The 56,642-nt window shown below is 72.2% G+C and carries 53 protein-coding genes, 1 tRNA gene and 2 pseudogenes (2 of these 56 running past the window's edge); 46 read left to right on the top strand and 10 right to left on the bottom strand.

The window, feature by feature from the left end:
• The 5 genes from SOY78_RS09380 to SOY78_RS09360 all read left to right on the top strand — a co-directional run.
• On the top strand, positions 1–1,071 hold the 3' portion of the coding sequence (locus tag SOY78_RS09380) for a sensor histidine kinase (protein WP_317676287.1). It extends 99 nt beyond the left edge of the window; 1,071 of the gene's 1,170 nt are visible here — the last part of the coding sequence; its start codon lies off the left edge, out of view; its stop codon occupies positions 1,069–1,071.
• Between the two features lie 71 nt (positions 1,072–1,142).
• Positions 1,143–1,472 carry a heavy-metal-associated domain-containing protein gene (locus SOY78_RS09375; protein ID WP_060775536.1) on the top strand — a complete coding sequence of 110 codons (330 nt, stop codon included), beginning with the start codon at positions 1,143–1,145 and terminating at the stop codon, positions 1,470–1,472.
• A gap of 75 nt (positions 1,473–1,547) precedes the next feature.
• Positions 1,548–3,785 (top strand): copper-translocating P-type ATPase, encoded by a 2,238-nt coding sequence (locus SOY78_RS09370; RefSeq protein WP_141844046.1) that lies wholly within the window; start codon positions 1,548–1,550, stop codon positions 3,783–3,785.
• Positions 3,786–3,844: 59 nt separating this feature from the next.
• Entirely contained in the window at positions 3,845–4,528 is a 684-nt protein-coding gene (locus SOY78_RS09365; protein WP_002854313.1) for a DUF305 domain-containing protein, read from the top strand.
• Between the two features lie 88 nt (positions 4,529–4,616).
• The gene (locus tag SOY78_RS09360) at positions 4,617–5,672 is read left to right on the top strand and encodes a type II glyceraldehyde-3-phosphate dehydrogenase (protein ID WP_060775538.1); all 1,056 of its coding nucleotides are present in this window, start codon (positions 4,617–4,619) and stop codon (positions 5,670–5,672) included.
• A gap of 106 nt (positions 5,673–5,778) precedes the next feature.
• Here the strand turns inward: SOY78_RS09360 and SOY78_RS09355 are convergent, their stop codons facing one another.
• The 3 genes from SOY78_RS09355 to SOY78_RS09345 all read right to left on the bottom strand — a co-directional run bounded on the left by SOY78_RS09355 (position 5,779) and on the right by SOY78_RS09345 (position 8,064).
• Positions 5,779–6,663 (bottom strand): fructose bisphosphate aldolase, encoded by an 885-nt coding sequence (locus SOY78_RS09355; protein WP_270617907.1) that lies wholly within the window; start codon positions 6,661–6,663, stop codon positions 5,779–5,781.
• Positions 6,664–6,759: 96 nt separating this feature from the next.
• Positions 6,760–7,170, bottom strand: coding sequence for a four-helix bundle copper-binding protein (locus SOY78_RS09350; RefSeq protein WP_002854316.1), 411 nt, complete (start codon positions 7,168–7,170; stop codon positions 6,760–6,762).
• Positions 7,171–7,461: 291 nt separating this feature from the next.
• The gene (locus SOY78_RS09345; RefSeq protein WP_036384887.1) at positions 7,462–8,064 is read right to left on the bottom strand and encodes a DUF3105 domain-containing protein; all 603 of its coding nucleotides are present in this window, start codon (positions 8,062–8,064) and stop codon (positions 7,462–7,464) included.
• A 42-nt stretch (positions 8,065–8,106) separates the two neighbouring features.
• On the opposite strand from SOY78_RS09345, the pseudogene SOY78_RS09340 reads away from it, so the two are divergent.
• From SOY78_RS09340 to istB, 5 genes and pseudogenes are all read left to right on the top strand, one after another.
• Positions 8,107–9,284: pseudogene (locus SOY78_RS09340) on the top strand (IS3 family transposase).
• A 132-nt stretch (positions 9,285–9,416) separates the two neighbouring features.
• Positions 9,417–9,833, top strand: coding sequence for a hypothetical protein (locus SOY78_RS09335; RefSeq protein ID WP_141843717.1), 417 nt, complete (start codon positions 9,417–9,419; stop codon positions 9,831–9,833).
• 3 nt (positions 9,834–9,836) lie between these two features.
• Entirely contained in the window at positions 9,837–10,124 is a 288-nt protein-coding gene (locus tag SOY78_RS09330) for a hypothetical protein (protein WP_270617905.1), read from the top strand.
• A 415-nt stretch (positions 10,125–10,539) separates the two neighbouring features.
• Positions 10,540–12,063 (top strand): IS21-like element ISMlu14 family transposase, encoded by a 1,524-nt coding sequence (locus SOY78_RS09325; protein ID WP_324701464.1) that lies wholly within the window; start codon positions 10,540–10,542, stop codon positions 12,061–12,063.
• Positions 12,060–12,845: an IS21-like element helper ATPase IstB gene (gene istB / locus SOY78_RS09320; protein WP_010078636.1), complete on the top strand. Its 786-nt coding sequence runs from the start codon at positions 12,060–12,062 to the stop codon at positions 12,843–12,845. The genes SOY78_RS09325 and istB overlap by 4 nt, the downstream gene beginning before the upstream one ends.
• A 606-nt stretch (positions 12,846–13,451) precedes the next feature.
• Here istB and SOY78_RS09315 read toward each other — a convergent pair.
• Both SOY78_RS09315 and SOY78_RS09310 read right to left on the bottom strand, forming a co-directional pair.
• The gene (locus tag SOY78_RS09315) at positions 13,452–14,297 is read right to left on the bottom strand and encodes an alpha/beta fold hydrolase (protein WP_324701463.1); all 846 of its coding nucleotides are present in this window, start codon (positions 14,295–14,297) and stop codon (positions 13,452–13,454) included.
• An 87-nt stretch (positions 14,298–14,384) separates the two neighbouring features.
• On the bottom strand, positions 14,385–15,077 hold the full coding sequence (locus tag SOY78_RS09310) for a DUF72 domain-containing protein (RefSeq protein ID WP_396824137.1): 693 nt from the start codon (positions 15,075–15,077) through the stop codon (positions 14,385–14,387).
• A gap of 208 nt (positions 15,078–15,285) precedes the next feature.
• On the opposite strand from SOY78_RS09310, the gene SOY78_RS09305 reads away from it, so the two are divergent.
• The 9 genes from SOY78_RS09305 to SOY78_RS09265 all read left to right on the top strand — a co-directional run bounded on the left by SOY78_RS09305 (position 15,286) and on the right by SOY78_RS09265 (position 22,818).
• A complete protein-coding gene (locus SOY78_RS09305) occupies positions 15,286–15,387 on the top strand; it encodes an AbgT family transporter (RefSeq protein WP_199489685.1) in 102 nt (33 codons plus the stop codon).
• A 61-nt stretch (positions 15,388–15,448) separates the two neighbouring features.
• Positions 15,449–16,405, top strand: coding sequence for a glutaminase A (glsA, locus tag SOY78_RS09300; RefSeq protein WP_073116916.1), 957 nt, complete (start codon positions 15,449–15,451; stop codon positions 16,403–16,405).
• A gap of 99 nt (positions 16,406–16,504) precedes the next feature.
• Positions 16,505–17,443 (top strand): SDR family oxidoreductase, encoded by a 939-nt coding sequence (locus SOY78_RS09295; RefSeq protein WP_324701462.1) that lies wholly within the window; start codon positions 16,505–16,507, stop codon positions 17,441–17,443.
• A gap of 75 nt (positions 17,444–17,518) precedes the next feature.
• Positions 17,519–18,589, top strand: a complete 1,071-nt coding sequence (locus SOY78_RS09290) for a nucleoside hydrolase (protein WP_141843721.1) — start codon at positions 17,519–17,521, stop codon at positions 18,587–18,589.
• Between the two features lie 80 nt (positions 18,590–18,669).
• Positions 18,670–19,503 (top strand): aldo/keto reductase, encoded by an 834-nt coding sequence (locus tag SOY78_RS09285; protein WP_141843723.1) that lies wholly within the window; start codon positions 18,670–18,672, stop codon positions 19,501–19,503.
• 131 nt (positions 19,504–19,634) lie between these two features.
• On the top strand, positions 19,635–20,558 hold the full coding sequence (locus SOY78_RS09280; protein WP_182488556.1) for a phage holin family protein: 924 nt from the start codon (positions 19,635–19,637) through the stop codon (positions 20,556–20,558).
• 151 nt (positions 20,559–20,709) lie between these two features.
• Positions 20,710–21,642: a CDP-alcohol phosphatidyltransferase family protein gene (locus tag SOY78_RS09275; protein ID WP_310734738.1), complete on the top strand. Its 933-nt coding sequence runs from the start codon at positions 20,710–20,712 to the stop codon at positions 21,640–21,642.
• Positions 21,524–22,699: a glycosyltransferase gene (locus SOY78_RS09270; protein WP_324701935.1), complete on the top strand. Its 1,176-nt coding sequence runs from the start codon at positions 21,524–21,526 to the stop codon at positions 22,697–22,699. Before SOY78_RS09275 ends, SOY78_RS09270 begins: the two co-directional genes overlap by 119 nt.
• Positions 22,700–22,744: 45 nt before the next feature.
• Positions 22,745–22,818, top strand: a tRNA-Ile gene (locus SOY78_RS09265).
• 61 nt (positions 22,819–22,879) lie between these two features.
• Here SOY78_RS09265 and SOY78_RS09260 read toward each other — a convergent pair.
• On the bottom strand, positions 22,880–23,764 hold the full coding sequence (locus SOY78_RS09260; RefSeq protein WP_324701461.1) for a C40 family peptidase: 885 nt from the start codon (positions 23,762–23,764) through the stop codon (positions 22,880–22,882).
• Positions 23,765–24,062: 298 nt separating this feature from the next.
• A complete protein-coding gene (locus tag SOY78_RS09255) occupies positions 24,063–25,070 on the bottom strand; it encodes an IS481 family transposase (RefSeq protein ID WP_324701460.1) in 1,008 nt (335 codons plus the stop codon).
• Positions 25,071–25,197: 127 nt separating this feature from the next.
• Here SOY78_RS09255 and SOY78_RS09250 point away from each other — a divergent pair, with 127 nt between their 5' ends.
• Positions 25,198–26,394 carry a glycosyltransferase gene (locus SOY78_RS09250; protein ID WP_270617902.1) on the top strand — a complete coding sequence of 399 codons (1,197 nt, stop codon included), beginning with the start codon at positions 25,198–25,200 and terminating at the stop codon, positions 26,392–26,394.
• Here SOY78_RS09250 and SOY78_RS09245 read toward each other — a convergent pair.
• On the bottom strand, positions 26,330–27,004 hold the full coding sequence (locus tag SOY78_RS09245; RefSeq protein WP_225348382.1) for a M23 family metallopeptidase: 675 nt from the start codon (positions 27,002–27,004) through the stop codon (positions 26,330–26,332). The genes SOY78_RS09250 and SOY78_RS09245 overlap by 65 nt on opposite strands.
• Before the next feature lie 404 nt (positions 27,005–27,408).
• Between SOY78_RS09245 and rpsB the strand changes: the two genes are divergently transcribed.
• The 9 genes from rpsB (at position 27,409) to SOY78_RS09200 (ending at position 36,138) form a co-directional block, all read left to right on the top strand.
• On the top strand, positions 27,409–28,302 hold the full coding sequence (gene rpsB, locus SOY78_RS09240; RefSeq protein ID WP_324701459.1) for a 30S ribosomal protein S2: 894 nt from the start codon (positions 27,409–27,411) through the stop codon (positions 28,300–28,302).
• Positions 28,303–28,405: 103 nt separating this feature from the next.
• A complete protein-coding gene (gene tsf / locus SOY78_RS09235) occupies positions 28,406–29,242 on the top strand; it encodes a translation elongation factor Ts (RefSeq protein WP_225348383.1) in 837 nt (278 codons plus the stop codon).
• A 208-nt stretch (positions 29,243–29,450) separates the two neighbouring features.
• Positions 29,451–30,218: a UMP kinase gene (pyrH, locus tag SOY78_RS09230; protein WP_002857706.1), complete on the top strand. Its 768-nt coding sequence runs from the start codon at positions 29,451–29,453 to the stop codon at positions 30,216–30,218.
• Positions 30,219–30,271: 53 nt separating this feature from the next.
• Positions 30,272–30,829, top strand: coding sequence for a ribosome recycling factor (frr, locus tag SOY78_RS09225; RefSeq protein WP_036314042.1), 558 nt, complete (start codon positions 30,272–30,274; stop codon positions 30,827–30,829).
• A gap of 25 nt (positions 30,830–30,854) precedes the next feature.
• The gene (locus SOY78_RS09220; RefSeq protein WP_141843731.1) at positions 30,855–31,691 is read left to right on the top strand and encodes a phosphatidate cytidylyltransferase; all 837 of its coding nucleotides are present in this window, start codon (positions 30,855–30,857) and stop codon (positions 31,689–31,691) included.
• A gap of 49 nt (positions 31,692–31,740) precedes the next feature.
• Positions 31,741–32,340, top strand: coding sequence for a DivIVA domain-containing protein (locus SOY78_RS09215; RefSeq protein ID WP_136940025.1), 600 nt, complete (start codon positions 31,741–31,743; stop codon positions 32,338–32,340).
• A 155-nt stretch (positions 32,341–32,495) separates the two neighbouring features.
• A complete protein-coding gene (gene pdhA / locus SOY78_RS09210; RefSeq protein ID WP_324701458.1) occupies positions 32,496–33,650 on the top strand; it encodes a pyruvate dehydrogenase (acetyl-transferring) E1 component subunit alpha in 1,155 nt (384 codons plus the stop codon).
• Positions 33,651–33,658: 8 nt separating this feature from the next.
• Positions 33,659–34,714 carry an alpha-ketoacid dehydrogenase subunit beta gene (locus tag SOY78_RS09205; protein WP_052007009.1) on the top strand — a complete coding sequence of 352 codons (1,056 nt, stop codon included), beginning with the start codon at positions 33,659–33,661 and terminating at the stop codon, positions 34,712–34,714.
• Positions 34,711–36,138 (top strand): dihydrolipoamide acetyltransferase family protein, encoded by a 1,428-nt coding sequence (locus SOY78_RS09200; RefSeq protein WP_324701457.1) that lies wholly within the window; start codon positions 34,711–34,713, stop codon positions 36,136–36,138. The genes SOY78_RS09205 and SOY78_RS09200 overlap by 4 nt, the downstream gene beginning before the upstream one ends.
• Before the next feature lie 105 nt (positions 36,139–36,243).
• Here SOY78_RS09200 and SOY78_RS09195 read toward each other — a convergent pair whose 3' ends face one another.
• Positions 36,244–36,717: a GNAT family N-acetyltransferase gene (locus SOY78_RS09195; protein ID WP_217564821.1), complete on the bottom strand. Its 474-nt coding sequence runs from the start codon at positions 36,715–36,717 to the stop codon at positions 36,244–36,246.
• Between the two features lie 104 nt (positions 36,718–36,821).
• Positions 36,822–37,469, bottom strand: a complete 648-nt coding sequence (locus SOY78_RS09190) for a TetR/AcrR family transcriptional regulator (RefSeq protein ID WP_217564823.1) — start codon at positions 37,467–37,469, stop codon at positions 36,822–36,824.
• A gap of 113 nt (positions 37,470–37,582) precedes the next feature.
• Between SOY78_RS09190 and SOY78_RS09185 the strand changes: the two genes are divergently transcribed.
• The 17 genes and pseudogenes from SOY78_RS09185 to nusA form a co-directional block, all read left to right on the top strand.
• Positions 37,583–39,199, top strand: coding sequence for a carboxyl transferase domain-containing protein (locus tag SOY78_RS09185; protein WP_324701456.1), 1,617 nt, complete (start codon positions 37,583–37,585; stop codon positions 39,197–39,199).
• Between the two features lie 7 nt (positions 39,200–39,206).
• Positions 39,207–41,348 carry an acetyl/propionyl/methylcrotonyl-CoA carboxylase subunit alpha gene (locus SOY78_RS09180; protein ID WP_317676431.1) on the top strand — a complete coding sequence of 714 codons (2,142 nt, stop codon included), beginning with the start codon at positions 39,207–39,209 and terminating at the stop codon, positions 41,346–41,348.
• Positions 41,349–41,363: 15 nt separating this feature from the next.
• Positions 41,364–42,551 carry an acyl-CoA dehydrogenase family protein gene (locus SOY78_RS09175; RefSeq protein WP_317676430.1) on the top strand — a complete coding sequence of 396 codons (1,188 nt, stop codon included), beginning with the start codon at positions 41,364–41,366 and terminating at the stop codon, positions 42,549–42,551.
• A 1-nt stretch (position 42,552) separates the two neighbouring features.
• Entirely contained in the window at positions 42,553–43,083 is a 531-nt protein-coding gene (locus tag SOY78_RS09170; RefSeq protein WP_324701455.1) for a MaoC family dehydratase, read from the top strand.
• The gene (locus tag SOY78_RS09165; RefSeq protein ID WP_141843219.1) at positions 43,080–43,955 is read left to right on the top strand and encodes an HpcH/HpaI aldolase/citrate lyase family protein; all 876 of its coding nucleotides are present in this window, start codon (positions 43,080–43,082) and stop codon (positions 43,953–43,955) included. The genes SOY78_RS09170 and SOY78_RS09165 overlap by 4 nt, the downstream gene beginning before the upstream one ends.
• Before the next feature lie 202 nt (positions 43,956–44,157).
• On the top strand, positions 44,158–44,532 hold the full coding sequence (locus SOY78_RS09160; RefSeq protein ID WP_041104222.1) for a DUF485 domain-containing protein: 375 nt from the start codon (positions 44,158–44,160) through the stop codon (positions 44,530–44,532).
• Complete coding sequence (locus SOY78_RS09155; protein WP_324701454.1) at positions 44,529–46,151, top strand: cation acetate symporter; 1,623 nt, start codon at positions 44,529–44,531, stop codon at positions 46,149–46,151. The genes SOY78_RS09160 and SOY78_RS09155 overlap by 4 nt, the downstream gene beginning before the upstream one ends.
• Positions 46,152–46,290: 139 nt before the next feature.
• Complete coding sequence (gene dxr, locus SOY78_RS09150) at positions 46,291–47,526, top strand: 1-deoxy-D-xylulose-5-phosphate reductoisomerase (protein WP_181743484.1); 1,236 nt, start codon at positions 46,291–46,293, stop codon at positions 47,524–47,526.
• Positions 47,523–48,890 carry a M50 family metallopeptidase gene (locus SOY78_RS09145; RefSeq protein ID WP_216880334.1) on the top strand — a complete coding sequence of 456 codons (1,368 nt, stop codon included), beginning with the start codon at positions 47,523–47,525 and terminating at the stop codon, positions 48,888–48,890. The genes dxr and SOY78_RS09145 overlap by 4 nt, the downstream gene beginning before the upstream one ends.
• Positions 48,891–49,001: 111 nt before the next feature.
• Positions 49,002–49,899: pseudogene (locus tag SOY78_RS09140) on the top strand (IS5 family transposase).
• A 22-nt stretch (positions 49,900–49,921) separates the two neighbouring features.
• The gene (locus SOY78_RS09135) at positions 49,922–50,899 is read left to right on the top strand and encodes a hypothetical protein (protein ID WP_235186489.1); all 978 of its coding nucleotides are present in this window, start codon (positions 49,922–49,924) and stop codon (positions 50,897–50,899) included.
• Positions 50,900–51,027: 128 nt separating this feature from the next.
• Positions 51,028–52,179, top strand: coding sequence for a flavodoxin-dependent (E)-4-hydroxy-3-methylbut-2-enyl-diphosphate synthase (gene ispG, locus SOY78_RS09130; protein ID WP_216880335.1), 1,152 nt, complete (start codon positions 51,028–51,030; stop codon positions 52,177–52,179).
• Complete coding sequence (locus SOY78_RS09125; RefSeq protein WP_324701453.1) at positions 52,154–53,086, top strand: GNAT family N-acetyltransferase; 933 nt, start codon at positions 52,154–52,156, stop codon at positions 53,084–53,086. Before ispG ends, SOY78_RS09125 begins: the two co-directional genes overlap by 26 nt.
• A 122-nt stretch (positions 53,087–53,208) precedes the next feature.
• A complete protein-coding gene (locus SOY78_RS09120) occupies positions 53,209–55,035 on the top strand; it encodes a proline--tRNA ligase (protein ID WP_216880412.1) in 1,827 nt (608 codons plus the stop codon).
• Positions 55,036–55,078: 43 nt separating this feature from the next.
• Entirely contained in the window at positions 55,079–55,828 is a 750-nt protein-coding gene (locus SOY78_RS09115) for a sulfite exporter TauE/SafE family protein (RefSeq protein WP_324701452.1), read from the top strand.
• A gap of 130 nt (positions 55,829–55,958) precedes the next feature.
• Positions 55,959–56,546 (top strand): ribosome maturation factor RimP, encoded by a 588-nt coding sequence (rimP, locus tag SOY78_RS09110; RefSeq protein WP_216880410.1) that lies wholly within the window; start codon positions 55,959–55,961, stop codon positions 56,544–56,546.
• A gap of 1 nt (position 56,547) precedes the next feature.
• Positions 56,548–56,642, top strand: partial view of a transcription termination factor NusA gene (nusA, locus tag SOY78_RS09105; RefSeq protein ID WP_180537166.1) — the 5' end (the start) only. 892 nt of this gene lie beyond the right edge of the window; 95 of the gene's 987 nt are visible here — the first part of the coding sequence; the start codon lies at positions 56,548–56,550; its stop codon lies beyond the right edge, outside the window.

Here is a 56,642-nt window from a genome sequence, read left to right as displayed (position 1 = left end):
TCCCTGGCCGGCCCACCACTGTTCCACGAGCACCTGGAACAGGCCGGGGCCAGACACGATGCAGCCCAGGTGCTGCACGTGGAGCAGGCCTACCGGGACGCCAATTTCTGGACCCTGGGCGTGGCCCTGGCCACGGCCTTGATCTGTTGTCTGGCATTGACCTGGCATGTCGCCCGCCGGATCCAGAGTCCGATCAACGCCCTGACCCAGGCGGCCAAGGCCATGGCCGGTGGACGGTACGACACCCGCGTGCCGGCCATGGGCGCCGGCACCGAGGTGGAGGAGCTGGCAGGGTCTTTCAACACCATGGCCGCACGGCTTCAGCGCACCGAGGACACCCGGCGACGGATGCTCTCGGACCTGGCCCACGAGCTGCGCACCCCCGTCTCCGTGCTGACCGTCTACCACGAGGCCCTGCAAGACGGGGTGTCCCACTGGGACGAGCCCACCGGTGAGCTGATGGGCGAGCAGCTGGCCCGGTTGACCCGGCTGGTGGAGGACATCAACGACGTCTCCCGCGCCGAGGAGGGCCGGATCGAACTGGACCGCAGCCCCCAAGGGGTCAGCGGGCTGCTGCATGCCGCGACCGAGGCCCACAAGGAGGCCTACGCCACCAAGGGCGTGGCCCTGACCATGGACGCCGATCCGGGCCTGGCCGTGGACGTGGACCGCCAGCGCATAGGCCAGGTCCTGGGCAACCTGCTCACCAACGCCCTGCGCCACACCCCGGCCTGGGGCCGGGTCACCCTCGAGGCCCGACAAAGCCCGTCCGGGGTCACGCTCAGCGTCACCGACACCGGGGAGGGGATCTCTCCCGAGCACCTGCCGCACGTCTTCGAACGCTTCTACCGCGGGGACACCGCCCGCGACCGTGACCACGGCGGCTCCGGGGTCGGCCTGGCCATCTCCCGAGCTCTCATCCAGACCCACGGCGGCACCCTGAGCGCCACCTCCACCACGGCCGGGGCGACGTTCACCATCGACCTGCCCACCAAGCAGCCCCCCGACCAGCCCACCTACCGGCGCACCCGTTTATCCACCGTGAACACCGGCGCTCCACCCCTTGAATGATACCCCCGGGGGGTATATACCAAGAGGAGAGGCGCCGTCCGGCGCCGCCCTCAGACCTGAAGGAGACCGTCATGACCGAATCCGCCCGCACCCCGCTGCCGGGGGCCACCAACGGCTGCTCGTGCTGCGCCCCAGCCGCCGACGCCACCGCCCCCGCCGGGCGCCAGAGTGCCGACCCAACCGGGACGAGCGCCGGCGACGCGACCTACCAGGTGGAGGGCATGACCTGCGGACACTGCGTGGGCTCCGTCGCCGAGGCCGTGAGCGCCCTGGACGGGGTGGACGATGTCCGGGTCGAACTGGTCGCCGGCGGGGCCTCCCCCGTCACCGTGACCGGGCCCGCCTCCGCGGACTCCGTGCGGACGGCCATCGAAGCGGCCGGCTACCGCGTCCGGATCTAACCGACCCATCCCCTCGAGGTCGGCGCCCCACCGCCGAGCCGGTCGCCGAACAGACCGCCGAGCAGAAGGAACACCATGAGCACCCCGCACCACCACGATCACCCCACCGACCAGACCGCCGAACACCCAGACCCGAACCCCCACGTCGGCCACGCCAACCACACCGACCATGCCGCCCACCACCCCGCGGACGCCGACACCCACGGTCAGGCCATGCCCCAGGGCCACGCCCACTCGGCCCTGGACGAGGACCACCAGGTCCACGACCACGGTCAGCACGCCGGGCATTCCACCGCGATGTTCAAGAACCGGTTCTGGGTCTCACTGGTGCTCTCCATCCCGGTGGTGTTCTTCAGCCACATGGTCGGGCAGCTGCTGGGCTACCACGTCCCCGAGTTCCCGGGCTCGGCGTGGATCGCCCCGGTGCTGGGCACCGTGATCTACCTCTATGGCGGCATGCCCTTCCTGAAGGGCGGGCTGACCGAGTTGCGCGCCCGCCAGCCCGGGATGATGCTGCTGATCGCGATGGCCATCACGGTGGCCTTCGTCGCCTCCTGGGTCACGACCCTGGGCATCGGGGACCTGATGCTGGACTTCTGGTGGGAGCTGGCGCTGCTGGTGGTCATCATGCTGCTGGGCCACTGGATGGAGATGCGCGCCCTGGGCGCGGCCTCCTCCGCCTTGGACGCGCTGGCGGCGCTGCTGCCGGAGGAGGCCGAGAAGGTCGTGGACGGTGACACCATCACCGTGCCGATCACCGAGTTGGCCGTGGGCGATGTGGTGCTAGTGCGGGCCGGGGCCCGGGTGCCGGCCGACGGGACCATCCTCGAGGGCACCGCGGAGTTCGACGAGGCGATGATCACCGGGGAGTCGAAGCCCGTGCTGCGCCAGGCCGGGGACACGGTGGTCGCTGGGACCGTGGCCACCGACAACACCGTGCGGGTGAAGGTGGCCGCCGTCGGGACCGACACGACCCTGGCCGGGATCCAGCGGATGGTCGCCGACGCCCAGGAATCCTCCTCCCGCGCCCAGGCGTTGGCCGACCGGGCGGCGGCCCTGCTGTTCTGGTTCGCCCTGGTCGCGGCGATCATCACCGCGATCGTGTGGACCGCGATCGGCCAGCCCACCGACGCGGTCACCCGCACCGTGACCGTGCTGGTCATCGCCTGCCCGCACGCCCTGGGCCTGGCCATCCCGCTGGTGATCGCCCTCTCCACGGAGAAGGCCGCCAAGTCCGGGGTCCTGATCAAGGACCGGATGGCCCTGGAGCGGATGCGCACCATCGACGTGGTCCTGTTCGACAAGACCGGCACCCTGACCGAGGGCGCCCACGTCGTCACCGCCGTCACCGCGATGCCCGGCGTGTCCGAGGCAGAACTGCTGGCGGTGGCCGCCGCGGCCGAGGCTGACAGCGAGCACCCCGTGGCCCGGGCCATCGTCACCGCCGCCGGGCAGCACCCGCAGGCCAGCACGTTGCGCAAGCGCGGCACGGACTTCAGTGCTGCCATGGGCCGCGGGGTGCGCGCCACCGTGGACGGCTCCGAGATCCTCGTCGGGGGCCCGAACATGCTGCGCGAGCTTAACCTGACCATGCCGGCGGAGATCACTGAGCACACCGCCTCCTGGACCGCGCGCGGGGCCGGGGTGTTGCACGTGCTGCGCGAGGGGTCCGTTATCGGCGCGGTCGCCGTGGAGGACAAGGTCCGCCCCGAGTCCCGGGCCGCCGTGGCCGCCCTGCACGCCCGCGGCATCAAGGTCGCGATGATCACCGGCGATGCCCGCCAGGTCGCCGAGGCCGTCGGGGCGGACCTGGGCATCGACGAGGTCTTCGCCGAGGTCCTCCCCCAGGACAAGGACACCAAGGTCACCGAGTTGCAGTCCCGGGGACTGTCCGTGGCCATGGTGGGCGACGGCGTCAACGACGCCCCGGCACTGGCGCGGGCCGAGGTCGGCATCGCCATCGGCGCCGGCACCGACGTGGCCATGGAGTCCGCCGGCGTTGTGCTGGCCAGCAACGACCCCCGCGCGGTGCTGTCGATGATCGAGCTCTCCCAGGCCAGCTACACCAAGATGATCCAGAACCTGGTGTGGGCCACCGGCTACAACGTGCTCGCCGTGCCGCTGGCCGCCGGCGTGCTCGCCCCGATCGGGTTCGTGCTCTCCCCCGCGGTGGGCGCGATCCTGATGTCCGCCTCCACCATCGTGGTCGCCCTCAACGCCCAACTGCTGCGCCGGATCAACCTGGACCCGGGCCACCTGGCCCCCCTCGGCGCCCCCCGGCCGGAGGCTGCCCTTCAACCCGCGACCTCCTGATCGCGTCTCTTGGCGCGAACTCTGATATGAACCCTCAACCCACTATGGAAGGACCCACCATGAAACGCACCATGACGCTGACCGCCCTGGCCCTGGCCTCCGCCCTGACCTTGACCGCCTGCGGCACCGGCGCCCAGGACGAGAACGCCGGCGCTGAGGCCTCGGCCACTGCGACCAGCTCCGCCCCGGCCGCCACCCCTGCGGCCACGGCCACCGCGACACCGTCCACCACGGCGACCGGTTCGGCTGAGGAGGTCTCCGCCGAGCACAACGACGCGGACGTGATGTTCGCCCAAATGATGATCCCGCACCACCAGCAGGCCGTTGAGATGAGCGAGATGCTGCTGGCCAAGGATGACGTCCCGGCGGAGGTGGCCGCGTTCGCCCAGAAGGTCATCGACGCCCAGGGGCCGGAGATCAAGCGCATGAACTCCATGCTCACCGCCTGGGGCCAAGACCCCGTGGACACGGACGGCATGGACGGTATGGAGGGCATGGACCACGGCGGGATGTCCGGGATGATGTCCGAGGAGGACATGACCGCCCTCGACCAGGCCCAGGGCACCGAGGCCGCCCGGTTGTACCTGGAGCAGATGACCGCCCACCACAAGGGCGCCGTGGACATGGCCAAGGACGAGGCCAAGGACGGCCAGAACCCGCAGGCCGTGCAGCTCGCCGAGCAGGTCATCGCCGACCAGGAGGCCGAGATCACCGAAATGCAACAGATGCTCGACAAGCTCTGAGCACCGTCGTCCGCTGCGGGCATCCGGTGAGACGCGGCTGGCGATAGACCCCGAAACCGGAACGGGTCCTCCAGGAAAGGAGACGAGCATGCAGGACAAGATCAAGGTCGCGGTGAACGGGTACGGGGTCATCGGCAAACGCGTCGCCGACGCGGTCCGGGCCCAGGAGGACATGGCGCTGGTCGGAGTCAGTGACGTCATCGCTGACTACCGGATCGCGACTGCGGCCGGGAAGGGTATCCCCGTCTACGCCTCTACCGAGCAGGCCCTACCGGTGATGGCGGATGCCGGCCTTCCCGTCGTCGGAGGCCTGCACGACCTGCTCGAGAACGTTGACGTCGTGGTGGACTGCACCCCGGCCCAGGTGGGCGCCGGCAACCTGGAGCTCTACCGTGCCCACGGGGTCAAATCCGTGTTCCAGGGCGGGGAGAAGCACGATCTCACCGGCCACTCCTTCGTCGCCCACGCCAACTACGCCACCGCCCTGGGCCGGGACAGCACCCGGGTGGTGTCCTGCAATACCACCGCCACCGTCCGGGCCCTTACCGCGCTGAAGGACGTCGGACTGCTGTCCAAGGCCCGGGGGGTGCTCATCCGCCGGGCCACCGATCCGTGGGAATCGGACCATTCCGGGATCATGAACACCATCGTCCCCGAGGGCCGAATCCCCAGCCATCAGGGGCCCGACGCCCAGTCGGTGGTCCCGGACCTGGACGTGGTCACCATGGCCGCCAAGGGAGCCCACACTCAGAACCACCTGCACTACTGGACGATCGAGCTCACCCGCCCGGCCGAGAAGCAGGAGGTGTTGGAGGCGTTCCGGGCGATGCCGCGGATCGCCTTCGTCCGGCGCTCGGACGGCGTCGTGGCGGTCAATAGCACCGTGGAACTCATGGAGGACCTGGGCCGGCCCCGGGGTGATATGTATGAGGTGGCCCTCTGGGAAGACATCCTCACCGTGGACGGCAACGAGCTGTACTACACCTACACGGTGGACAACCAGGCGATCGTCGTCCCCGAGAACATCGACGCGATCCGGGCCCTCACCGGAACCGTCGACGACGGCGGCGAGTCCATCCGGCGCACCGACCGCGCCGTGGGGGTGCGCCAGGACTTCGTGCGCTCCTCGGTGGCTGCCCGTTGAACTGCGCGGCAGACGCCGCTGAGGCGGTGCCCGGCCCCAGGAATGGGGGGTGGTCGGACACCGCTTCGGCGGCCGCGGACTACCGCAGCGGTCCTATGGCCTCCGGTCAGGTGCGAGAGGCCGTCGCGATCGCGTTGATGGCCTCATCCAACACCGCATTGAACTGCGCTGGGCTCTGGGCCGTACTCAGCCCTTCGGTCAGGGCGCGGGAGAAGCTGGCGATCACGCCGTGGTTGCGGGCCAGCAGGGTGGTGGCCTGGGCCCGGGTATAGCCGCCCGACAGGGCCAGGACGCGGATCACTCGGGGATGGTCTGCGAACTCGCGGTAGAAGTCCGCCCGCTCCGGCAGCGTCACTTTGAGGATGACCGACTGGTCGTCTCCGAGCTTGTCCAGTTGGGCGAGGATTGCCGCCTTGAGCTGGTCCTCCACCTCGGCCTTGCGGGGGCTGCGGATATCCACCTCGGGCTCGATGATGGGCACCAGCCCGGTAACGAGGATCTGACGGGCGAGCCCGAACTGCTGCTCCACGACGGAGTCCACCCCGTCCCCGGGCAGCTTGATGACCGAGCGCATCTTCGTCCCGAACATGTGCTTTTCGACGGCTCGAGACAGTAAGTCATCCAGGTGCGGGATGGGTTTCATGAGCTGGGCGCCTTGCTGTTCCGGGGCCAAGCCCTGGTCGATTTTGAGGAAGGGCACGATGCCTTTGCTGTTCCACAGGTAGTCGCCCGTGGGGGAACCCTCCACCTGGCGGTTCATTGTGTTCTCGAACAGGATGGCCCCCATGACGCGCTCACCGTCGAAGCTGGGGCTGGTGATGATACGTGTGCGCACCTGGTGTACCAGGTCGAACATCTCCTCTGGGCCGGAGTAGGCATCCTTGTCGATCCCGTAGAGGTGCAAGGCCGCCGGGGTGCTGCCCCCGCTCTGGTCCAGCGCCGCGACGAATCCGGCACCGTTCCTGACCCTCTGATACTTCTCCGAGTCCATGGGAGCCTTCCGCGGCGAGGGAGCACGGTGGTCCGGGTTCCCTGCGCGCGTCATGGACGACTGGCCGCCCTCAAGGGGGAACGGTCATCAGCAGGCTCAACCCAGGGTGACGAGCAGGTCCGCGCAGGCCTGCTCACACCGGCGGCAGGCCTCGGCACACACCTTGCAGTGCTCGTGCATCTGGGCGTGGCTCTCGCATTCGTCCCCGCACGTCTTGCAGGCGGCCCGGCAGGCCTCGAGCAGGGCGCGGGTGGTCTCGACGTTGTTGCCGGTCTGCCGGGACAGCATCCGGCCTGTGGCGGCGCAAACATCGGCGCAGTCCAGGTTCAACCGGATGCACTGCCTCAGGTCGGCCACCATGTCCTCGGCCAGGCAGGCGTCCGCGCAGGCCGTGCAGGTCTGGGCGCACTCGAAGCAGGCCTGGATGCACTCGGCCAGCTTCTGCCGGTCGATGTTGCCCACATTCTTTGGGTAGGTGTCCAGCATGGCGCTCACGTGATGGGTCATGATGTGCTCCTTCGTCGATCTGATCCGACGCACCGGCCTTCGCCGGCCCGCCCTGCCATCGACCGTAGACCGCCCCGCCGACGCGGGTGAAGGGCTCAACCTTGAAGGTTCCGTGAAGATCGCCGGCCACGGAGGCCCGCGGACTCCTTTACGGGCAGGGATGACGCAGGTGTGACCAGCCGCCCCTCAGCCCGGCCGACGGCCCTGAGGACCACGCCGACGGGGAGGACCAGCAGGGCTCGCCTCAACGTGGATCCTGTCGGACCGGACGGTCGGTGTCGGGAAGAGCGCTTATGCGATCCGACCAGGGGCGTCGAGGCCGCCGGTGCAGGCCGCCCCGGGCTCAGGCGCGTCGGGGGAGTGCCAGTACTCGGCCACGAACTGCTCGATCCGTTCATCCTCCGGGGAATCCACCGCCACCTGCGCCTGCCAGGCCGAAAGCACGATGGGCGAATCCAGGCCCTCGTAGGGGGCCAGGACGACATAGGCGGCCGGTAGGGCCGTCCGCAGGGCATCGACTTGCTCCTGTGAGAGCGCCTCGGAATCGTAGGCGACCCAGGCGGCACCGTGCTCCAAAGCGTGCACGGCATTCTCGTTGGGTACCGGTTCGGTGTAGACCCCACAGTTGAGCCAGGCGCTGGCATGATCGCCACCCACCGGCGGCGACTGCTCGTAGTCCACAGGGGTGCTCACGTGGTTAGCGCTGAGCCCCTCGAAGGTCTGCAGCCCGGCGATCTCAATGTCCTCCCGAGCCTGGGGCGGAGGATTCTGAATCACGGCGAGCGTCACCAGCCCGCCGACCACGGCGATGGCGGTGAGCGCTCCCGCTCCGACCAGAACCTTCCGCCGACGTTCAGCCTTGGCTTCCGGGTCTGCCGTGAGTTTGGTTGACATCTGATCTGTGGTCCCGGGAGGGACTGCTGGAAGGATGACCCCATGCCCGCTGCATACCCCCGAGAGTTCCGCCAGGACGTGGTCGCGATCGCCCGTAAGGGTCAGATGCCGATCGCGCAGGTCGCTAAGGACTTCGGCATCGCCGAGTCCTGCCTACGGCGCTGGCTGGCCCAGGATGATGTCGAGGCCGGGATCCGGCCCGGCATCACCAAGGCTGAGAACGAGGTGCTGAAGGCTCTCAAGCGCCGCAACCGCGAGTTGGAGATGGAGAACGAGGTCCTACGGCGTGCGGCCGCGTATCTGTCCCAGGCGAACCTGAAGTTGGGTCAGTCCCCAAAATGACCTATCCCGTCGTGAAGGACCTGGCCCGCGACGGGATTCCCGTGAAACTCTCCTGCCGGGTCCTCGGGTTCTCCCGTCAGGCCTACTACCAGTGGCTGGCCGAACCTGTCAGCGAGCGGGAATGGTCCGACGCGCATGCCGCCAACGCCGTCTTCGATGCCCATGCCGATGACCCGGAGTTCGGATACCGGTTCCTGGCTGACGAGCTCCGCGAGCGTGGCTTGTCCGTGTCGGACCATCAGGTGTTGAAGGCCTGTCGGCTCGTGAAGGTCCGCTGCTGCCACTCGGTCCGTCGCGGCTCGGGCAAGCGTCCTGGCCCTGTCGTTCATGATGGTCTGGTTCGTCGTGAGTTCCGCGCTGAGAAGCCGAACCAGCTGTGGCTCACGGACATCTCAGAGCATTGGGCCGGGGATTCCAAGCTCTATCTCTGCGCGGTCAAGGACGTGTTCTCGAACCGGATCGTGGGCTACTCGATCGATCGGCGGATGAGCTCGCAGCTGGCTGTGGATGCCCTGCAGATGGCTCTGGCCCGGCGCGGAGGAAAAGCCGGCGTCCAGGGCTGCCGGGTGCATTCGGATCGAGGATCGCAATTTCGAGCCAGGCGATTCGTGGAGACGCTCCGGGTCAACGGCCTGGTCGGGTCGATGGACAGGGTCGGTGCTGCTGGGGACAACGCGGCAATGGAATCCTTCTTCGCGCTGTTGCAGAAGAACGTGCTGAATCGGCGTCGCTGGGAGTCCTTCGACCAGCTCCGGCTCGCGATCGTGAGCTGGATCGAGCGGACCTATCACCGCCGTCGTAGGCAGGCCCGTCTCGGGAGACTCACCCCTGTCGAGTTCGAGATGGTTCAATCAGTCCAGGCGGCTGCCGCCGCCTGATAACTCGTGTCAAGCAAACTCATGGCAGACCCGAAGAGGTCCTCTTGAGCGAGAGGGATCAGAGAGCAATAGCGGTGCATAGAGAACGCGCAGTATGGTGGGGCGCGTCACATCCACTCGAAAGAGACTCTCATGCCCGACAAGCATCGACCGCGCCTCTCTCGTCTAGCCCAGTCCGGGGCCGCGTTTTCCCTCGTAGGAGCCCTCACCGTCAGCAACTTCGGGGCTACCGCCTGGGCGGCCCAGCCCGCCTTCACCCCTCAAGCAACAGACGGGTACGCAGCCGCCGCCTCGCTTCCCGGCGACTTCGAGAATCAAGGAAGCACATCCAGCGAGTGGGATGATTACTTCTCTGATCTTCTAATCGAGGAAAAGAAGACCGGCCCGGAAGTAGCCGAAACGCAGGCGTTGCCCTGGGCTGTCTATAGGTGCCTCATGGGAATCGGTCTCAATGGGCCTCAGATCACCCAGATCATGGTTCGGGGGACCCCTGAGGCGTTTCTCGCCGCAGGAGGACGGGCTGCGCTTGCCTGCCTGAGGGGAAAGTGACCTATGCCACTCCGAGGCATTTCCCGCTCAGCCCTTGAAGAGGAGCTAAGGGCAGTCAACGCGAAACTCTCCACCCACCCTCTAGCATCCGCTCCAGTCAAGGAAGCGCACGCACTCATTGCAACGATGCAAGGAGCAGACAAGGCAGAGGTCTCCAAAAGGCTGTCTGACAAGGGGCTCCCATCCCTCGACGAACTTGGAGCCCTCCAGCTCAAGGGGTCAGTTTCTTGGTGGCGACTAAACAGGAAGAAGAATAAGCTCGAAAAGAAGCTAGAAGAAAAATCAGAATGACGAATATTATAGTCGCTTTGATTGAGATCCTCGCTTCTAGCTTTGTGGCCCCACCCCCTCCTGTGATTAGTTCACTTCTTATGAAGAATTGAACTACTTTTCACACTGGCACGGACTACCCAGCTCCAGCCAATCCCAAATGGCCCTCCCGCGTCCTCGTGGAGCGGTCCGGGGTGCACCCCGTATGGGACTGGTGTGCGATTGTAAGCGGCCATGAAAAGCTGCCCATAGGTGGCCAGGGAATGACCCGCTGACGGCCATGAGGACTGCCCAGTGATGGCCACGGGAACTGCCCGGTGCTGGCCATCTGGTTTGCCCGCGTTGCTCGTTGCCCGCCGCGTCGTGAGCCGGCGGGGGCCTCCTCCCCGGGTTGGATATCGGTGTCGAATCGAATCCAGCGAGGAAGAGGCCCTGAATGAAGGATGCCGCAGAAACCATGAAAATACTCAGTGCCTATGACCTGACCAAGTCATTGCGGGGCGCCGCCGAGCTGGCCGGTTGCTCCCATCACACCGTGGCCCGGCTGGTGCGGGCCCGCGACGCCGGCCAGACCCCTGGATCCGGAGCCAGCCGCCCGAAGGTCACCGATGTCTGGCTGCCCAAGATCGAGGAATGGGTCGAGGCCTCCACGGGCAGGATCCGCGCCGATGTCGTGCACGCCAAGCTCACCGCAATGGGCTACACCGGCTCTGAGCGCTCCACCCGGCGGGCGGTGGCCGAGGTGAAGGCCGCCTGGCGGGCCGGGAAGCGCCGGGTGCACCGGCCCTGGATCACCGAGCCGGGCGCATGGCTGCAGTACGACTTCGGCGATGGGCCGGCGATCGACGGGGCCAAGACGGTGCTGTTCGTGGCCTGGCTGGCCTGGTCCCGCTACCGGATCGTCATCGCCCTGCGTGATAGGACGGCTCCGAGTGTGTTCGCCGCCCTGGACCGGTGCTTCCGGCTGATCGGGGGCGCGCCGACCTATGTGCTGACGGATAACGAGAAGACAGTGACGGTCTCTCATGTGGCCGGGGTGCCGGTGCGTAACCAGGCCACCGTGGCGTTCGCTCGGCATTACGGCGTGGAGGTGCTGACCTGCCAGCCAGCGGATCCGGCCGCCAAGGGCGGGGTGGAGAACGCGGTGAAGCTGGCCAAGGCCGACCTGGTCCCGAAGGACACCAACCTGCGGGACCAGTACGCCTCGTTCGCTGAGCTCGAGGCCGCCTGCGCGGGGTTCATGGCCATGGTGAACTCCCGGGAGCACCGGGTGACCCGGCGCCGCCCGGACCACATGCTCGCCGAGGAGACCAGCGCGTTGCATCGGATCCCCGCCACGGCGCACACCGTGGCCTACGGGGTGGGACGGAAGGTGCCGGAGAACACGCCGATGGTCTCCTTCGAAAACGCCCAGTACTCGGTGCCCGCGCACCTGCTCGGGGCCGAGGTGTTCGTGCGCCATCACGGCACCGGACCGGACTCGATGGTGGTGATCATGCACGCCGGTGCGCAGGGGCCGGTGGAGGTCGCCCGGCACCGGGTGGCCCGGCCCGGGTCCCCGGCCATCGACGACGCGCACTTCCCCGGCCACGAGACGGACAAGGTGCCCGGGGACTACACCCCGGTGCCCCGTTCGGCGGCGGAGGCCGAGTTCCTGGGCATCGGGGCCGGAGCGAGGACCTGGCTGGTGGAGGCCGCCGCGGCCGGCACCAGCCGGATCGGTCAGAAGATGGCCGAGGCCGTCACCCTGGCCAAGCTCGCCGGCACCGACCAGGTCGACCGCGCCCTCGGGGTGGCCGCGGTGCACCAGCGCTTCGCCCACGGCGACCTGGCCTCCCTGCTCACCGCCGCCGGCCACCGCACCGGGATGCACACCGCCACCGAGGAACGGTCCCTGACCCAGGGCACCGCCGGCTGGGCCGGCCTCGGTACCTCCAACACCGAGGGGGCAGCCCGGTGAGCATCCACACCCCGAACACCGCCGCACCGGCGCTGCCGGCCGATTTGGAGGCGCTGTTGCGGCAGCTGAAGATGCCCCACGCCCGCGGTATCGCCGCCGAGGTACTGGCCACCGCCCGGGCCCAACGCTGGGAGCCGGCCGAGGTCCTCAAGGCCCTGCTGGTCGAGGAGACCACCGGTCGGGCCCGATCCATGCTCGCCGCCCGGCGCAAGGCCGCCGGGTTCCCCACCGGCAAGACCTTCACGACCTGGGATCCGGGCGCCTCCTCGATCCCGGCCCCGACCCAGCAGTCCCTGCGCACCCTGGAATGGCTCTCGCGCAGAGAGAACCTCGTGGTCTGCGGGCCCTCCGGCACCGGCAAGACCTTCTTCCTCGAGGCCCTGGGCCAGCAGGCCGTGGAGGAGGGCAAGCGGGTGGCCTGGTTCACCCTGGAGGACCTCGGGGCGATGATCCGGGCCCACCGGCCCGATGACACCATCACCAAAGCCGTCGCCCGAATCCTGCGCGCCGACCTGATCGTCATCGACGACATCGGCCTGCTGCCGGTCGCCGACGATGCCGCCGAGGGCCTCTACCGCATCGTGGACGCCGCCTACGAGAAACGCTCCGTAGCGATCAGCTCGAACCTGCACCCGGCCGGCTTCGACGAGCTGATGCCCAAGACTCTGGCCACCGCCACCGTGGACCGGCTCCTGCACCACGCCCACGTCTGCCAGACCACCGGAGACTCCGTACGGATGACCCAGGCAATGGCCGGGAAGGGAGTCATGCCACTGAACTGATCCCATCACGGTGGCCAGCACCACCACCCAAACGGGCAAACCAGCTGGCCACCAGTGGGCAGTTCTGATGGCCACCAGCGGGAAGAAACACTGGCCGCCTATGGGCAGAACTCAATGGCCCTTGACATGCGATCAGGTGCCCGCTGGATCGGGCCGCCTGACTGACATCGGACGGGACCGGGACACGACGCCGTCGGTGATGTCGGAGGCACAGGAGAAGACGCGCCGTCTCGTAGCCTGGCCGTTCGTGGCGGGGCGGGTCTGGGATCTGCTCGGCTTCGGTAGGTGCGCGTCGCTGTGGAGGGAGCTTCGTCGATGACGGTCTTCGGGATCATCTCGCTCAGTGTGCTCACCCACCTGCCGTCCGGAATCGACCCCTTCCGGGCCGTGGGCCTCCATCTGGGGGGGCAGCCGCGCTCAGCGGCTTCATCCTCCACGTGCTGACGCGCGGTTGTGCGAGCCGGGCGGCCTGACCCCACGCTCCGGGTGATCACGGCGTCGTCGGATCGAACCTGACAGGTCAGCGTCGGCGCCGCGGTGGGCGGCTTGCACCCCCCCTACGATCGCCGTGCCGCGTCCAGCACGCGGATGCGCCCGCCCGCGCCCTCACTCCGCCAGGAACTCCAGCAGGATCCGGTTGAACTCCTCGGAGTGGCTGATGCTGAAGCCGTGCGGGGCGTCCTTGACCAGTTCGACGCGGCTGCCGTCGATCGCCTTGTGCGTCCGCTTGCCGGAGCCCTTGAACGGCACGATCTGGTCGGCGTCGCCGTGCAGGACCAGGGCCGGCACGGTCACCGCCGGCAGGTCGCGGCGGAAGTCGGTGGCCCCGAACGCGTCCATGCAGGCCAGCGCCGCCGTCTGGTCGGACTGCAGCGCCATCCGGATGGCCTCCTGGCGCTGCTCCTCGGTGACCTTGAGGCTGCTGGTCAGACCGGCCAGCTTGGGGGTGGAGAAGAACGTCGTCGTGAAGTTGTCGAAGAACGACTCGCGGTCCTTCTCGAGGCCCGCCCGCATCTCGGCGGCCTGCTTCTCGGTCAGCGGGCCGTCGGGGTTGTCGTCGGTCTTCAGCAGGTACGGGGGCACCGCGCCGGCGAACACCACCGAGTGGATCCGGTCCGCGCCGAACCGGGACATGTAGCGCGCCACCTCGCCGCCGCCCATCGAGAAGCCCACGAGCGTCACGTCCCGCAGGTCGAGCTCAGTGAGCAGACCGTGCAGGTCGGCGGTCATCGTGTCGTAGTCGTACCCGCCGGTGGGCTTCTCCGAGACGCCGAAGCCCCGCCGGTCATAGGTGATCACGCGGTAGTGCGGGGACACGGCTGCGACCTGGTCCTTCCACGAGTCGAGGGTCAGCGGCCAGCCGTGGATGAGGACCACGGGACGCCCGTGGCCGGCCTCCTCCACGTTCAGTCCGATCGTGCCGTGGTCCGTGGGGATCTGCATGAGGGTCATGTGCGTCTGCCTTCCTGTGCTCTCGGGGGACGACGGCGGCGCTCGGCCGCCGCTTCCTCCTCACGCTAGGCACGCGCTCGGCACGTGTCAGGCTTCGGTCTCCGCCATCCTGCGCAGCGTCAGCGCGTTGAACGCGGCGTGGCCGTGGTTGTCGTTGTTGAAGTAGACGTAGGCGGGCCGTGCGCCCGTCGCGTCCCCGGCCGGGCCGCCGTCGTCCGCGCCGGTCAGCCCCCGCAGCCGCCCCACCCAGGGGGCGAGCTCGTCGTCGGAGAACGAGCCGCCGTAGCGCCAGTCCGGGTCCGCGTTGTGGAAGCGCACGTAGGCGAGGCGCCCGGTCGCGCGCAGCACCGGCTCCCGCCCGGCGATCACCGAGACCACGAACCCCGCCCCGTGCCGGTCGAGGAGGTCGAACACGTCCTCGTCCAGCCAGGACTCGTGCTGGACCTCCACCGCCACGCGCACCCGCTCGGGCAGCAGGCCGAGGAACCCGGCGAGTCGGTCGTCGTCGCGGTGCAGGTGGGCCGGCAGCTGCAGCAGCAGCGGCCCGGCGTGGTCACCGAGCAGGTCCAGGGTGTGCACGATGCGCTCCACCCAGTCCTGCGGCTCGTTCAGCTTGCGGTAGTGGGTCAGGTAGCGGGAGGCCTTGACGGCCATCTCGAAGCCGGCGGGCAGGCGCTCGCGCCAGGCCTCGACGGTGCTGTCCGCCGGCCAGCGGTAGTGGGAGCCGTTGAGCTCGACCGTGCCGAAGCGCTCCGTGTAGTGGTCGAGCTGATCGGCGATCCGCAGCCCCTGCGGGTAGAAGGTCCCGCGCCAGTGGTTGTAGGTCCAGGCCGGAGGTCCCGATCCGCACGTCCATCCCCCGACGATAGCCCCGGCCCGGGTCCCCGGGTCTTGCCTTGACTCGCCGCGGCAGGCGTAGCGTCCCGCTGATCATCGCGGTGGCTCAGAGGTACGACCGGAAGATGGGCATGGCTCCCTGATCGCCACGATGCTCCCGTCCTCGATCGCCTTCCTGCCCGCGTGGACCGGCATGGTCATCGGCTGGATGTGGCTGGACCTGCCGCTGGGCCCGAATGCCCCGGTCCAGTGAACGCCGTGACCGGCCCGGCACCCGCCCGCGACCCGGGCGCCCGCCCACTACTGTGACAGGAATGGACACGACGCGATTCGACGACGACCTGCGCGCGATGCTCGACGAGGTGGAGTCCGACCGCCGCGGCGAGCCCTCCGACTACCTCGAGGACGTCGCCGGCCAGCATGTGGACGGCCTCGCCGTGGCGGTGTGCACGGTGGACGGCCACCAGGCCGCCGCCGGGGAGACCGAGCACGCCTTCGCGCTGCAGTCGGTCTCCAAGGCCCTCACCTACGCGGTGGTGCTGCAGGAGATCGGCCTGGACCACGTGCTGGAGGACGTGGGCGTCGAGCCCTCCGGTGAGTCGTTCAACCACCTGTCCCTGCACGACGACGGCCGGCCGTGCAACCCGCTGATCAACGCCGGCGCCATCCTGGTCCACTCCCTCCTGCCCGCCGGGGACGAGGATGAGCGGACGGCCCTGCTGCTGCGCCGCTACAGCGCGCTGGCCGGCGTCGAGCTGGAGGTCTGCGAGGACGTCCTCGACGCCGAGCGCACCCGTGCCGACCGCAACCTGGGCCTGGCCCACCTGCTCGCCGACGCCGGCCGGCTGCCCATCTCGGCCCGCGAGGCCGTGGCCGGGTACCTCGCGCAGTGCTCGGTCCTGGTCACCGCACCCCAGCTGGCCGTCATGGGCGCCACCCTCGCCGCTGGCGGCACGAACCCCGTGACGGGGGAGCGGGTGCTGGACGAGTGGGTGGCGCAGCAGGCGATGTCCGTGATGCTCACCTGCGGCATGTACGACGCCAGCGGCCAGTGGGTGGCCGAGGTCGGCGTGCCCGCGAAGTCCGGCGTCTCGGGCGCGCTGCTCGGCGCCGTGCCCGGGGCCCTGGGCCTCGCCACGTGGTCGCCGCGCCTGGATGAGCAAGGTAACTCCCGGCGTGGCATCGGGTTGTTCGAGGGGCTCAGCGCGCGCTGGGACCTGCACGTGCTCCAGCACCGTGGCGCCCTGCGCGGCCTCAGCGGGCCCCGCTGACGCCTGGCCGCCGCCGCGCCGCCGTCGCGAGGGCCACGCCGACGACGCCGCGCCCCGTCCCTTGTCACCCTCTGACGCGCGCCGCGTAGCATCGGGCCCATGACCACTCCAGAGAAGAAGGACGACGCCCCCGCGATCCCCGTGCAGGACTCCCAGCTGGCCCACGACAACCCCCGCACCCGCCACCCGAAGCTCCGCATCGCCAAGCAGCGCCAGCCCGAGCCGGGCCTGGACGTGAAGACGGATCCCGTCCCGGACATCGGTCTGGACTCGTACCGGGGGATCGGCCGGCTGACCGGCCGCAAGGCCCTGGTCACCGGCGGCGACTCCGGCATCGGTGCCGCGGTCGCCATCGCCTACGCCCGTGAGGGCGCGGACGTCGCCATCGCCTACCTGCCTCAGGAGCAGCCCGACGCCGACCGCGTCCTGGCGGCGATCGAGGCGGCCGGGCGCACCGCCGTCGCGCTGCCGGGCGACCTGATGGACGCCGACTACCGCGCCTCCCTCGTGGACGAGGCGGCGCAGCGCCTCGGCGGCCTGGACATCCTCGTGAACAACGCGGGCAAGCAGTTCATCTCCGATGACCTGACCGATCTCACCGACGAGCAGGTCCACGAGACGTTCCAGATCAACATCATGTCCATGTTCACGCTCAGCCGCGCCGCGCTGAAGCACATGGGTCCGGGCAGCACGATCGTGAACACCACCTCGGTGCAGGCCTACAACCCCAACCCGAGGCTCCTCGACTACGCCGCCACCAAGGGCGCCATCAACAACTTCACCAAGGGCCTGGCCGAGCAGCTCGGCCCGAGGGGCATCCGTGTCAACGCGGTGGCGCCCGGGCCCATCTGGACGGTGCAGCACGTGTCCTACGGTGAGCCCGAGGAGAAGCTGCCCGAGTTCGGCCACAGCACTCCGATCGGCCGCGCCGGCCAGCCCGTGGAGATGGCGCCCGCCTACGTGTTCCTGGCCTCGGGCGAGTCCAGCTACGTCAACGGCGAGACCCTCAACGCCAACGGCGGTACGCCCACCCCGTGACGCCCGACGGTCACGGATCCGGGGAGGACCGCGCCTGATCGGTCGGGCGGTCGCGACGGCACTACAGTGGCCGCCGTGACCGCCCGCCTCCTCGCCGACGTCGACACCGGCATCGACGACGCCTGCGCCCTGCTCCACCTCGTGGGCGCCCATCGCCTGGGTGTCGGCCCCGAGCTCGCGGCCATCACCACCACGGGCGGCAACGCGACCGCCCGGGACTGTGCCCTGAACACGGCCGCAGTGCTGGACCTGGCCGGCCGGGCCGAGGTCGAAGTGGCCGTCGGTGCCGAGGCCCCGCTGCGCCGCCCCGCGGTCACCACCCCGGAGACCCACGGTGACGGCGGTCTCGGCCATGCCCGGATCGATCGGCGCCCCGAGCGGCTCTCGCCCCGGCCCGCCGTGGACGTGTGGCTGGACGAGCTGCGGGCCCACCCCGGGGAGACGACGATCCTCTGCACCGCGCCGCTGACGAACCTGGCCCTCGCCCTGCGCACCGAGCCGCGCCTGCCGTTCCTCGCCCGCGGCATCGTGATCATGGGCGGCTCCTTCTATCATCCGGGCAACACCACGCCCACCGCCGAGTGGAACACCTGGGTGGACCCCGACGCCGCGAAGGAGGTGTTCGCGGCCGTCGAGGGCCTGCCCGAGGACCGCCTGCCGATCGTCTGCGCGCTCGAGACCACGGAGCGGATCGAGTACACGCCCGCCCTGCTGGACGGCCTCCTGGCCGACGCCGGCGCCCACCCCGTCGGCTGGTCCGCGGACCGACCGCGGGTCGCCGGGCCGGACACCGCCACCGGCAGCCCCGTCCTGGACGTGCTCGCCGACGCGCTGCGCTTCTACTTCGAGTTCCACCACGACTACGACCAGGGCTACATCGCGCACCTGCACGACCTTTTCGCCGCCCAGGTGGCCGCGGGCCAGGCCCGCATCGCCACGCGGGCCACCGTCGTCGACGTCGAGGCGGACTCGGAGCTGCTGCGCGGCACCACCGTCCAAGACACGCGGGACATCTGGGGCCGGCGCCCCAACGCCCGGCTCGTCACGGCCAACGACCCCGCTCAGGTGTTCGCGGCCTTCGCCCGCGCGGTGGGCGCCGTCGTCGCGGGGGAGCGCACGCCCGACGGCGGCGCCTCGGGCCGGTGACCGCCGTCGGGAATGCCCCCCGCCCGCGCGAGGTTGCACCCGATGCATCCGCCCGACCCCGACCCTCCAGGAGCTCCCTCATGACCGACGTTCCCACCGTCCCCTTCCACGACGGCCAGCAGATCCCGCAGCTCGGGCTCGGCGTGTGGCAGGTCGAGGACGACGTCGCGGCCGACGTCGTCGAGCAGGCGATCCGCGCCGGCTACCGCCACATCGACACCGCCGCGATCTACGGGAACGAGGAGGGCGTGGGCCGCGGCATCGCCGCGTCCGGCGTCGCCCGCGAGGAGCTGTTCCTCACCACCAAGGTGTGGAACTCGGACCAGGGCTACGAGGAGGCGCTCGCCGCCCTCGACGTCTCGCTCGACAAGCTCGGCACCGACTACGTCGACCTCTACCTCATCCACTGGGCCAAGCCGGCGCAGGGGAAGTACCTGGACACCTGGAAGGCCCTGATCGAGGCGCAGAAGCAGGGCAAGGTGCGCTCGATCGGCGTCTCCAACTTCCCGGCCGCCCAGCTCGAGGAGATCATCGAGGCCACCGGCGTGGTGCCCGTGATCCACCAGGTCGAGACCCACCCGTACTGGCAGCAGCGCGAGCTGCGCGAGGTCGAGGGCCGCCACGGCATCGTCCACGAGTCCTGGTCCCCGCTGGGTCAGGGCGGCGACCTCCTCGCCGACCCCGTGGTCACGGAGATCGCCGAGGCCCGTGGCGCGACGCCGGCCCAGGTGGTCATCGCGTGGCACCTCGCGAAGGGCTTCGTGGTCATCCCCAAGTCCGTGACACCCGAGCGCATCGTCTCGAACCTCGAGGCCGCGGGGGTGGAGCTGACCGCCGACGACGTCGCCCGGATCGACGCCCTCGACCGCGAGGAAGGCCGCCTCGGCCCCGACCCGGCGGTCATCGACTTCTGATCCAGCCGTCACCGCGCGCACCCGGCCCGTCCCCCTGGGGGCGGGCCGGTGATAGTTTTGCTCGAGAATGCCCGGTGGCCGCCGCGCCGCCCGGGCGCATCTGTCCAGGCACTCCACGGAAGGCATGCACCATGTCCCACCAGGCTCCCCCCGCCGAGGCGTCGAAGGTCCGCGCGCCGCGGACCGCCGTCCCGGTGACCCCGCAGACCCGCGCGAGCTCGCTGACCGATCTGCTCGGCGCCGTCGTGCGCCTGTTGCCCCTGCAGATGAAGGACGAGCTCGCGCTCGCCAAGGGACACGTGGCCGCGAAGGGCAAGAAGGCCGGCATCGGCGCCGGCGTCGCGGTGGTGGGTCTGTTCTTCCTCGCGCTCATGGTGGTCGCCCTCGTGGTGACGCTGATCGGCGCCTTCGCCGACCCGACCTTCTGGTTCCCGGCGCTCATGGTGGCGTTGGCCTTCCTCGTGCTCGGCCTGATCTTCGCCGGCGTCGGCCTCGTGATGGTCAAGGGCGCCATGCCGCTCGTGCCGCAGGAGACCGTGCGCAACCTCGAGTACGACCTCGGCTACCTCAAGGAGGGCAACGCCTTCGACCCGGCCGAGTACGACCGCCTCAAGGCGGAGCGTGCCGAGGCCAAGCGTGTGGAGGCCGCCCGCGAGGCCGAGCGGAAGAAGGTGGAGAAGGAGGAGAACAAGAAGGCCCGCAAGAACGGCGAGGCCGCTCCCCATCCGGACCGCGGCGACGCCAGCGAGGCGGAGATCCGTCGCCGTGCCGACCTGCGCCGCCGCCACCTGGGCGACATCCGCTCCGGCCTGGACGAGAAGACCAGCGTGAAGGGCCAGCTCGCGGCCTTCGCCGCGCAGCGCAAGGGTCGCGGCGTCACCCCCGAGACCGCACACGCCACCGAGCAGACCGCGCCGTTCACCAGTGCCGCCCGCGCGGGGGAGCGGACCGCCGAGGCCGAGGACTACGTGAAGGACAACTGGCAGCCGCTCGCGCTGCTCGGCGCCTCCTCCGCCGCGTTCGTGGCGCTCGCCGGCCGCCTGCGCCGCCGCTGATCCGAGGGCGCCCGCCCTCCCCAGCCCCCGAGGCCCCGATCCCCACGGATCGGGGCCTCGTCGTCTGCGGGGAGGGGCGACGGCGTCGGTAGGCTGGGCGTGTCGGGCGCCCGGCGGGGGCGTCCGCCCGCGGACCCTGGAGGAGCGACCCATGCGTGTGATCGACGTCGGCCTGCGCGAGGGCCACGAGTACCGCGTCCGCGACACCTGGCTGACCGTGCCCAACCTCATCACCCTGGCCCGCTTCGCCCTGGTCCCGGTGTTCGTGTGGCTCACCGTCGACGGCCGGCACCTGGACGCGTTCGTGATCCTGGCGGTGCTCTCCGGCACGGACTGGGTGGACGGCTACGTGGCGCGCCGGTTCGACATGATCTCCACGGTCGGGCGGTGGCTCGACCCGGTGGCGGACCGCCTCTCCCTGCTGGTGGTGGCCGTGACGTTCGTGGCCACCGGCATCGCCCCGCTCTGGCTCGCCCTGGCCATCGCGATCCCGGACCTCGTGCTCGCCGCCGTGTGCCTGTGGCTGTTCGGCGGCAGCCCGGATCTGCCGGTCACGGTCCTGGGCAAGGTGCGCACCGCGCTGCTGCTGGTGGGCACGCCCCTGCTGCTGCTCGCCCGTGTGCCGGGGGTCGACGGCGGCCCGTGGAGCGGCGTGGCCCTGGCTCTGGTCGGCGCCGGTTGCCTGCTGCACATCCTCGCCGCGGGGGGACTACCTCGTGCGCGCGGTGGGCAAGGCCCGCGGCCTGCGGGCGGACGGTCAGGACCCGCGCGAGCACCCGTCCCGCCGGGGCTGACCCCCTCGCGCATCCTCGTGCCGGCGCCGACGGTTGCTACCGTGGGACGCGCGCCGTGCCCGCGGCCGATCCTCACGGCACGGGCCGGGCGCCGTCGTGCCATCGCCACCACAGAGAGGGACCGCCGTGTCCGACCGTCCCGGGATCGCCGCCGACCGCCCCCTGAAGGTGCTGATCGCCGCAGACACCTATCCGCCGCACGTCAACGGGGCCGCCACCTTCGGCCACCGCCTCGCCACGGCGCTGCACGCGCGCGGCCACGAGGTCCACGTCGTGATGCCGCGCAGTGACGCCGGCCCGGACACCGTGGAGCACCGGCCGGAGGCCACCGTGCACCTGCTGCGCTCCCTGCCGGCGCCGACGCACGAGTACTACCGTGTGGTGCTCCCGCGGCACGCCAAGACCTCCTTCCGCCGCATCTACCGCGAGGTCCAGCCGGACGTCGTGCACGCCCAGTGCCACTACATGATCGGCGAGGCCGCCATCAACGAGGCCGAGCGGCGCCGCATCCGGATCGTCTCCACGAACCACTTCATGCCGGAGAACCTCGAGCCGTTCCTGCCGTTCCCGCAGTGGTTCCTGGACATCGTCTCCCGGGTGTCGTGGAAGGACATGGGTCGACTCATGGGCAAGGGCGCGGTGGTCACCACCCCCACGGCCCTCGCCGCGCAGGCCATGGCCGAGCACGCCGGCCTGGACAACGTCCTCCCGGTCTCCAACGGCATCGACGCGAGCGCCTACGAGCTGCAGCCGGGGGAGAGGGTGGACCATCCCGGCCATCCGGTCGTGCTCTTCGTGGGGCGGCTGGCCGTGGAGAAGAACGTGGAGGTGCTGATCCGTGCGATCGCGCACCTGGCCCGCACCCGTCCCGACCTGGACGTGCACGCCGAGATCGTCGGCGACGGCGAGCAGCGCGACCGCATCCGTGCCACGGTGGACGAGGAGGGGGCGGCCGACCGCGTCCTGCTGCGCGGCCACGTCTCCGAGGAGGAGCTGCGGGCGGCCTACCTGCGCGCCGACGTGTTCTGCCAGCCGGGCACGGCGGAGCTGCAGTCCCTCGTGACCCTCGAGGCGCTCAGCGCGTCCACCCCGGTGGTCCTCGCGGACGCCCTCGCGTTGCCCCACCTCGTGGACGAGGGCGTCAACGGCCACCTCTTCCCGCCCGGGGACCACGTGGCCCTGGCCGATCGGATCGCCCGGATCCTCGACCTCTCGGACGCGGACCGCGCCGCCATGGGCGAGGCGTCCCACGCGAAGGCCCTGCATCATTCCGCCCAGAAGACGGTGGACATCTTCGAGCGCCTCTACCGCGGCGCGACGGCCGCCGAGGTCCGCGCGATGCTCTGAGCCCTGTCGGTAGGATGGGCGGGTCCCGCGCGATGCCGCGGGGGAGGGGCGTTAGCTCAGTCGGTCAGAGCAGGGGACTCATAATCCCTGGGTCGCGGGTTCAAGTCCCGCACGCCCTACAGAAAACGGCCCCCGGCCGCGCGGTATGGCGCGGGCCGGGGGCCGTCGTCGTGCCGGTGCTCAGTAGCGGGCGGCCACCGCGAGCATGTCGGACTTCATGATCGTCGTGGAGGTGAACACCAGGCCCGCGTCCTCGTTGAGGGCGTGGGCGAGCTGGCCGCCGCCCATGTACATGGCCGTGTGGTAGATGCGGCCGGTGGACTGGTTCGCGTAGAACACGAGGTCGCCGGGCTGGGCCTGGGAGATCGGCACGTAGGACTTGGCGGCGAGGTACTGGTCGCCGGCGCGGCGCGGGATGGAGATGCCGGCCTGGGCCATGGCCTGCTGGGTGAGGCCGGAGCAGTCGAAGCCGGAGGGGCCGTTGCCGCCCCACACGTAATAGGAGGACGGGTTCCGGACGGCGGAGCGCACGTAGTCGACGGCAGCCTGCTTGGACGCGGGCGCCGGCGCAGGGGCGGGGGTGCTGGAGTTGGAGACCGAGGTGGTCTTCAGGACCATCCCCGGGTGGAGCATGGTCGAGGAGCTCATGCCGTTGATGGACTGCAGGATCGAGGCGGACACCCCCGTGCGGTAGGAGATGATCCACCAGCCGTCGCCGGCCAGCACGGTGTAGGTCGAGCCCGAGGTGGACGGCGCCGGGGCCGGGGTCGGGGCCGGGGTGGCGGTGCCGGAGGTCTTGAGGACCATGCCGGGGTGCAGCACGGTCGCGGCGGTCATGCCGTTGAGCGACTGCAGCGTGGACATGGAGACGCCGGTGCGCTGGGCGATGATCCACCAGCCGTCGCCGGAGCGGACGGTGTAGGTGGTCTCGGCGGCCTGGGCGGTCTCGGCGACGGACACGGTGCCGACGCCGGTCAGGGCGGCGGCGCCCAGGGCGAGCGCCACGGAGGCGGCGGCGGTGCGGGGGGCGCGACGCGCGGCGGCGTGCGGGGAGGTCACAGACATCAGATCTTCTTCCCGGACAGGACCTGCGGCCCGTGAGGGTGGTGCCTCGGGGCGGTGCCCGGAACGAGGCCGGACCGCGGGTGCGAGTTGACGAGCAGTGCGGATGACCGGGTACGCGAGGATGCGGAGGAAGCCCCGGTGTGGCGGACCAGTCGTAACCGATCCGTGATCAAGATACACGATCGTTATCGAAACGCAATCAGAAATTCGGATGACGCCCAGGTGGCCGCACGGTGCTCGACACCCCCCGCTCGGCACCCTCCGTGCGTGGCTGCCCGGGCCCCGTTCCGACCCGGCGCTAGCTGTAGGAGGGCATGACGTTGTTGACTCGGGCCGGTGCCAACGAGGCCGGAGGAGCGTCTCCGCAGGAGGTATGAGGCCGATGGTAGTTGTAGTGGTTCACCCACACCGCCAGGGCCTCACGCCGAGCTTGCTCTGAGGTGTAGGGGCGGGCGTAGAGGACCTCATCGACCATCAGCCGGTTGTACCGCTCGACCTTCCCGTTATGGCGCGGGGTGTAGGGTCGGATCCGGTGATGCCGGCCCCCGAGCGAGACCACCTTCGCGGTGAAGTCCGCAGCCCGATAGTTGTTCCCGTTGTCCGTGATCACCCGGTCCACGGTGATGCCGTGGGCGGCGAAGAACGCCCGCGCCCGGCAGTAGAAGCTCACGGTCGTGGCCGCCCGCTCGTCCTCCAACGCCTCGGTGTAGGCCAGGCGGGTGTACCCGTCGATCGCCGAGTGCAGGTAGGTGTAGCCGACCCGCCGGCCAGGCCCGCGCTTGGAAGCACGGCCTGCTTCACTTTCACGTCCGTGGGTGCGCCAGCCGCCCCCGTCTGGGATCTTCCCGATCTTCTTCACATCCAGGTGCACCATGTGCCCCGGCCCTCTCGCGGTGATCTTCTGGGGTCGTTGGCGCAGGTCTTCTCCGGCCGGGGTCAGGTCCCGTAGGCGGGAGATCCCGAGTCGGTGCAGCCACCGTCCCACGGTGCGCAAGCACAGCTGGTGGCCCTCGGAGACGAGGTGGTGATGGATGCGCCGTGCGGACCACTTGCGCTCCCGCCGCAGGGCGTGGATCTGGGCGACCAGGACCGGATCGAGCTGGGCAGGTGAACGGTGCGGCCGGCTGGGCAGGTCCTGAAGGCCGGCTTCTCCCTGGGCGCGGTAGCGGGCGACCCAAGTGGCCACCGTGGGCAGGCTCACCCGGAACTCGGCGGCCACGTGTGCCTGCGGGATCCCGTCGTGCAGGTGGCGGTGGACCATCCTGAGACGGCCGGTCGGGGTCAGGGGTGCGTTAGCGTGAGTCATGAGTGGGTCTTCTCGGGCAGGTCGGTGGTGTAGGAACTTCCATCCTGCGGGAGAGGCCCACTCGTCTCATCTCAGCCCGGTACCCATGTCAAGAACCTCATGACCCACAACAGCTAGCGTGGTCCGGGTGAGCCCCTCCCGCCCCCTGCGCCTGCTGATGGACGCCCGCTACACCCGCACCGACTTCCACGACGGCATCTCCCGCTACGGCGCGAGCCTCCTCGAGGCGGTCGCCCGCCGGGCCGCCGCACCGGGCCCGGCGGGGGTCGACGTCGAGGTCGCGATGCTGATCTCGGACGAACGACAGCTGGCCCTGCTCCCGGACGGCGTGCCGTGGCACCTCGTCTCCGGCCCCACCTCCCCACGCGAGCCGTTCGTGGCCCGTCAGGTCGCGCGTCTGCGACCGGACGTCGTCTTCTCGCCCATGCAGACCATGGGGTCGTGGGGGCGGGACTACGCCCTGATCCTCACGCTCCACGACCTCATCTACTACGAGCACCGCACCCCGCCGCGGAACCTGCCCGAACCGATCCGCTGGCTCTGGCGGGCCTACCACCTGACCAAGACCCCGCAGCGGCTCCTGCTCGACCGCGCGGAGGCGGTCGCCACGGTCTCCCGGACGACGGCGGAGCTCATCGCCCGGCACCGTCTCACCCGGCGTCCGGTCCACGTCATCGCGAACGCGGCGCAGGCGGTCCCGGAGCCGCGGGACCCGGACGAGACCCCGGAGCGCACGCTGCTCTACATGGGCTCGTTCATGGACTACAAGGACGTCGAGTCCCTCGTGGCCGCCGCGCCGCTGCTGCCGGGCTACACGCTGCACCTGCTCTCCCGCATCAGCCCGGAGCGCCGCGGGCAGCTCGAGGACCGGTTGGCCGAGCGTCGTGCCGTCGCAGGGGCCGACGGCGCGGACGTGGTGTTCCACGACGGCACCGACGAGGCCGAGTACGTGCGCCTGCTCCGCCGGGCCACCGCGGCCGTCACCCTCTCCCGCGCTGAGGGCTTCGGCCTGCCCGTGGCCGAGGCGATGGCCCATGGCACGCCGGTGGTGTGCTCGGACCTGCCGATCTTCCGCGAGATCGCCGGCGCGGGCACCCCGTCCTTCCGGGGTGTCCCGCTCGAGGGGGACCGGGCGGCCGCGCTCGCGGCCCGCGTGCGGGAGCTCGAGGACCCCGCCGAGTTCGCCGCGGCCTCCCGGGCGAGCGTCGCCCAGGCGGCCCGGTTCAGCTGGGACGAGTCCGCTCGCCGACTCCTGGACCTCACGGCCGCGCTGGGTGCGGCGCGGCGTGCGGCCAGAGCACGGACGGACCGCTCCAGCCGATGAGCACCAGCGGGTCGAGGTAGCGATCGAAGGCCGCGTCCCCCACCCGCCAGCCGTCGGGCTCCCGCACGCCCCAGTGCACGCACGCCCGCGTGCAGTGGGGTGGCGCCCCGGCCAGTCGCCCCACCGGGTCGCCTGCGGCGACGACGGCCCCCACGGCGACATCCGCCTCCACCGGCTCGAGGGAGCTGCGGGTCCCGTCCGCGTGCTCGAGGGTCAGCACGGGGCGGTCGACCACGACCCCGGCGAACACGACCCGGCCCGCCGCCGGCGCCTGGATCGGAGCCCCGGTCTGCACGGCGAGGTCCACGCCCCGGTGCCCCCGACTCCACGGTCGCTCGGGTGCGACGAACGCGCGGAGCACGTCATCCGGGGCGGCGCCGGCGACGGGCGGGTGCCACGCGACCGGCGCGGCCGTCGCGCCCGGACCTGCCGGGGACGCCGCGACGAGGAGCAGCGCGTCGCGCGTGGACGGTGCGGGCGTGGCCCGGGACGCGGGGCCGAGGTCGCCCATCTCCAGGGCGAGGACGAGCCAGGCGAGCAGGGCTGCCGCGACGCACCCCGCGATGCGCGGACGCGGGAGCGGACGGGGGAGGAGCGTACGAGGGGTCATGGCATCAGCCTGGCGTTCCGGGCGGCCGCGTGGCAGGCCCGCAGTCCCACCGTGGAGAGCGCCCGCCGCACCGGCCCCTGTGCAGGAGTCGGCGATGGGAGCGGGCGCCCACCTGGGGTAGGATTCACCTCAGCGGTGTCCTGTGGCCGGCCCTGTGCTGTGCCCCGGACGCCGACTCCGCGCATCGCGGTGGGTCGCTTCAGCGGCCCAGCCCCCACGCTCGGTCCCGTCCCCGCCGTCCTCCTGGAGAGGACGTCGGCGCGGGTGCTCGTGGGGCCCGGCAGCCCGCCGTCGTGATGCCAGGGGCCGCCCGACCGGGCCGGCCGCCAACCGTCAAGAAATCGACCGGCAGACCGCCCGCGCGTGAAGCGCGGGGTGCCACGGCTGCCACAGAAGGGAACGTCATGCCCGTCGTGACCATGCGCCAGCTCCTCGACTCCGGTGTCCACTTCGGCCACCAGACCCGCCGCTGGAACCCCAAGATGAAGCGCTTCATCTTCACCGAGCGCAACGGCATCTACATCATCGACCTCCAGCAGTCGCTGTCCTACATCGACCGCGCCTACGAGTTCGTCAAGGAGACCGTCGCCCACGGCGGCACCATCCTGTTCGTCGGCACCAAGAAGCAGGCCCAGGAGGCCATCGCGGAGCAGGCCGGTCGCGTGGGCATGCCCTACGTGAACCACCGCTGGCTCGGCGGCATGTTGACCAACTTCTCCACCGTCTCCAAGCGCGTGCAGCGCATGAAGGAGCTCGAGGAGATCGACTTCGAGGACGTGGCCGGCTCGCAGTTCACCAAGAAGGAGCTGCTGCTGCTCAACCGTGAGCTCGAGAAGCTGCAGGCCAACCTCGGCGGCATCCGCAACATGGCCAAGACCCCCTCCGCCGTGTGGGTCGTGGACACCAAGAAGGAGCACCTGGCCGTCGACGAGGCCCAGAAGCTCGGCATCCCGGTCGTCGCCATCCTGGACACCAACTGCGATCCGGACGAGGTCGCCTACCCGATCCCGGGCAACGACGACGCCATCCGCTCCGTGAACCTGCTGACCCGCGTGGTCGCGGACGCCGTCGCCGAGGGCCTGATCGCCCGTCAGGGCGGCAAGTCCGGCCAGGCGGCCGCCGAGCCGATGGCCGAGTGGGAGCGCGAGCTGCTCGAGCAGCACAACGCCCAGCCGGCCGAGCAGGCCGAGGCCCCTGCCGCCGAGGCGCCGGCCGAGCAGGCCGAGGCCCCCGCCGCCGAGGCGCCGGCCGAGCAGGCCGAGGCCCCCGCCGCCGAGGCCGCCCCGCAGGGCGAGTGATCCCGGCCGGTCCGTCGGCCTGGCCCCACCCGGCCGGGCCGACGGGCCGGTTCAGACCCCGAACATCCCGCACAACCCACACCACGGGAAGGACCGAACGAGCATGGCGAACTACACCGCTGCTGACATCAAGGCCCTGCGCGAGCGCACCGGCGCCGGCATGATGGACGTGAAGAAGGCTCTGGACGAGGCCAACGGCGACGCCGAGAAGGCCATCGAGATCATCCGCGTGAAGGGCCTCAAGGGCGCCACCAAGCGCGAGGGCCGCTCCGCCGCCGAGGGCCTCGTGGCCGCGACCGTCGAGAACGGCGTCGGCGTCATGATCGAGCTCAACTGCGAGACCGACTTCGTGGCCAAGGCCGACAAGTTCATCGCCCTGGGCGACGTGGTGCTGCGCGCCGCCGTCGCCTCCGGCGCCACGGACGTCGACGGCCTGCTGGCCTCCGACTACGAGGGCCGCACCCTGGGCGACTACGTGACCGAGGAGGGCGCCCTGCTGGGCGAGAAGGTGGCCGTGCGCCGCCTGGCCCGCGTGGAGGGCGCCTACGTGGACGCCTACCTGCACAAGACCTCCAAGGACCTGCCGGCCCAGGTGGGCGTGCTCCTCGCCGTGGACGCCGACTCCGCCGAGGCCAAGACCGCCGCGCACGACATCGCCGTGCACGTCGCGGCCTACTCGCCCACGTACCTCACCCGTGAGGACGTGCCGGCCGAGACCGTCGAGAACGAGCGTCGCATCGCCGATGAGACCGCCCGTGCCGAGGGCAAGCCGGAGCAGGCCCTGCCGAAGATCGTGGAGGGCCGCCTGACCGGCTTCTTCAAGGAGATCGTGCTCGTGGACCAGCCGTTCGCGAAGGACCCGAAGCAGACCGTCGGCAAGGTCGCCTCCGACGCCGGCACCAACGTCACCGGGTTCGCCCGCTTCCGCGTCGGCAACTGACCGCCGCACCCGGACCGGCCGCTCCCGGTCCACGCCCCGCGGGGGCGTAGGATCGGGAGCGACCCGAGGTCCACTCCGGCGCCGGATGGCGCCGACGACCATCGCATGACGGGGTGGCCGCCCCGACCGGGCGGCCACCCCGTCCGCGTGTCCGCCCCCGGGACGGCCGTCCCCGGCCCGACCCCCCACCGACCAGGAGATGCTTCCCATGGAGACGAACCGCGCCCCCGAGGACCCGACCACCGCCCACGCCCCGCAGACCTCGGACGACACCGGCCGCCGTCGCGTGCTCCTCAAGCTCTCGGGCGAGGTGTTCGGCGGCGGCAAGATCGGCGTGGACCCGGAGACCGTCCGCGGCATCGCCGAGCAGATCGCCGCCGCGGCGGACCAGGTGGAGATCGCGATCGTCGTCGGCGGCGGCAACTTCTTCCGTGGCGCCGAGCTGTCCGAGAACGGGATGGACCGCCGTCGGGCCGACTACATGGGCATGCTCGGCACCGTGATGAACTGCCTGGCCCTGCAGGACTTCCTCATCCAGGCCGGGGTCACCACGCGCGTGCAGTCCGCCATCCACATGGAGCAGGTGGCGGAGTCCTACATCCCGCTGCGCGCCATCCGCCACATGCAGAAGGGCCGCGTCGTGATCTTCGGCGCAGGCACCGGCCTGCCCTACTTCTCCACGGACACCGTGGCGGCCCAGCGTGCCCTCGAGGTCGGGGCGGACGAGGTCCTGATGGCCAAGTCCGGCGTGGACGGCGTCTACACCGCGGACCCCAAGAAGGACCCCACCGCCGAGCGTCTCACGCACCTGACCTACGACGAGGCGCTGCTGCGGAACATCCGCGTGATGGACCTGACCGCCATGACCATGTGCAAGGACAACGACCTGGACATGCGCGTGTTCGGCATGGAGGGCCCGGGCAACGTGACCCGCGCCCTGCTCGGCGAGCCGATCGGCACCACCGTCACCGTCTGAGGCGCGCCGCGTAGGATGGCGGCAGACCTGTTCCACCACACCGAGGAGACACCGTGATCCAGGAGACCCTGCAGTCCGCCGAAGAGCAGATGGACCGCACCATCGAGGCCACGCGTGAGGACTTCGCCTCCGTGCGCACGGGCCGCGCCAACCCGGGCCTCTACTCCAAGGTGATGGTCGACTACTACGGCTCGTTCACCCCGCTGCAGCAGCTGGCGTCCTTCACCACCACGGACGCCCGCACGCTGCTCATCACCCCGTTCGACCAGTCGGCCCTGCGCAACATCGAGAAGGCGCTGTCCGAGTCCGAGGTCGGCGCGAACCCGTCCAACGACGGCAAGGTCATCCGCATCGTGATGCCGGAGCTGACCGAGGAGCGCCGCAAGGAGTACGTGAAGCTGGTCAAGTCCAAGGCGGAGGAGCACAAGATCTCCGTGCGCAATGCCCGCCGCAAGGCCAAGGAGGCCATGGACAAGGCCGTCAAGGACGGCGAGGTCGGCGAGGACGAGGGTGCCCGCGGCGAGAAGGAGCTGGACGCGCTCACCAAACGCCACGTCGAGCTCATCGACGAGATGGCCAAGAACAAGGAGCAGGAGCTGCTGGAGGTCTGAGCCTCCCGCCGTCCGCGCTCGCCCCATGACCTCCGCCGTGTCCACCTCGCCCGCACCCCCGCGCGGCGGCCGCGACCTCAAGTCCGCCGTCCTCGTGGGGGTGGGGCTGCTGGCGACGGCCCTGGTCGGCCTCTTCTGGCTCGACTGGCTGCTGGTCCTCCTCGTGGTCGCCCTGCTGGTCGGCGCGGTGTCCGAGATCGCGACGGCGGTACGCGGCATCGGCCTGGACGTGCCGCGGCCCCCGCTCTGGGTGGCTGCGGCGGTCCTGCCGCTCACGGCGTGGCGGTGGGGGGTGCCCGCGCTGTTCGTCGCCCTCGTGGCGTGCCTGGCCCTGGTGGCCGTGTGGACGGCGCTGACGCGCCGGCGCCCGGCGGGCCAGTTCATGCTCGCGGGCGTGTTCATCGTGCTGTGGGCGCCGTTCCTGCTCTCCTTCGCCGCGGCGCTCCTGGACGAGCCGCTGGGGCACCGCATGGTGGCGGTCCTGTTGCTGATGGTGGTCTCCAACGACACGTTCGGCTACATCGTGGGCTACCGCTTCGGCCGCACCCCGATCGCCCCGCGCATCAGCCCCAAGAAGTCCTGGGAGGGCCTGGCCGGCTCCCTGGCGGGCTCGGTGCTGGTGGGCGTCGTCGCCGTCCCCGTGCTGGTCGGCCAGCCGTGGTGGGTCGGCGCCGTCCTCGGCGTGACCATCGTCGCCGCCGCCACCTCGGGGGACTTCTCCGAGTCCATGGTCAAGCGTGAGCTCGGCATCAAGGACATGTCCTCCGCCCTGCCCGGCCACGGCGGCGTGATGGACCGCCTGGACTCCCTCGTGTTCGCCGCGCCGGTGGCCTACACCGTGCTGGCGCTGCCCCTGACCTGATCCACCCCTCGACCCGGCACGTCCGGGACTCACACCGCAGGAGACGCCCATGACCCCCCGCACCACCCCGGACGCCGAGCCGGTCTTCGAGCTCGTCGAGCAGGACGAGATCGGCTACGAGACCACCCACGTGGACGCCTTCATGGCGCGTGCCCGTGAGGCGCGCGACGGCGGTGCCCCGCTGACGGCGGAGGAGGTGCGCCAGGCCCGCTTCGCGACCGTCAACGGCGGCTACGCCACGGACGAGGTGGACGACGAGCTGGACCGCCTCGAGGAGGAGCTGGCCGCCGCCGAGCGTCAGGCCTTCGTCGCCGAGCGCGGGGACGAGGACTGGGCCGCAGACCTCGAGGAGCGCGTGGCCGAGCTCGTGGCCCGCGCCGACCGGGCCCCGGCGGAGCGCTTCCGCCGCCCCTCCCGCGCGGACGCCGTGAGCTACGACGTGGACCAGGTGGACGCGCTCGTGGACCGCCTGCGCGTCACCCTGGCCGGCGCGGAGGGCTCGACGGATCCCGACGCCGAGGGCGGGCTGACCGCGGACGACGTGCGCCGCGCGTCGTTCGGCGAGGCGGAGGGTGCCGCCGGCTACGAGGAGGGCCAGGTCGACGCCTACCTCGACGCCGCCGTCGACGTGCTGCTGCGCCGCGCCTGACACCCGGCCCTCGCGCGGCGGCCCCGGGAGAGTGGCGCAGATCACACTGAAGTGATTACAATCACACCACCGAGGCGCCGCGCGCTCCACCCCTGCTCGCGCATGCGTACAACTCCCTCGCCCCGCACCGTGGGCGTCGATCGGAAGGCAGTCCAGTGACCCTCGTGGACCACACCCGTCCCACCGGCGGACAGTCCGCCGGCTCTCCGCCCCCGGCGGGCCCGGCCGAGGCCGTGATGCTCCAGGTGCTCGACACGGAGGGCCGCCGCCGTCCGCAGCCGGAGCTCGACCCGTGGATCGAGGACGTCGACGCCGACGCCCTCGCCGCGCTGTACCGCCAGATGGCCGTGGTCCGGCGCCTCGACGTCGAGGCCACGCACCTGCAGCGTCAGGGCGAGCTGGCCCTGTGGCCGCCGCTGCTGGGCCAGGAGGCCGCCCAGGTGGGCTCCGCCGTCGCGCTGTGCCCGGACGACTTCGTCTTCCCGTCCTACCGCGAGAACGGCGTGGCCCTGCTGCGCGGCGTCCCCGCGCTGGACCTGCTGCGGGTGTGGCGCGGCTCCACGTTCTCGAGCTGGGACCCGAACGAGACGCGGGTGGCCACCCAGCAGATCATCATCGGCGCGCAGGCCCTGCACGCCGTCGGCTATGCGATGGGCGTCCAGCGGGACCAGGCGGACGTCGCCACGATCGTCTACTTCGGCGACGGCGCCACGAGCCAGGGCGACGTCAACGAGGCCATGGTCTTCAGCGCCTCCTACCAGGCGCCCGTGGTGTTCTTCTGCCAGAACAACCACTGGGCCATCTCCGAGCCCGTGCGCCTGCAGACCCGCCGCAGCATCGCGGACCGCCCGTGGGGCTTCGGCATCCCGTCGATGCGCGTGGACGGCAACGACGTCCTGGCCGTGCTCGCCGCGACCCGCGCCGCCGTCGAGCGCGCGGCCGACGGGGGCGGCCCCACCTTCATCGAGGCCGTCACCTACCGCATGGGCCCGCACACCACCGCGGACGACCCCACCCGCTACCGGGACGACGCCGAGCTCGAGGCCTGGAAGGCCCGTGACCCGCTGACCCGCGTGGAGGCGCACCTGCGCACCCTCGATGTGGACGTGGACGCCGTGCTCGCACAGGCCCAGGCCGAGGCCGACGAGCTGGCGGCGGAGGTCCGCCGTGCCCTCGAGGCGCTCGAGGAGGACGGCGCGGACAGGCTCTTCGACGAGATCTACGCCGAGCCCCACCAGGAGCTCGAGCGGCAGCGCCGCGAGCACGTCCTCTACCTGCAGCAGTTCGACGACGAGGAGGCGGGCGCGTGAGCGAGCGCATGACCTTCGGCCGGGCGATCAACCGCGGTCTGCACCGTGCCCTGGCCGACGACCCCAAGGTCCTGCTCATGGGCGAGGACATCGGCGCCCTCGGCGGCGTGTTCCGCATCACCGACGGCCTGCAGGCCGAGTTCGGCGAGGACCGGGTGCTCGACACCCCGCTGGCCGAGTCCGGCATCGTGGGCACGGCCATCGGCCTGGCGATGCGCGGCTACCGGCCCGTCGTCGAGATCCAGTTCGACGGCTTCGTGTACCCCGCGTTCGACCAGATCGTGGCGAACCTGGCCAAGCTGCGCGCCCGCACCCGTGGCGCCGTGCCGATGCCGGTGACCATCCGCATCCCCTTCGGCGGCGGCATCGGCTCCCCGGAGCACCACTCCGAGTCGCCCGAGGCCTACTTCCTGCACACCGCGGGCCTGCGGGTGGTCTCCCCGTCCTCCCCGCAGGAGGGGTACGACCTCATCCGCGCCGCGATCGCCTCGGAGGACCCGGTGGTCTACCTCGAGCCCAAGCGGCGCTACCACGACAAGGGCGACGTGGACCTGGACGTCGCGATCCCCCCGATGAGCCCCGCCCGCATCCTGCGCGAGGGCCGGGACGCCACGCTCGTGGCCTACGGCCCGCTCGTGAAGACCGCCCTGCAGGCCGCCGAGGTGGCGGCCGAGGAGGGCGTCGAGGTCGAGGTGGTCGACCTGCGCAGCCTGTCCCCGCTGGACACCGGCCTCGTCGAGTCCTCGGTGCGGCGCACCGGCCGGCTCGTCGTGGCGCACGAGGCGTCCCGCACCGGCGGCCTCGGCGCCGAGCTCGTGGCCACGGTGGCCGAGCGCGCGTTCCACTGGCTCGAGGCCCCGCCGGTGCGCGTCACCGGCATGGACGTGCCCTACCCGCCGTCCAAGCTCGAGCACCTTCATCTGCCGGACCTCGACCGCATCCTCGACGGCCTGGACCGTGCTCTGGGCCGACCGAATTCGCTGGACTCCGTGGACGCGTTCGCCGTCCCCGAGACCGCCGAGCAGTTCCTCGCCGCCCAGAACGCCGGGGAGGAGACCCGATGAGCCAGAAGACCTTCCGCCTGCCCGACCTCGGCGAGGGCCTGACCGAGTCCGAGATCGTGACGTGGCGCGTGGCCGAGGGCGACGCGGTGAGCGTGAACCAGGTGCTCGCCGACGTCGAGACGGCCAAGGCCGTGGTCGAGGTCTCGAGCCCGTTCGCGGGCGTCGTCGCGGCCCTGCACGGCGCCGAGGGTGAGACCCTCGAGGTCGGTGCGCCCCTGGTGACCTTCACCCTCGAGGGCACCGAGCCCGACGTCGGCGGGCCCGCCGAGGGTGACGGCCGCGTGCCCACCCTCGTCGGCTACGGCGCCGCGCCGGACACCGGCAAGCCCGGCCGCCGTGCGCGGCGCGGCTCCGCGGCCCCGGCGACGTCGGCCGCCCCGGCGGGTGAGCCCGCCCGCGGACAGGCGCCGTCCACGTCGGAGGCGGCCCCGGCCGGCGCCGGGCGCCCGCAGCCCGAGGCCGCCGAGCCCGCCCGCGCGGACGCGGCGTCGGGCGCGGTGTCGGACGAGCGGCCCCGGTGCACTCCGCCCGTGCGCCTGTACGCGCGCCGCGCGGGCGTGGATCTGGAACAGGTCACCGGCACCGGTGCGGGCGGGGTCATCACCCGCGCGGACGTCGAGGCGTTCCTGGCCGGGGGCGGGCAGCCCGCGGCCGCGGCGACGCCGCCGCAGTCCGGCGCCGAGTCGGCTGCGACCGGGGGCGTCCGCACCCTGGGCGGCCGCCCGCGCACCGAGGCCGTGCCGGTCAAGGGCGTGCGCAAGGCGACCGCGGCGGCCATGGTGCAGTCCGCGTTCACCGCCCCGCACGTGACCGAGTTCCTGCAGGTGGACGTCACCGAGACCATGGAGCTGCTCGCCGAGCTCAAGGCCTCCCGCGAGTTCCGGGACGTCAAGCTCACGCCCATGACGCTCGCCGCCAAGGCGTGCCTCGTGGCGATGGAGCGCACCCCGGACGTCAACGCCCGGTGGGACGAGGCCGCCGGGACGATCGTCCAGCAGAACTTCGTGAACCTCGGTTTCGCCGCCGCCACCCCCCGCGGGCTGATGGTGCCGAACGTCAAGGACGCCCAGGCGATGAGCCTGAGGGAGCTGGCCGACGCCATCCGCGATCTCACGGGCCTCGCCCGCGAGGGGCGGCTGTCCCCGGCGGATCTGGCCGGCGGCACCTTCACGCTCACGAACGTCGGGGTGTTCGGCGTGGACGCGGGCACCCCGATCATCAACCCGGGTGAGGGGGCGATCATCGCGATCGGCCAGGTCCGGAGGATGCCGTGGGAGCATCGCGGCGAGATCGCCCTGCGGGACGTCATGACGCTGTCCCTCTCGTTCGACCACCGCTTCGTGGACGGCGAGCAGGGCTCGCGCTTCCTCGCGGACGTCGGCGCGATCCTGCGCCGCCCGGGTCTGACCCTGGCCATGGTCTGACGGCCCCGGACGCGCCGCGGCCCTGCCGCCCGGGCACCGGGAGGCGGGGCCGTCGTCATGGCAGGCCGGTGCGGCCGCCGACACGGCGGGGGCCGCGGGGCGTGCTCAGTCGGCGGCGGGCAGCTCCATCACGAGCTCGGTGATGACCTCGGCGCGGGCGTTGGAGAAGACCCTCTCCTCGCCGACGGTCTCGAAGCCGCGGCGGGAGAGCACCTTCACGGAGCCCACGTTGTCCTCGGGCACGTGCGCCCGCAGCGGGCGGGCGGTGTGCTCCTCGAGGAACCGGTCCACGGCCGCGGTCGTCAGGCCCAGGCCCCAGTAGTCCTGCGCGGTCCAGAAGGACAGCTCGCCCACGCCGTCCTGCTCGGTGCATACGAGCGCGCCCACGGCGCGGCCCTCGTGCTCGATGGTCCGCACGATGGTGTCCTCGTCCCCGAGCAGGTGGGCCCAGTGGTAGTCGAAGACGCCGCGGTCCCGGGGGTTGCGGGGGGCGAAGGCGGACATCAGGTTGGCCTGCTCGTCCTGCTGGTGGAGGAAGAACTCGTCCAGATCCTCGGGTCGGACGTCACGAAGAAGCACGGCGGTGGACCTCTCGGGGCGGGGTTCGACGGCGTCCGCCGTCGCGGGTACCGGCCACCGTACCACCGGGCACGACGCCGGCCCGCCGGGCCGGTGCCGCCCGCTCAGTCCTCGCCGGACAGCGGCCCGGGGGCCGTGGCCGCGGCCCAGGCCATGGCCACGAGGGTCGCGCGGCGGGCCGCGCGGTCGGCTGCGGTGCGCCGCACCGAGCGGGGGGTGGAGTTGAGCAGGCCCAGCACGGCCTGGGCGCGGAACACGGCGGTGGCCTGGTCCTCGTGGGGGTGGACGACCTGCAGCTGGCGTGCCCACACGTCGATGTAGGCGCGCTGGGTGCGCGTGATGGCCGTGCGCGCGCCGTCGGGCAGGGCGGACATGTCGCGGTCCTGCACGCGGATCACGTCGCGCTGGGCGAGGGCGAAGTCCGCCTGGAAGCCGATGAGGGCCCGCAGGGTCTCCGCCCCCGGCGCGTGCTGCGCCTCGGCGGCCAGCCCGCCGTCGAGCAGGTCCTGCGAGGCCGTGTCGAGGATCGCCGTGAGCACGGCGGCCTTGCCGGCGAAGTGGCGGTAGATGGCGGGGCCGCTGATCCCGACGGCGGCGCCGATGTCCTCGAGGCGGACCGCGTCGAAGCCCCGGGCCGCGAACAGTCGCGCCGCGGCCGCGAGCAGGTCCACCCGGCGTCGGGCCTTGGCGGCCTCCCGGGCGGTCGGCGGGGTCGCCGGGGCGGTGGGGGACGCGGGATCGACGGCGGGCATGGGATCCACTGTAGGACGGGACGAGGCGCGCCGGGCGCCCGGTCGACGTCAGTGACGATCGTCACTACACTGAGGCTCGGTTCAGTTAGTCGTCATTCACTGAAGGGGGTCCCATGACCGCCAGCACCCCGGCCCCGGCCGCGCAGTCCGCGCCCACCGTGGCCGAGCGCAACGCGGCCGGCCACGCCCGGCTCGAGCAGGAGCTCGCCGACCTCGTCGCCCGCACGTCGCTCGGCGGGCCCGAGCGTTCGCGCGAGCGCCACACCGGCCGCGGCAAGCTGCTGGTGCGGGACCGCATCGACGCGCTGCTCGACGAGGGCTCGCCCTTCCTCGAGGTCGGCGCGCTGGCCGCGCACGGCCTGTACGACGGGGACAGCCCCGCCGCGGGCGTCGTGGCGGGCATCGGCCTGGTCCACGGCCGCCTCGTGATGGTGGTCGGCAACGACGCCACCGTGAAGGGCGGCACCTACTACCCCATGACGGTGAAGAAGCACCTGCGGGCCCAGGAGATCGCCCTGGAGAACCGCCTGCCGTGCATCTACCTCGTGGACTCCGGCGGCGCGTTCCTGCCCCGCCAGGACGAGGTCTTCCCGGACCGCGAGCACTTCGGCCGCATCTTCCGGAACCAGGCGCTGCTCTCCTCGCGGCGCATCCCGCAGCTGGTCGCGGTGTGCGGCTCCTCCACGGCGGGCGGCGCGTACGTGCCGGCCATGTCCGACGAGACCGTGATCGTGCGCGAGCAGGGCACCATCTTCCTCGGCGGCCCCCCGCTCGTGAAGGCCGCGATCGGGGAGGACGTCTCGCCCGAGGACCTCGGCGGCGGCCGGCTGCACGCCGAGCGCTCCGGCGTCGCGGACCACCTGGCGGACGACGACCTGCACGCCATGCAGATCCTCCGGGACATCGTGGCCACCCTGCCCCCGGCCGAGGCGCCGGCCTGGGAGGTCGCCCCCGCCGCGGAGCCCGCCAAGGACCCGGCCGAACTGACCAGCGTCGTGCCCGTGGACGTGAACACCCCCTACGACGTGCGCGAGGTGATCGACCGCCTCGTGGACGGCGGCTCCGTCCACGAGTTCAAGCCCCTCCACGGCACCACCCTGGTCACCGCGTTCGCGCGGATCGACGGCCATCCCGTGGGCGTCCTCGCCAACAACGGCATCCTGTTCGGCGACTCCGCCCGCAAGGGTGCGCACTTCATCGAACTGTGCGACCAGCGCGGCATCCCGCTGCTGTTCCTGCAGAACATCTCCGGCTTCATGGTGGGCCGGGACGCGGAGGCCGGCGGCATCGCGCGCGACGGCGCCAAGATGGTCACCGCCGTCGCCACCGCCCGCGTGCCCAAGCTGACCGTGGTGATCGGCGGCTCGTTCGGCGCCGGCAACTACGCGATGTGCGGCCGCGCCTACTCACCCCGCTTCCTGTGGATGTGGCCGAACGCGCGCATCTCCGTGATGGGCGGCCCGCAGGCCTCCTCCGTGCTCACGCAGATCAAGCAGGACCAGCGGACCGCCGCGGGGGAGGAGCCGATGTCCCCCGAGGAGGTCGAGGCCTTCCAGGCGCCGGTCCGCCGGCAGTACGAGGACCAGGGCAGCCCCCTGTACTCCACCGCCCGCCTCTGGGACGACGGGGTGATCACCCCCGGCCAGACCCGCCGGGTGCTCTCCCTGGCCCTCGACGTCATCTCCCGTTCCCCGCTGCCGGACTCCCGGTTCGGCCTGTTCCGCATGTGAGGCACCCGTGACCGAGAACCACGCCCAGGGGACGCCCCTGTTCGACACCGTGCTGGTGGCCAACCGCGGCGAGATCGCCGTGCGCGTCCTCCGCACCCTGCGCCGCCTCGGCATCCGCTCGGTGGCCGTGCACTCCGACGCCGACGCCGACGCGCGGCACGTCCGCGAGGCGGACACGGCGGTCCGCCTCGGCCCGGCCCCGGCTCGCGAGTCGTACCTGGACATCGACGCCGTCGTCGACGCCGCGCGCCGCACCGGCGCGCAGGCCGTGCACCCCGGCTACGGCTTCCTGTCCGAGAACGCCGACTTCGCCCGCGCACTGGACGCGGCCGGCATCGTGTTCGTGGGCCCTCCCGTGGCCTCGCTCGACGCGATGGCGGACAAGATCCGCGCGAAGGAGACCGTGGCCGCGTACGACGTGCCGGTGGTCCCCGGCATCCAGGACCCCACGCTCACCGACGAGCAGATCACGGCCGAGGCCGAGCGCGTCGGCTTCCCGCTGCTGATCAAGCCCTCCGCGGGCGGCGGCGGCAAGGGCATGGTGGCCGTGCGCGCCGCCGAGGAGCTGCCCGGCGCCCTCGCCTCGGCCCGGCGCACGGCGCGCTCGGCGTTCGGCGACGACACCCTGCTGCTCGAGCGGCTCATCACCGCGCCCCGGCACATCGAGGTGCAGGTGTTCGCGGACGCCCACGGCGCCACCGTGCACCTGGGTGAGCGCGAGTGCTCCCTGCAGCGCCGCCACCAGAAGGTGATCGAGGAGGCCCCCGCGCCCCTGCTGACCGGGCTGGCGCACGGGGCCGAGCTCCGCGAGCGCCTGGGCCGGGCCGCCGTGGACGCGGCCGTGTCCGTGGGCTACCGCGGTGCCGGCACCGTCGAGTTCCTCGTCTCGGACGAGAACCCGGATGAGTTCTTCTTCATGGAGATGAACACCCGCCTGCAGGTGGAGCACCCGGTCTCCGAGGAGGTCGTCCGGGTGCGCGGACAGCGCCTGGACTTCGTGGAGCTGCAGCTGCGCATCGCCGCGGGGGAGCCGCTCGGCTTCGCCCAGGCGGACGTGACCCTCGACGGCGCCGCCGTCGAGGCCCGCGTCTACGCGGAGGACCCCGCGAACGGCTTCCTGCCCTCCACCGGGCCGGTGCTGCGCTGGCGCGAGCCCGCCGGCGAGGGCGTCCGCGTCGACACGCTCCTGCTGCCCTCCCGGCCGGCCGAGGAGCGCGCGTTCGGCTCCGGGCCGCAGGCGCGGCCCGCCACCGCCGTCGGCGCCGTGGACCCCGTGGACGTCGACGGCGCTCAGCCCGAGATCACCGGCTTCTACGACCCGATGATCGCCAAGCTCATCACCCGCGGCGCCGACCGCACCGAGGCCCTCGAGCGGCTCGACGCCGCGCTCGCGGACACCGTGCTGTTCGGCGTCCGCTCCAACCTGGGCTGGCTGCGCGAGCTCGCTGCCCGCACGGATGTGCGGACCGGCCGGCTCACCACCGAGCTGATCGACGGCCTCGAGGCGTGGACCGCCCCCGCGCTGCCCGAGGACCTCGCCGCCCTCGCGGCCGAGGCCCTGGCCGACGTGTCCGAGGACGCGGCCGCCGCCGAGCAGCGCGCGGCCGGCACCGCGTGGGCCCGGGCGGACGGCTGGCGCGGCGCGGGCGCCCCGCAGCCCGGGATGCGCGTGCGGGTCGGGGACGAGGACCGCATCCTCACCGCCCCCGCCGCCGACGCCGAGGTGGACGAAGACGCCGGAGCCCTGGCGGGCGTCAACCTCCTGGCCGGTGACCCGCGGGACCCACGCTCAGCGTGGCTGCACCGCGACGGCGCCGCGTGGCAGGTCCGCCGCCTCACCCGGGCCGAGGTGGTCGAGGCCGCCCGCGCGGCCGCGGCCGCGCGTCGTGCCCCGGCCGGCGCAGCGTCCCCCGAGGCCCGCACGCCCATGCCGGGCACCGTCGTCGCCGTGTCCGTGGCCACCGGGGACACCGTGGCCGCGGGCCAGGAGCTGGCGGTGGTCGAGGCCATGAAGATGGAGCACCCCGTCACGGCCGCCGTCGCCGGCGTCGTGACCGTCCACGTCGCCGAGGGCGACGCCGTGGCCGCGCAGGCGTTGATCGCCGTCGTCGAGCCCGCCGAGCACGCAGCACCCGCAGAGAACACCTGAGAACAGGAGAGGACCATGAGCACCAAGCACCGCACCCTGCCCGCCCTCGAGGAGGACTACCAGGTCCTCTCCGACACCGTCCGCGAGTTCGCCGACGAGGTCGTGGCCCCGGTCTCCGCCGAGCTGGACGCCCAGCACGAGTTCCCGTACGAGATCGTGGCCCAGATGGGCGAGATGGGCCTGTTCGGCCTCCCGTTCCCCGAGGAGTACGGCGGCATGGGCGGCGACTACTTCGCCCTGGCCCTGGCGCTCGAGCAGCTCGGCCGCGTCAACCAGTCCGTGGCCATCACCCTGGAGGCCGGCGTCTCCCTGGGCGCCATGCCGCTGCTGAAGTTCGGCACCGAGGAGCAGAAGCAGCGCTGGCTGCCGGACCTCGTGGCCGGCACGCACCTGGCCGGCTTCGGCCTCACCGAGCCGGGCGCGGGCTCCGACGCCGGCGGCACCCAGACCACCGCCGCGCTCGAGGACGGCCAGTGGCGCATCAACGGCGCCAAGGAGTTCATCACCAACTCCGGCACGGACATCACCTCCCTCGTCACCGTCACCGCCGTGACCGGCACGGTGGAGGGCAGGACCGGCCACGACGGCCGCCCCGCCAAGGAGATCTCCACGATCCTGGTGCCCGCCGGCACCGAGGGCTTCTCCGTGGCCAAGGCCTACGACAAGGTCGGCTGGAACTCCTCGGACACCCACGCCCTGCACTTCACGGACGCGCGCGTGCCGGAGGAGAACCTGCTGGGCGCCCGCGGCCGCGGCTTCGCCCACTTCCTCGAGATCCTGGACGAGGGCCGCATCGCCATCGCGGCCCTGGCCACCGGCGCGGCCCAGGGCTGCGTGGACGAGTCGGTCGCCTACGCCAAGCAGCGGACCTCGTTCGGCCAGAAGATCGGGCAGTTCCAGGCCGTGTCCTTCAAGATCGCCCGCATGCAGGCCCGCGCGCACGCCGCCCGCCTGGCCTACTACGAGGCCGCCCGGAAGATGCTGGCCGGCAAGCCGTTCAAGACCGAGGCCGCCATGGCCAAGCTGATCGCCGGCGAGGCCGCCATGGACAACGCCCGGGACGCCACCCAGGTGTTCGGCGGCTACGGTTTCATGAACGAGACCCTCGTGGCCCGTCACTACCGCGACTCCAAGATCCTCGAGGTCGGCGAGGGCACCACCGAGGTGCAGCTCATGCTGATCGCCCGCGAGCTGGGCCTCTGACGTGCCGGAGCGCGTCGAGATCGAGCAGCGGGGCCGCTACGCGGACGAGCTGGCGGTCGGTCAGGTCTACCTGCACCGGCCCGGCCGCACGCTCACCGAGGCGGACAACGTCCTGTTCACCACCCTCACCATGAACCCGCAGGCCCTGCACCTGGACCACGCGTACGCGGCGGCCCAGCCGTTCGGCCGACCGCTGGTCAACTCGATGCTGACGCTGTCCACCCTGGTGGGCCTCGCCGTCGGGCAGACCACGCAGGGCACGCTCGTGGCCCAGCTCGGCCTGGGGGAGATCGCGTTCCCGAAGCCGGTCTTCCACGGGGACACGCTCTACGGGCGCTCCGAGGTCACCGCGATCCGCGAGTCCTCCTCGCGGCCGGGGCAGCGGATCGTCACGTTCGCGATGACGGGGGAGAACCAGCACGGCGGCGTCGTCGTCCGCGCCCAGCGCACCTGCCTGATGTGGACCGCGCAGGCGCACGCGGAGGCCAAGGCGAAGGCCGCCGACGCCGCAGGCACGGGGGAGCGGGCATGAGCGCGCTGACCCTCGGACCGGCCGTCATGTTCACCCCGGCGGACCGCCCCGAGCGGTACGCCACGGCGCTCGAGCGCGCGGACGCGGTGATCCTCGACCTCGAGGACGCCGTCACCCCGGAGGCCCGGCCCGCCGCGCGCGACGCCGTCGCGGCGGCCTGGGCGGGGCGGGCCTGCGGGGTCGACGGCGGCCCGCTGGACGGGGACCGCGTGGTGGTCCGCGTGAACCCCGCGGGCACCGCGGACCACGACGCCGACCTGGCCATGCTCGCCGGGACGGGCTGGCGCACGCTCATGCTCGCCAAGGCCGAGTCCGCCGCGCAGGTGGACGGGGTCGTCGCCGCCCTCGGACCGCAGACCCGCGTCGTCGCCCTGTGCGAGACCGCGGCCGGGATCCTCGCCGCCGCCGAACTGGCCGCCCACCCGCACGTGGGTGCGCTGATGTGGGGCGCCGAGGACCTCGTGGCGTCGATGGGCGGCAGCTCCTCCCGCACCCCCGGGGGCGCCTACCGCTCCGTGGTCCAGCACGCCCGCGCGACGGTGCTGCTGGCGGCGGCCGCGCACGGGGTGGCCGCGTGGGACGCCGTCCATCTGGACCTCGTCGACGAGGCCGGGCTGGCCGCCGAGGCCGAGGACGCCGTCGCCCTGGGCTGCACCGCGACCGTGTGCCTGCACCCGCGCCAGGTGCCCGTCGTGCGCTCCGCCTACACGCCCGCCCCGGAGGCCGTCGAGCGCGCCCGGCGCGTCCTCGCCGCGGCCGAGGGGCGGCACGGGGCCTTCGAGCTGGACGGGGCGATGGTCGACGAGGTGGTCCTCGCCCAGGCTCGCGCGCTCCTGCGCCGCGCGGACACGCCCCGGCCGGGCAGCGCCTGACCGGCTCCTGGGCGGCTCCACGCCCCGGCGGCCCCGTGCCGTCGGGGCGCGTCCGCGTCCGCACGGCTGCGCCCCGGGGCTGTCACACGGGCGCACGGCCCCGGGGCGCGCTTGACGGCGCACCCCTCCGCCCGCCAGAGTGTGGTTGTCATCACAGTGATCTGTCTCACACTGATCCGTCCTACGCACCCCCGGAGGGCCCATGTCATCCAGCGAGCCCACGGCGCCGGTCCCCACGGCCGCGCAGTTCCGCGCCGCGCAGCAGTCCGAGGAGTTCATCGAGCTCCGGCGCACCCACCGATCCTTCGCCTTCCCCATGACCGTGGCGTTCTTCGTCTGGTACCTGGTGTTCGTGATCGTCGGCGCGTTCTTCCCCGAGTTCATGGCGATCCGCCTCGGCGGCAACATCACCCTCGGCCTGATCCTCGGCCTGCTCCAGTTCGTCACCACGTTCCTGATCACCTTCGCCTACGTCCGTTTCTCCAACCGGACCCTGGACCCCCGCGCCACCGCGCTGCGTGAGCGCCTCGAGCGCGAGGCCGCCGGCGCCCACGAGAACCCCGAGGCCACGCGATGAGCGCGCTCACCCCCCTGCTCCAGGCCGCCCCGCAGACGGTCGGCAACCCCGCCGTGAACATCGGCATCTTCGTCGCCTTCGTGGTGGTCACCCTCGTGATCGTGATCCGCGCGTCCAAGACGAACGCGTCCTCGGCCGACTACTACGCCGGCGGCCGCGGCTTCTCCGGCACCCAGAACGGCACGGCCATCGCGGGTGACTACCTCTCCGCGGCCTCGTTCCTGGGCATCGTGGGCGCGATCGCCCTCTACGGCTACGACGGCTTCCTCTACTCGATCGGCTTCCTCGTGGCGTGGCTCGTGGCCCTGCTGCTGGTGGCCGAGCTGCTGCGCAACACCGGCAAGTTCACCATGGCGGACGTGCTGTCCTTCCGCCTGCAGCAGCGTCCCGTGCGCATCGCCGCCGCCTTCGGCACCATGGCCGTCTGCCTCTTCTACCTCCTGGCCCAGATGGCCAGCGCCGGCGGCCTGGTGTCCCTGCTGCTGAACATCAACGACCGGGCCGGCCAGGCCCTCGTGATCGTGATCGTGGGCGTGCTGATGATCGTCTACGTGCTGATCGGCGGCATGAAGGGCACCACCTACGTGCAGATCATCAAGGCGATCCTGCTGATCGCCGGCGCGGGGATCATGACCGTGTGGTCGCTGGCCCTGTTCGGCTTCGACTTCAACGCCCTGCTGGGGGCCGCCGTCGAGATGAACCCGAAGGGCGAGGCGATCCTCGAGCCGGGCCTGCAGTACGGCGCCAGCGCCCTGACCCGCCTCGACTTCGTGTCCCTGGGCATCGCGCTCGTGCTCGGCACCGCCGGCCTGCCGCACGTGCTCATGCGGTTCTACACGGTGCCCACCGCCAAGGAGGCGCGCAAGTCCGTGGTGTGGGCCATCGTCCTCATCGGCGCGTTCTACCTGTTCACCCTCGTGCTGGGCTACGGTGCCGGCGCGCTGATCGGCCCCGAGCGCATCACGGCCGCGCCCGGCGGGCAGAACTCCGCGGCCCCGCTGCTGGCGTTCGAGCTCGGCGGCTCCATCCTGCTGGGCCTGATCTCGGCGGTCGCGTTCGCCACCATCCTCGCGGTGGTCGCGGGCCTGGCCATCACGGCGGCGGCGTCCTTCGCCCACGACGTGTACGGCTCCGTGATCGCCAAGCACCCGCTCACCCCGCAGGAGGAGGTGCGGATCGGCAAGATCACCGTGGTGGTGATCGGCGTCCTGGCGATCGTCGGCGGCATCGCCGCCCAGGGCCAGAACGTGGCGTTCCTCGTGGCGCTCGCCTTCGCGGTGGCGGCCTCGGCGAACCTGCCGACCATCCTCTACTCCCTGTTCTGGCGGCGCTTCACCACCCGCGGCGCGGTGTGGTCGATGTACGGCGGACTGCTCTCCGCGATCATCCTGATCGTCCTGTCCCCGGTGATGTCCGGGACGCCGACCTCGATGATCCCGGGCGCGGACTTCGCGGTGTTCCCGCTGAAGAACCCGGGCATCGTCTCCATCCCGCTGGCCTTCTTCCTCGGCTGGCTCGGCTCGGTGACCTCGTCGCGCGCCGAGGACCCCGACAAGCAGGCCGAGATGGAGGTCCGCTCCCTCACCGGCATCGGCGCCGAGAAGCCGGTGCAGCACTGATCCGCGGCTGACCCGGTCCCACGGGGGTCGGCGGGGCGGGATGTCGCGGCGCGGCGTCCGTCCGGTCGGCCCCCCGTCCGTGTCCAGGCCCGGCTGGCATCATGGCGGGGTGACGCACGGATCCCTCACCGACTACACGCTGCCCGCCCCCGCCCCGGCGGACGACGACGGCGCCCCGCGCGCCGTCGCCCTGATCGGCTCCACGGGCTCGATCGGCACCCAGGGCCTCGACGTGATCGCCCAGGACCCCGCCCGGCTCCGGGCCGTCGCGCTCGCGGGCGGGGCGAACACGACCCTGCTGGCCGAGCAGGCCGTGCGCTTCGAGGTCGAGGCGGTGGGCTCCGCCGCGGCGGGGGAGGAGGAGCTGCGCGCCGCCCTCGCCGACGCCGCCGCCCGCCTCGGGCGCCCGGCCCCCCGACCCGTGCTGTTCACCGGGCCACGCGCCGCCGAGCAGATCGCGGCGTGGCCCGGCGCCGACACCGTGCTCAACGGGATCACGGGCTCGATCGGCCTGCGGCCCACCCTCGCCGCGCTGCACGCCGGCCACCGCCTGGCCCTGGCCAACAAGGAGTCGCTCATCGTCGGCGGGGCCCTCGTGAAGGCGGCCGCGGCGCCGGGCCAGCTCGTGCCGGTGGACTCCGAGCACTCCGCGCTCGCGCAGGCGCTGCGCGGGGGCACGGCGGACGAGGTCCGCCGCCTCGTGCTCACGGCCTCGGGCGGGCCGTTCCGCGGCCTGGACCGCGCCGCCCTGCACGCCGTCACGCCCGCCCAGGCCCTCGCCCACCCCACGTGGGACATGGGCCGCGTCGTCACCACCAACTCCGCCTCCCTCGTGAACAAGGCCCTCGAGGTGATCGAGGCCCACCTGCTGTTCGACGTGCCCCTGGACCGGATCGACGTCGTGGTCCACCCGCAGTCCGTGGTGCACTCGATGGTCGAGTTCGTCGACGGGTCCACGCTCGCCCAGGCCTCCCCGCCGGACATGCGCCTGCCCATCGCCCTCGGGCTGTGCTGGCCGCGCCGGCTCCCGGGCGCGGCCCCGGCCTGCGACTGGACGCGGGCGGCCACCTGGACCTTCGAACCCCTCGACGAGGAGGCCTTCCCCGCCGTGCGGGCCGCGAAGGAGGCGGCGGCCGCCTCGCCCACCCACATGGCCGTGTTCAACGCCGCCAACGAGGAGGCGGTGGACGCCTTCCACGCCGGCGCCCTGCCCTTCGACGGGATCGTGGACACGGTCCGCGCCGTCGTCGCCGACTACGCCCCCGAGCACGTGCTCGCCGCGGCCGGCCACGACCCCGCGCCCGCCGCGCTCACCGTGGACGCCGTGCTCGCCGCCGAGGCCTGGGCGCGCCGTGCGGCGCGGGCCCGCTGGTGACCGTCGTGGAGATCCTCTGGTACGTCGCGGGCGTCCTCGCGGTCGCACTGGGCCTGGCGGTCTCGATCGCCCTGCACGAGGTCGGCCACCTCGTCCCGGCCAAGCTCTTCGGCGTGCGCGTCACGCAGTACATGATCGGCTTCGGCCCGACGCTCGTCTCGTGGCGCCGCGGCGAGACGGAGTACGGGTTCAAGGCCGTCCCGCTGGGCGGCTACGTCGCGATGATCGGGATGCTGCCCCCGCCGCGGCCCGGGCAGACACCCCGCACGGCGTCCACGGGCTTCGTCCAGCAGCTGGGCCGCATGGCCGACGACGCGCGGGCCCAGGCCGCCGAGGAGGTCCGCCCCGGCGACGAGCACCGCCGCTTCCTCGCCCTGCCGGTGTGGAAGCGCGTGGTGATCATGCTCGGCGGGCCGTTCATGAACCTGCTCATCGCGCTGGGCGTCACCGCCCTGCTGGTCACGACGGTGGGCACCTCGCAGCCGAGCACCACCGTCGCCGAGGTCTACCGGTGCGTGGTCACGACGCAGGAGCAGCAGGCCCGCGCCGCCTCGGGCGGGACCGAGGACTGCCGCCCGGGCGACCCCGCCGGGCCCGCCCACGAGGCGGGACTGCGCCCCGGGGACACGGTGGTGGCCTTCGACGGGCGCCCCGTCTCCGACTGGGACGCCCTGTCCGCGGCGATCCGCGAGCGGGCCGGGCGGCCCACGTCCATCGAGTGGGTGCGCGACGGCGAGCGCGACTCCGCCACGATCACCCCGCGGCTGACCCAGCGGCCGGTGACGGACGCCGTCGGCCGGCCCGAGCGCGCCCCGGACGGGTCCGCGCTCACCCAGGAGGTCGGGTTCATCGGCATGGGCTCGCAGATCGAGACCGTGCGCGGCACGCCCCTGGACGCCGGGCCCCTCGTCGCGCAGCAGGTGCGCGGCGTCGTCGACGTGGTCCTCGTGCTGCCCCAGCGGCTGTGGGACACCGCCGTGGCCGTGGTGACCCCGGCCGAGCGCGACCCGGACGGGCCGATGTCCGTGGTGGGCGTGGGCCGGATCGCCGGCGAGGCCGCCTCCCTGGAGGAGGCCACGCTCGTGGACAAGGCCGCCCTGCTGATGTCCCTGATCGCCGGCGTCAACGTGGCGCTCATGGTGTTCAACCTCATCCCGCTGCTCCCGCTCGACGGCGGCCACGTGGCCGGTGCGCTGTGGGAGGCGGTGCGTCGCGGCGTCGCCCGCCTGACCGGCCGGCCCGACCCCGGGCCGTTCGACCTGGCGCGCCTGCTTCCGGTCACCTACGTGGTGGCCGGGGCGATGCTCGTGATGGGCGTGATCCTGATCGTGGCGGACATCGTGGAGCCGGTGCGCCTGTTCTGAGCGTCCGCCGGGTCTCGGGCCTCGCGCATCCGCGCAGGTCAGGGGCGTCTCACGGCGTCCGGCCGCCCGGGCGTCGGCTAGGGCGTGTTGCTAAAGGGTTCGGGGACGTGGATGCGCGAGTCTGGGGTCATGTCGCGTGATGTCATCTCGGACGAGGTCTGGGCCGTGATCGGCCCGCTGTTCCCCGCGCCGAAGTCCACCGGTCGGCCGCCGGTGGATCGGCGCGCGGTGGTCGAGGCCACCGCGTGGCGCTTCCGCACGGGGGCGCCGTGGCGGGATCTGCCCGAGCGGTTCGGGAACTGGAACACGATCTACAAGAACTTCAACCGGTGGGCCGCCCAGGGCGTGTGGGAGCGGGTGCTGGAGAAGACCCAGTCCATGGCACAGCAGGCTGGCGAGCTGGATTGGGTGGCCTCGATCGATTCCACGATCGTGCGCCTCCACCAGCACGGGGCGACCCTGCCCCGCCCCACAGGGGGCTTGGATGAACGACAAGAAGTCAGCGGACGAGCCGGCTGACCATGCCATCGGACGCTCCCGCGGCGGTCTGACGACGAAGAATCATCTGGTCTGTGATGGCAAGGGCAGGGTGCTGGCGTTCGTGGTGACCGGCGGGCAGGTGGCGGACACCTCGATGCTGGCCACCACGCTGGAGCAGATCAGCGTTGCCGGGGCCCGTGGGCGGCCCCGGATACGGCCTGACCGCCTGATTGCAGACAAGGGCTACCCCTCGAAGGCCAACCGGGCCTGGCTGCGCCGGCATGGCATCGCGGCCACGATCCCCGAGCGGGCCGATCAGATCACGCACCGGCGCAGACGCCCGGGCCGGCCGATCGACTTCGGTGAAGACCAGCGCCAGCGCTACCGGGGACGCAATGTCGTGGAGCGGTGCTTCAACCGGCTCAAGCAGTGGCGAGGGATCGCGATGCGTTCGGACAAGTACGCCCGGAACTATCACGCCGGGCTCAGCCTCGCAGCGACACTGCACTGGCTGACTACCCTCCTTTAGCAACACGCCCTAGGCTGGCAGGGTGACCTCCTCCGGCATCTCCCCGTCCCCGAACCCACTGACCCGACGCGCGGCCCTGCTCGGCCTCGGCTCCCTCGCCGCCGGCCTGACCGGCTGCGGCGCGGCGGGCGGACAGGACGGGGCGCCGTCCGCCACGCCGGCCGCCTCGCCGACCTCCGCCACTCCCACCCCGACGCCGACGCCGAGCACGCAGCTGCCCGGCGGCGGCCGCCGGATGTTCCCGGACCGCCGTCTCGTGGCCCTGTACGGCACGCCCGGCGTCCCGCAGCTCGGGCTCCTCGGGGAGCAGGACCTGCCCGCCTCGATCGACCGGGCCCACGCGCTGGCCGAGGCCTACCAGGTCCACGCGGACGAGCCCGTCCAGCCCGCGTTCGAGATCATCACGACGATGGCCACCGCCGACGAGGGCCCCACGGGCGACTACTCGCGGCCCGTCCGGCGGGACCGGCTCGAGGAGTGGGTGGCCGGGGCGGGGGAGGCCGGGGTGCACGTCATCCTGGACCTGCAGCCCGGCTTCGCGGACTTCCTGACCCAGGCCCGGGAGTTCGAGGACCTGCTCAGCGAGCCCCACGTGGGCCTGGCCCTCGACCCGGAGTGGCGTCTGCGCCCGGGCCAGATGCACATGGAGGACATCGGCCAGGTGACCGCGGCCGAGGTCAACGAGACCAGCCAGTGGCTCGCGGAGCTCGTGGCCCGCGAGGAGCTGCCGGAGAAGATCCTCATGCTCCACCAGTTCCGCCTCACCATGATCGAGGAGCGACCCGACATCGTGGACCGGGACGGGCTCGCGCTGGTGCTCCACGCGGACGGCCACGGGCACCCCGCACTGAAGATGAACACCTGGGAGTGGCTGCTCAAGGACCTGCCGGAGCACTGGTGGATGGGGTGGAAGAACTTCCTCGACGAGGACACCCCCATGTTCACGCCCGCCGAGACCATGGCGGTGGAGCCGCGTCCCTGGTTCGTCTCCTTCCAGTGACCGGGTGCACGGGCCCCGGCCCTCGGCCCGCACCCGGGTCCGGGCCCTAGGATGGGCCTCAGACCGGCGGCCCGCAGCCGCCACCCCCGAGAACCGTGAGGAGCGCTGCCGTGCCCGTCAGCCTTGGAATGCCGTCCGCCCCGCCGCCCGTGCTGGCCCCGCGCCGCACCACCCGGCAGATCCGGGTGGGCTCGGTGGGCGTCGGCTCGCAGCACCCCGTCTCGGTGCAGTCGATGACCACCACCAAGACGCACGACATCGGCGCGACCCTGCAGCAGATCGCCGAGCTCACGGCCGCCGGCTGCGACATCGTCCGCGTGGCCTGCCCCACGGACAAGGACGCCGAGGCCCTCAAGGTCATCGCCCAGCAGTCCACCATCCCCGTGATCGCGGACATCCACTTCCAGCCGAAGTACGTGTTCGCGGCGATCGAGGCCGGCTGCGGCGCCGTGCGCGTGAACCCGGGCAACATCAAGAAGTTCGACGACAAGGTCAAGGAGATCGCGCAGGCCGCCTCGGACCACGGCACCTCCCTCCGCATCGGCGTCAACGCCGGCTCCCTGGACCCGCGCCTGCTGCAGAAGTACGGCAAGGCCACCCCGGAGGCCCTCGTCGAGTCCGCCGTCTGGGAGGCCTCCCTCTTCGAGGAGCACGGCTTCAAGGACTTCAAGATCTCCGTCAAGCACAACGACCCGGTGATCATGGCCCGCGCCTACGAGCTGCTCGCCGAGCAGGGCGACTGGCCGCTGCACCTCGGCGTCACCGAGGCCGGCCCGGCCTTCCAGGGCACCATCAAGTCCGCCACCGCCTTCGGCTACCTGCTCGGCCAAGGCATCGGCGACACCATCCGCGTCTCCCTCTCCGCGCCGCCGGTCGAGGAGGTCAAGGTGGGCCTGCAGATCCTGCAGTCCCTGAACCTGCGCGAGCGCAAGCTCGAGATCGTCTCCTGCCCGTCGTGCGGCCGCGCCCAGGTGGACGTGTACACGCTGGCCGACCAGGTCACCGAGGGCCTCAAGGACCTCGAGGTCCCGCTGCGGGTGGCCGTCATGGGCTGCGTCGTCAACGGGCCGGGCGAGGCCCGCGAGGCCGACCTCGGCGTCGCCTCCGGCAACGGCAAGGGCCAGATCTTCGTCAAGGGCGAGGTCATCCGCACCGTGCCCGAGGACCAGATCGTGGAGACCCTCATCGAGGAGGCCAACCGGATCGCCGGTGAGATGGACCTGGGGGAGGACGGCGGTGACCAGGCTGCCGCCGGTGCCCCGGTGGTCTCCGTCCACTGACCGGGAGGTCCGGGCCGCCACGGGTGACCGCGTCCGCCTGCTGACCGACGCGGACACCGCCGCGCTCGCGGCCCTGTCCGCCCGCGCCCCCGTGTCCAACGTGTTCGTGGACTCCCTGCTCGAGGCGGGCCGCCTGGCCGGCCCGCGCGGGGGAGCGGCGGGCACCCTGTTCCTCGGGATCGACGACGACGCCCCGGGCGCCGGGGGGCTGCGCGCGGCCGTCTGGATCGGCTCGAACGTGGTGCCGGTCGCCGCGTCCGAGGCCCCGGACGCCGGCTGGGCGCCGGGCGACGCGGAGGCGCTCGGCGCGGCGGCCGCCGCGCTGCGCCGCCGGTACGGGTCGGTCTACGGCCCGGCCGGTCCCGTGCTGGCCGCCGGCGAGGCCCTCGCCGCCGCGGGCCACCGGTCCCGGTCCATGCGCCCCGACCAGCCGCTGCTCGTGCTGGGCACGGCCGGGGGGATCGACCCGAACCCGTCCGTGGTGCAGGCGCAGCCACGCGACTCCGCGCGCGTCCTGCCGGCCAGCGCGGCGATGTTCGAGGAGGAGCTCGGCTTCTCCCCGTTCGCCGGGGGCGCGGCCCAGTACCGGGACCGGGTCGAGCGGCTGATCCACGCGGGGCGCGTCTTCATCGACCCGGGCCCGCGCGACGCGGGCGGCCCGCTGCGCTTCAAGGCGGACATCGGGCTGCTCTCCTCCCGGTGCGCCCAGATCCAGGGCGTGTGGATGGCCCCCGCCGCGCGCGGCCGAGGGCTGGCGGCGTCGGCGATGGCCGCCGTCGTGGACTACGTGCGCCTCCAGGCGCCCGTGGTCAGCCTCTACGTCAACGCGTACAACACCCCCGCGCTGCGCACGTACGAGCGCGTGGGGTTCGAGCGGCGCGGCACGTTCGCGACCGTCCTGTACTGACCCGGCGGACCCTGCGCGGACGATAGGATCGGCGGTCAGGACGCCGAGCACCCCCGTGCCGGCGTCGTCCCGTCCCGCGCGCCGCCCCCCGACCGCGCGAGCCCGTCCGAGGAGGCCCCGTCATGCCCCTGCGCATGTCCACCCTGTTCCTGCGCACCCTGCGCGACGACCCGGCGGAGGCCGAGGTGGCGAGCCACAGGCTCCTCGTCCGTGCCGGCTACATCCGTCGCGCGGCCCCGGGCATCTACTCGTGGCTGCCGCTGGGCCTGAAGGTGCTGGCCAAGGTGGAGCGGATCGTGCGCGAGGAGATGGACGCGATCGGCGCCCAGGAGGTGCACTTCCCGGCGCTGCTGCCGCGGGAGCCCTACGAGGCCACGGGCCGCTGGGACGAGTACGGCGACGGACTGTTCCGCCTGCAGGACCGCCGGGGCAACGACTACCTCCTGGCCCCCACGCACGAGGAGATGTTCACGCTCCTGGTGAAGGACCTGTACTCCTCGTACAAGGACCTGCCCGCGTACCTGTACCAGATCCAGACCAAGTACCGGGACGAGGCCCGCCCGCGCGCCGGCCTGCTGCGCGGGCGCGAGTTCATCATGAAGGACTCCTACTCCTTCACGGTGGACGACGCCGGCCTGGACGCCGCGTACGAGGCCCATCGGGCCGCCTACCTGCGGATCTTCGACCGTCTCGGCCTCGAGGTCGTGCCGGTGCGGGCCACCTCCGGTGCGATGGGCGGCTCCCGCTCCGAGGAGTTCCTGCACCCCACCGAGGTGGGCGAGGACACCTTCGTCGAGTCCGACGGCGGCTACCGCGCCAACGTCGAGGCCGTCACCACGGTGGCCCCCGCCCCGCTGGACGAGGCGGCCATGGCGGCCCTGCCCGCCGCCGAGGTCAAGGACACCCCGGTCTCCACCACCATCGCCGCGCTCGTGGACGTCGCCAACCAGCTGGCCCCGCGCGACGGCGAGCCGTGGACCGCCGCGGACACGCTCAAGTGCGTCGTGGTCACCGCGGTGGTGGACGGCGGTGAGCGCCGCCCGTTCGTCGTGGGCGTGCCCGGCGACCGTGAGGTGGACCTCAAGCGTCTCGAGGCCTCCGTGGGCCCGGCGCTCGGCGTGGTCGGCGAGCCCACGCTCGAGGCCGCGACCGCCGCGGACCTGGCCGCGCACCCCGCCCTGGTCAAGGGCTACATCGGCCCCGCGGCGGCCGACGCGGTCGAGGGCACCCCGGTCCTCGGCGCGGAGGGCTCTGTCTCGGGCCTGCCCTTCTTCGTGGACCCCCGTATCGCCCCCGGCACCGCGTGGATCACCGGCGCGAACGCGGACCAGCGCCACGTGTTCGGCCTCGTGGCCGGCCGCGACTTCACGTGGGACGGCGTGCTCGAGGCCACCGCGGTGCGCGAGGGCGACCAGGCCCCCGACGGCTCCGGCCCGCTGCACACCCGCCGCGGCATGGAGATGGGCCACATCTTCCAGCTCGGCCGCAAGTACGCCGAGGCCCTCGACCTGAAGGTCCTCGACGTTCACGGCAAGCAGGTCGTGGTGACCATGGGCTCCTACGGCATCGGCATCACGCGCGCCGTCGCCGCGATCGCCGAGCGCTACCACGACGACAAGGGCCTGGCGTGGCCGCGCGCGGTGGCCCCGGCGGACGTGCACGTCGTCGTCGCCACGAAGGGCGAGGACGGCCTCGCCGCCGCCGAGACCCTCGCCGCGGGCCTCGAGGCCGAGGGCCTGACCGTGCTCGTGGACGACCGTCCGAAGGTCAGCCCCGGCGTGAAGTTCAAGGACGCCGAGCTCATCGGCGTGCCCACCACCGTGGTGATCGGCCGCGGCCTGGCCGACGGCGAGCTCGAGCTCAAGGACCGTGCCACCGGCGAGGCGCGCCCCGTGCCCGTGGACGGGGCCGTCGCGGCCGTGCTCGCGGAGGTGCGCGACGGGCGCTGAGTGGTTCGGCGCCGTCGAGCTGACCGCCGGACTGCTCGTCCTCGTGCTCGCCGCGGGCTTCGCGGCGGGGTGGATCGACGCCGTCGTGGGCGGGGGCGGCCTGCTGCAGCTGCCGGCCCTGCTGCTCGTGCCCGGGCTGAGCCCGATCCAGGCCCTGGCCACCAACAAGCTCGGCTCGGTGTTCGGCACGGCGACGTCGGCGCTCACCTACCGGCGGCGCCTGCGGCAGGACCTGTCCACCGCACTGCCGATGGCCGCCGTCGCCTTCGCTGCGGCCCTGGGCGGGGCCGTGGTCGCCGCGCATCTGTCGGCCGGCGTGATCCGGCCCGTGATCCTGGTGGCGTTGATCGCCGTCGCCGTGTTCACGGCCGTGCGCCCGGGCCTCGGGCAGGTCGCCGGCGTGGGACCGGGGCGGAGCACCGCGCTGGCCCGGGCCGTGGCGCTCGGCGCGGCGGTGGGCTTCTACGACGGCGTCCTCGGCCCCGGCACGGGCACGTTCCTCATCCTGGGGCTGGTCCTGCTGCTCAAGTTCGACTTCCTGCACGCCTCGGCACAGGCGAAGGTGGTCAACCTCGCGACCAACCTCGGCGCACTCGCGTACTTCGTGCCCTCGGGGCACGCGGTGCTGGGCCTGGGGCTGCTGCTCGGCGCGGCCAACCTCGTGGGCGGCTACGTGGGGGCCCGCATGGCGATCGCCCGCGGCACCGGCTTCATCCGCGTGGTGTACCTCACGGTGGTGGCCGCGCTCATCGTCAAGGTCGGCGCGGACACCCTCGCCCCGCTGCTGCGCTGACCTCGGCCCGTCCGACCCGGTCGGGAGCACTCGGCCCCGCCGTGGGCCGCCGGTAGGCTCGGCCCCGGATCCCGACCCCGGCCCCCGCCCGCGTGGCGTGGCGGCCCCGACCCGACGAGTGAGGCACCCCATGGACAGCACCGACCGCCGCGACGACCTCGCCGAGCTGCGCACCCGCGTCGAGGAGGCCCTGGCGGCCGACGACGTGGTGGTGGAGCAGGTGCGCGCCACGGGCACCGGCGAGCACCGCACCGTCGAGGTGGTCCTCGACCGCGCGTCGGGCACCCAGGGTCTGAGCCTGGACGACGTCGCCCGCCTCTCCGGCCGGGTCTCCGCCGCCCTCGACGCCCTGGGCGACCACGTGCCCGGCGTCGGCGCGGGGGAGTACCTGCTGGAGGTCACCACCGCGGGCGTGGACCGCCCGCTCACCGAGCCCCGCCACTTCGCCCGCAACGTCGGCCGTCTCGTCGAGGTCTCGGTCGACGGCGCCGCGCCCGTGACCGCCCGCCTGAAGGACGTGACGGACGACGACGTCGAGCTGGCCGTGGTGCGCCCGCCCGCGAAGAAGGGCATGAAGGCCAAGGAGCTGCCCGCCGAGCGGGTCGCCCTCGACCGCCTCGGCCCGGCGATCGTGCAGGTAGAGTGGAGCCCCGCTCAGCAGGCCGGCGACGCCGACGCCGCCGCGGGCGAGGACACGGCCGAGCACACGGAGGCATGAGTTGGACATCGACATGAGCGCGCTGCGCATGCTGGAGGCGGAGCGGGAGATCCCGATGGACCGCCTCATCCCCACCATCGAGCAGGCCCTGCTCAT

The organism is Micrococcus sp. HOU01 (genome assembly GCF_035609305.1).
In the GTDB taxonomy this organism is placed as follows: Bacteria; Actinomycetota; Actinomycetes; order Actinomycetales; family Micrococcaceae; genus Micrococcus; species Micrococcus luteus.
Note: the sequence above shows the minus strand (reverse complement) of the source record. Positions and strands in the feature narration are given on the sequence as shown.

Coding starts and splice junctions, on each gene's coding strand:
- SOY78_RS09375 (WP_060775536.1), top strand. CDS start 1,143: ATGACCGAATCCGCCCGCACCCCGCTGCCGGGGGCCACCAACGGCTGC.
- SOY78_RS09370 (WP_141844046.1), top strand. CDS start 1,548: ATGAGCACCCCGCACCACCACGATCACCCCACCGACCAGACCGCCGAA.
- SOY78_RS09365 (WP_002854313.1), top strand. CDS start 3,845: ATGAAACGCACCATGACGCTGACCGCCCTGGCCCTGGCCTCCGCCCTG.
- SOY78_RS09360 (WP_060775538.1), top strand. CDS start 4,617: ATGCAGGACAAGATCAAGGTCGCGGTGAACGGGTACGGGGTCATCGGC.
- SOY78_RS09355 (WP_270617907.1), bottom strand. CDS start 6,663: ATGGACTCGGAGAAGTATCAGAGGGTCAGGAACGGTGCCGGATTCGTC.
- SOY78_RS09350 (WP_002854316.1), bottom strand. CDS start 7,170: ATGACCCATCACGTGAGCGCCATGCTGGACACCTACCCAAAGAATGTG.
- SOY78_RS09345 (WP_036384887.1), bottom strand. CDS start 8,064: ATGTCAACCAAACTCACGGCAGACCCGGAAGCCAAGGCTGAACGTCGG.
- SOY78_RS09335 (WP_141843717.1), top strand. CDS start 9,417: ATGCCCGACAAGCATCGACCGCGCCTCTCTCGTCTAGCCCAGTCCGGG.
- SOY78_RS09330 (WP_270617905.1), top strand. CDS start 9,837: ATGCCACTCCGAGGCATTTCCCGCTCAGCCCTTGAAGAGGAGCTAAGG.
- SOY78_RS09325 (WP_324701464.1), top strand. CDS start 10,540: ATGAAGGATGCCGCAGAAACCATGAAAATACTCAGTGCCTATGACCTG.
- SOY78_RS09315 (WP_324701463.1), bottom strand. CDS start 14,297: ATGACCCTCATGCAGATCCCCACGGACCACGGCACGATCGGACTGAAC.
- SOY78_RS09305 (WP_199489685.1), top strand. CDS start 15,286: ATGCTCCCGTCCTCGATCGCCTTCCTGCCCGCGTGGACCGGCATGGTC.
- glsA (WP_073116916.1), top strand. CDS start 15,449: ATGGACACGACGCGATTCGACGACGACCTGCGCGCGATGCTCGACGAG.
- SOY78_RS09295 (WP_324701462.1), top strand. CDS start 16,505: ATGACCACTCCAGAGAAGAAGGACGACGCCCCCGCGATCCCCGTGCAG.
- SOY78_RS09285 (WP_141843723.1), top strand. CDS start 18,670: ATGACCGACGTTCCCACCGTCCCCTTCCACGACGGCCAGCAGATCCCG.
- SOY78_RS09280 (WP_182488556.1), top strand. CDS start 19,635: ATGTCCCACCAGGCTCCCCCCGCCGAGGCGTCGAAGGTCCGCGCGCCG.
- SOY78_RS09275 (WP_310734738.1), top strand. CDS start 20,710: ATGCGTGTGATCGACGTCGGCCTGCGCGAGGGCCACGAGTACCGCGTC.
- SOY78_RS09260 (WP_324701461.1), bottom strand. CDS start 23,764: ATGTCTGTGACCTCCCCGCACGCCGCCGCGCGTCGCGCCCCCCGCACC.
- SOY78_RS09255 (WP_324701460.1), bottom strand. CDS start 25,070: ATGACTCACGCTAACGCACCCCTGACCCCGACCGGCCGTCTCAGGATG.
- SOY78_RS09245 (WP_225348382.1), bottom strand. CDS start 27,004: ATGACCCCTCGTACGCTCCTCCCCCGTCCGCTCCCGCGTCCGCGCATC.
- rpsB (WP_324701459.1), top strand. CDS start 27,409: ATGCCCGTCGTGACCATGCGCCAGCTCCTCGACTCCGGTGTCCACTTC.
- tsf (WP_225348383.1), top strand. CDS start 28,406: ATGGCGAACTACACCGCTGCTGACATCAAGGCCCTGCGCGAGCGCACC.
- pyrH (WP_002857706.1), top strand. CDS start 29,451: ATGGAGACGAACCGCGCCCCCGAGGACCCGACCACCGCCCACGCCCCG.
- SOY78_RS09220 (WP_141843731.1), top strand. CDS start 30,855: ATGACCTCCGCCGTGTCCACCTCGCCCGCACCCCCGCGCGGCGGCCGC.
- SOY78_RS09215 (WP_136940025.1), top strand. CDS start 31,741: ATGACCCCCCGCACCACCCCGGACGCCGAGCCGGTCTTCGAGCTCGTC.
- SOY78_RS09205 (WP_052007009.1), top strand. CDS start 33,659: ATGACCTTCGGCCGGGCGATCAACCGCGGTCTGCACCGTGCCCTGGCC.
- SOY78_RS09200 (WP_324701457.1), top strand. CDS start 34,711: ATGAGCCAGAAGACCTTCCGCCTGCCCGACCTCGGCGAGGGCCTGACC.
- SOY78_RS09190 (WP_217564823.1), bottom strand. CDS start 37,469: ATGCCCGCCGTCGATCCCGCGTCCCCCACCGCCCCGGCGACCCCGCCG.
- SOY78_RS09185 (WP_324701456.1), top strand. CDS start 37,583: ATGACCGCCAGCACCCCGGCCCCGGCCGCGCAGTCCGCGCCCACCGTG.
- SOY78_RS09175 (WP_317676430.1), top strand. CDS start 41,364: ATGAGCACCAAGCACCGCACCCTGCCCGCCCTCGAGGAGGACTACCAG.
- SOY78_RS09165 (WP_141843219.1), top strand. CDS start 43,080: ATGAGCGCGCTGACCCTCGGACCGGCCGTCATGTTCACCCCGGCGGAC.
- SOY78_RS09160 (WP_041104222.1), top strand. CDS start 44,158: ATGTCATCCAGCGAGCCCACGGCGCCGGTCCCCACGGCCGCGCAGTTC.
- SOY78_RS09155 (WP_324701454.1), top strand. CDS start 44,529: ATGAGCGCGCTCACCCCCCTGCTCCAGGCCGCCCCGCAGACGGTCGGC.
- ispG (WP_216880335.1), top strand. CDS start 51,028: ATGCCGTCCGCCCCGCCGCCCGTGCTGGCCCCGCGCCGCACCACCCGG.
- SOY78_RS09120 (WP_216880412.1), top strand. CDS start 53,209: ATGCCCCTGCGCATGTCCACCCTGTTCCTGCGCACCCTGCGCGACGAC.
- rimP (WP_216880410.1), top strand. CDS start 55,959: ATGGACAGCACCGACCGCCGCGACGACCTCGCCGAGCTGCGCACCCGC.